This window comes from Bifidobacterium sp. (assembly GCF_050874245.1).
Lineage (GTDB): Bacteria > Actinomycetota > Actinomycetes > Actinomycetales > Bifidobacteriaceae > Bifidobacterium.
Window position 1 is genome coordinate 1 of the sequence record NZ_JBNMKH010000005.1, and the last position, 50,298, is coordinate 50,298.

39 protein-coding genes, 1 pseudogene and 1 riboswitch are annotated in these 50,298 nt (G+C 59.0%); of the genes and pseudogenes, 18 read left to right on the top strand and 22 right to left on the bottom strand.

The window, feature by feature from the left end:
* The 17 genes from ACR0P8_RS01045 to ACR0P8_RS01125 all read right to left on the bottom strand — a co-directional run.
* On the bottom strand, positions 1-339 hold a 339-nt coding region (locus ACR0P8_RS01045; RefSeq protein ID WP_432622845.1), incomplete at its 3' end, for an RNA-binding S4 domain-containing protein.
* Positions 336-890, bottom strand: a complete 555-nt coding sequence (locus ACR0P8_RS01050) for a signal peptidase II (protein ID WP_432622847.1) — start codon at positions 888-890, stop codon at positions 336-338. The genes ACR0P8_RS01045 and ACR0P8_RS01050, both read right to left, overlap by 4 nt.
* 21 nt (positions 891-911) lie before the next feature.
* Positions 912-2,564, bottom strand: coding sequence for a DivIVA domain-containing protein (locus ACR0P8_RS01055; RefSeq protein WP_432622849.1), 1,653 nt, complete (start codon positions 2,562-2,564; stop codon positions 912-914).
* Between the two features lie 109 nt (positions 2,565-2,673).
* Complete coding sequence (locus ACR0P8_RS01060; RefSeq protein ID WP_432622851.1) at positions 2,674-2,955, bottom strand: YggT family protein; 282 nt, start codon at positions 2,953-2,955, stop codon at positions 2,674-2,676.
* Positions 2,956-3,055: 100 nt separating this feature from the next.
* Positions 3,056-3,538, bottom strand: coding sequence for a cell division protein SepF (locus ACR0P8_RS01065; protein ID WP_432622853.1), 483 nt, complete (start codon positions 3,536-3,538; stop codon positions 3,056-3,058).
* Positions 3,539-3,568: 30 nt separating this feature from the next.
* Positions 3,569-4,819, bottom strand: coding sequence for a cell division protein FtsZ (gene ftsZ / locus ACR0P8_RS01070; RefSeq protein ID WP_432622855.1), 1,251 nt, complete (start codon positions 4,817-4,819; stop codon positions 3,569-3,571).
* Positions 4,820-4,999: 180 nt separating this feature from the next.
* Positions 5,000-6,229 carry a tRNA dihydrouridine synthase DusB gene (dusB, locus tag ACR0P8_RS01075; protein ID WP_432622857.1) on the bottom strand — a complete coding sequence of 410 codons (1,230 nt, stop codon included), beginning with the start codon at positions 6,227-6,229 and terminating at the stop codon, positions 5,000-5,002.
* Between the two features lie 39 nt (positions 6,230-6,268).
* On the bottom strand, positions 6,269-7,744 hold the full coding sequence (locus ACR0P8_RS01080; protein ID WP_432622859.1) for a glycine--tRNA ligase: 1,476 nt from the start codon (positions 7,742-7,744) through the stop codon (positions 6,269-6,271).
* Between the two features lie 213 nt (positions 7,745-7,957).
* Complete coding sequence (gene pilO, locus ACR0P8_RS01085) at positions 7,958-8,569, bottom strand: type 4a pilus biogenesis protein PilO (protein WP_432622861.1); 612 nt, start codon at positions 8,567-8,569, stop codon at positions 7,958-7,960.
* 15 nt (positions 8,570-8,584) lie between these two features.
* Entirely contained in the window at positions 8,585-9,538 is a 954-nt protein-coding gene (locus tag ACR0P8_RS01090; protein ID WP_432622863.1) for a hypothetical protein, read from the bottom strand.
* 8 nt (positions 9,539-9,546) lie between these two features.
* The gene (pilM, locus tag ACR0P8_RS01095) at positions 9,547-10,596 is read right to left on the bottom strand and encodes a type IV pilus assembly protein PilM (RefSeq protein WP_432622865.1); all 1,050 of its coding nucleotides are present in this window, start codon (positions 10,594-10,596) and stop codon (positions 9,547-9,549) included.
* A gap of 40 nt (positions 10,597-10,636) precedes the next feature.
* A complete protein-coding gene (locus ACR0P8_RS01100) occupies positions 10,637-11,464 on the bottom strand; it encodes a prepilin peptidase (RefSeq protein WP_432622867.1) in 828 nt (275 codons plus the stop codon).
* Between the two features lie 3 nt (positions 11,465-11,467).
* The gene (locus tag ACR0P8_RS01105; RefSeq protein ID WP_432622869.1) at positions 11,468-13,891 is read right to left on the bottom strand and encodes a hypothetical protein; all 2,424 of its coding nucleotides are present in this window, start codon (positions 13,889-13,891) and stop codon (positions 11,468-11,470) included.
* Between the two features lie 49 nt (positions 13,892-13,940).
* Positions 13,941-15,224: a type II secretion system F family protein gene (locus tag ACR0P8_RS01110; protein ID WP_432622871.1), complete on the bottom strand. Its 1,284-nt coding sequence runs from the start codon at positions 15,222-15,224 to the stop codon at positions 13,941-13,943.
* 100 nt (positions 15,225-15,324) lie between these two features.
* Positions 15,325-15,768 carry a type IV pilin protein gene (locus ACR0P8_RS01115; RefSeq protein ID WP_432622873.1) on the bottom strand — a complete coding sequence of 148 codons (444 nt, stop codon included), beginning with the start codon at positions 15,766-15,768 and terminating at the stop codon, positions 15,325-15,327.
* Positions 15,769-16,319: 551 nt separating this feature from the next.
* A complete protein-coding gene (locus tag ACR0P8_RS01120) occupies positions 16,320-16,982 on the bottom strand; it encodes a PulJ/GspJ family protein (protein ID WP_432622875.1) in 663 nt (220 codons plus the stop codon).
* A gap of 15 nt (positions 16,983-16,997) precedes the next feature.
* On the bottom strand, positions 16,998-17,795 hold the full coding sequence (locus tag ACR0P8_RS01125) for a prepilin-type N-terminal cleavage/methylation domain-containing protein (RefSeq protein WP_432622877.1): 798 nt from the start codon (positions 17,793-17,795) through the stop codon (positions 16,998-17,000).
* Positions 17,796-18,091: 296 nt separating this feature from the next.
* Here ACR0P8_RS01125 and ACR0P8_RS01130 point away from each other — a divergent pair, with 296 nt between their 5' ends.
* From ACR0P8_RS01130 to ACR0P8_RS01215, 18 genes are all read left to right on the top strand, one after another.
* Positions 18,092-19,852 (top strand): GspE/PulE family protein, encoded by a 1,761-nt coding sequence (locus ACR0P8_RS01130; RefSeq protein WP_432622879.1) that lies wholly within the window; start codon positions 18,092-18,094, stop codon positions 19,850-19,852.
* Between the two features lie 18 nt (positions 19,853-19,870).
* Entirely contained in the window at positions 19,871-21,940 is a 2,070-nt protein-coding gene (locus ACR0P8_RS01135; protein ID WP_432622881.1) for a PilT/PilU family type 4a pilus ATPase, read from the top strand.
* A gap of 117 nt (positions 21,941-22,057) precedes the next feature.
* The gene (locus tag ACR0P8_RS01140) at positions 22,058-23,845 is read left to right on the top strand and encodes a hypothetical protein (protein ID WP_432622883.1); all 1,788 of its coding nucleotides are present in this window, start codon (positions 22,058-22,060) and stop codon (positions 23,843-23,845) included.
* Between the two features lie 97 nt (positions 23,846-23,942).
* Positions 23,943-25,094 carry a hypothetical protein gene (locus tag ACR0P8_RS01145; protein ID WP_432622885.1) on the top strand — a complete coding sequence of 384 codons (1,152 nt, stop codon included), beginning with the start codon at positions 23,943-23,945 and terminating at the stop codon, positions 25,092-25,094.
* Between the two features lie 129 nt (positions 25,095-25,223).
* Complete coding sequence (locus ACR0P8_RS01150) at positions 25,224-26,210, top strand: DUF805 domain-containing protein (RefSeq protein ID WP_432622887.1); 987 nt, start codon at positions 25,224-25,226, stop codon at positions 26,208-26,210.
* A 115-nt stretch (positions 26,211-26,325) separates the two neighbouring features.
* Positions 26,326-26,736, top strand: a complete 411-nt coding sequence (locus ACR0P8_RS01155) for a MerR family transcriptional regulator (RefSeq protein ID WP_432622889.1) — start codon at positions 26,326-26,328, stop codon at positions 26,734-26,736.
* 177 nt (positions 26,737-26,913) lie between these two features.
* A riboswitch (TPP riboswitch) is annotated at positions 26,914-27,026 on the top strand.
* Positions 27,017-27,934, top strand: coding sequence for a hydroxyethylthiazole kinase (locus ACR0P8_RS01160; RefSeq protein WP_432622891.1), 918 nt, complete (start codon positions 27,017-27,019; stop codon positions 27,932-27,934). Its footprint overlaps the riboswitch before it by 10 nt.
* Before the next feature lie 115 nt (positions 27,935-28,049).
* Entirely contained in the window at positions 28,050-30,674 is a 2,625-nt protein-coding gene (gene thiC / locus ACR0P8_RS01165; RefSeq protein WP_432622921.1) for a phosphomethylpyrimidine synthase ThiC, read from the top strand.
* A gap of 159 nt (positions 30,675-30,833) precedes the next feature.
* Entirely contained in the window at positions 30,834-31,676 is an 843-nt protein-coding gene (gene thiD, locus ACR0P8_RS01170) for a bifunctional hydroxymethylpyrimidine kinase/phosphomethylpyrimidine kinase (protein WP_432622893.1), read from the top strand.
* 56 nt (positions 31,677-31,732) lie between these two features.
* Positions 31,733-32,098 (top strand): thiamine-binding protein, encoded by a 366-nt coding sequence (locus tag ACR0P8_RS01175; protein WP_432622895.1) that lies wholly within the window; start codon positions 31,733-31,735, stop codon positions 32,096-32,098.
* A gap of 90 nt (positions 32,099-32,188) precedes the next feature.
* Positions 32,189-33,235, top strand: a complete 1,047-nt coding sequence (locus ACR0P8_RS01180) for a LacI family DNA-binding transcriptional regulator (RefSeq protein ID WP_432622897.1) — start codon at positions 32,189-32,191, stop codon at positions 33,233-33,235.
* A gap of 66 nt (positions 33,236-33,301) precedes the next feature.
* Positions 33,302-36,526 (top strand): hypothetical protein, encoded by a 3,225-nt coding sequence (locus ACR0P8_RS01185; RefSeq protein WP_432622899.1) that lies wholly within the window; start codon positions 33,302-33,304, stop codon positions 36,524-36,526.
* Positions 36,527-36,764: 238 nt separating this feature from the next.
* Positions 36,765-38,096 carry an MFS transporter gene (locus ACR0P8_RS01190; protein ID WP_432622901.1) on the top strand — a complete coding sequence of 444 codons (1,332 nt, stop codon included), beginning with the start codon at positions 36,765-36,767 and terminating at the stop codon, positions 38,094-38,096.
* 151 nt (positions 38,097-38,247) lie between these two features.
* Positions 38,248-39,804: a glycoside hydrolase family 32 protein gene (locus tag ACR0P8_RS01195; protein ID WP_432622903.1), complete on the top strand. Its 1,557-nt coding sequence runs from the start codon at positions 38,248-38,250 to the stop codon at positions 39,802-39,804.
* A 452-nt stretch (positions 39,805-40,256) separates the two neighbouring features.
* On the top strand, positions 40,257-41,579 hold the full coding sequence (locus tag ACR0P8_RS01200) for an MFS transporter (RefSeq protein WP_432622905.1): 1,323 nt from the start codon (positions 40,257-40,259) through the stop codon (positions 41,577-41,579).
* A 317-nt stretch (positions 41,580-41,896) separates the two neighbouring features.
* Positions 41,897-42,685 (top strand): ABC transporter permease, encoded by a 789-nt coding sequence (locus tag ACR0P8_RS01205; protein ID WP_432622907.1) that lies wholly within the window; start codon positions 41,897-41,899, stop codon positions 42,683-42,685.
* 281 nt (positions 42,686-42,966) lie between these two features.
* Positions 42,967-44,034: an ABC transporter substrate-binding protein gene (locus ACR0P8_RS01210; protein ID WP_432622909.1), complete on the top strand. Its 1,068-nt coding sequence runs from the start codon at positions 42,967-42,969 to the stop codon at positions 44,032-44,034.
* A gap of 5 nt (positions 44,035-44,039) precedes the next feature.
* A complete protein-coding gene (locus tag ACR0P8_RS01215; protein ID WP_432622911.1) occupies positions 44,040-45,188 on the top strand; it encodes a nucleoside hydrolase in 1,149 nt (382 codons plus the stop codon).
* Positions 45,189-45,261: 73 nt separating this feature from the next.
* Here the strand turns inward: ACR0P8_RS01215 and ACR0P8_RS01220 are convergent, their stop codons facing one another.
* From ACR0P8_RS01220 to ACR0P8_RS01240, 5 genes and pseudogenes are all read right to left on the bottom strand, one after another.
* Positions 45,262-46,053: an isoprenyl transferase gene (locus tag ACR0P8_RS01220; protein ID WP_432622913.1), complete on the bottom strand. Its 792-nt coding sequence runs from the start codon at positions 46,051-46,053 to the stop codon at positions 45,262-45,264.
* Positions 46,054-46,057: 4 nt separating this feature from the next.
* Positions 46,058-46,798, bottom strand: coding sequence for a DNA repair protein RecO (gene recO / locus ACR0P8_RS01225; RefSeq protein WP_432622915.1), 741 nt, complete (start codon positions 46,796-46,798; stop codon positions 46,058-46,060).
* Positions 46,799-46,859: 61 nt separating this feature from the next.
* Complete coding sequence (locus tag ACR0P8_RS01230; protein ID WP_432622917.1) at positions 46,860-48,485, bottom strand: alpha/beta hydrolase family protein; 1,626 nt, start codon at positions 48,483-48,485, stop codon at positions 46,860-46,862.
* A 191-nt stretch (positions 48,486-48,676) separates the two neighbouring features.
* Positions 48,677-49,876, bottom strand: a complete 1,200-nt coding sequence (gene ispG, locus ACR0P8_RS01235) for a flavodoxin-dependent (E)-4-hydroxy-3-methylbut-2-enyl-diphosphate synthase (RefSeq protein WP_432622919.1) — start codon at positions 49,874-49,876, stop codon at positions 48,677-48,679.
* 67 nt (positions 49,877-49,943) lie between these two features.
* A pseudogene (locus tag ACR0P8_RS01240) lies at positions 49,944-50,298 on the bottom strand (1-deoxy-D-xylulose-5-phosphate reductoisomerase); the annotation flags it as partial.

The window sequence follows — 50,298 nt, forward strand, 5'->3', positions numbered from 1 at the left end:
AATCAGGCTGCCAAGCACGGTCGGACCGGTCCAACCCACAGACGCATGAGCGGCCACGCCGACCGGCTTGTCCACCACGACGACGTCGTCATCCTCGTAAACGACCGCCATATCATGGGCGATTGGTTCAGGCTGGGCACGTTCCTCCACGATGTCGAATTCGACGGTTTCCCCCGCCTGCAGATTCGACGATTTGGAGATGTCCCTGCCAAGCACGCGCGCCTGTCCGCTTTCGATGAGATCCGCCGCTTTGGCACGGGAGATGCCGAGCATTTTGGCGACGGCCACGTCGAATCGTCTGCCGACGAGCGCGTCGGGAGCAGGTACGAGCCGGCTCATGCTGTCTTCGCCCCGTCAACGGTTCCGTTGGATTCCTTGGAGCCTTCGAGCTCGTCAAGATCCTGCCGGCTGTACGATTCGCCGAAAAGCAGCAGCAATACCGCGGCGACGCCGGCGAACATGAGGAATACGTCAGCCACATTACCGACGGACCATCCATAGTTCAGAAAGTCCACGACCTTGCCGTTGAGGAATCCCTGGGCGTAGGCCACGCGGTCGATGAGATTGCCGAACGCGCCTGCGAAACCGAAGGCGAACACCACCGTCCATTTCATGGAGATGGTGCGTACGACCAGCACCACCAACGCCACGCAGGCCGCCATCGCCAGCAGGGAAATCAGCCAGGTCATGCCGGAACCCATACCGAGGGAGGCTCCCGGATTGCGTACCAGTGTGAACGACAACAGTCCGGGAATCACACGTATGGTACGTCCGTCGGACAATGCGAACAACGCCCACAACTTGGTAAGCTGATCAATCGCAATCGCCGCGATCGCAATACACGCAAAGACGGCCACGCGGTTGCGTAGCCGTCTTTGATCATTCTTCATGATGTCAGACACAGGCTAATCTCAGTCGTTGTTGTCCTGGGAATCCTGGTCGTAATTGTTCGAGTCGGACACCTGGTTGACGAGCTGACCGAGGAAGTCGGTGAGTCGTGCACGGTATTCGGTCTCGAACTGCTTGAGGCCCTTGATGTTGCCTTCGATAACCTTGGTCTGGGTCTCGAGATTGTCACGAACCTGCTGAGCGTAGTCATCGGCGGCGGTACGGGTCTTCGAATCATAATCGAACGCGCGCTTCTGAACCTCTGCCTCGTAGGTGTCGGCCTCAGTGTGCTTGTTGGAGAAGTACGTATCGGCGTCCTGGGTCTTCTGAGCAAGATAGTTGTCGCCATCCTGCTGCTTCTGGGCCAGATACGCGTCGCCTTCCTGCTGCCTGCCGGCCAGGTAGTTATCGCCATCCTGCTTCTTGCCAGCAAGATAGTCGTCGCCTTCCTGGGTCTTCTGAGCGAGGTAGGTATTGCCCTCCTCGGTCTTCTGAGCCAGATACGCGTCGCCATCCTGGGTCTTCTGGTTCAGGTAGGCATCGCCTTCCTGCTGCTTCTGGGCCAGATAGTTGTCGCCATCCTGGGTCTTCTGATCCATGTAGCCGTCTGCATTGGCACGAGTATCGGCGGAGTACTGGTCAGCCTCGGAACGGGTGCGGTTGGAGTAGTCGTTGGCGTTGCCGATGATCTCCTCGTACTTGCGCTGGCTTTCCTCGGTGATTTCCTTCGCCTTCGCCTTGCCCTTGTCGACGTACTGGTCGTGCAGCTGCATAGCCAGCGTCAGCATGGCGGTGGCGCGCTCCGGCTCAGTGTTCGCGGACGCCGCGGCGCCGGCGATCTTCTGCAGGCTACCGGTCTCGGTGCTCGGCTCGGACTTGGAGACCTGCTCACGCAGCTGTGCCTCACGTTCCTGGGACTCCTGCAGCTGCTGTGCAAGCTGCTGAATCTGGGCGTTCTGCTGCTGGATCTGCGCGGCCTGCTGCTGAACCTGATTGTCCTGCTGCTGCGATGCGGCCGCATGCTGCTGGGTCAGCTGCTGCGCCTGCGCGACCTGACCCTGGGCCTCCTCAAGCTTGGCGGTGAGCTGTTCGATCTGTTCACGCTGGCGCTGAGCCACGACCACCTGTTCCTGGGCGGAGGCCAGCTGACGGGACAGGTCCTCGGTCTGGGCGCGGAACGTGTCACGCTCACGCTGCACCGACATAAGCTGCTCGCCGAGATCGGCCTGACCGGCTGCCTCAGCGGCCTGAGCGGTAAGCTGGTCAACCTGGGCGGACAGACGATCGATCTGGCCCTTGAGCTGCTCGTTCTGGGAGGACAGTGCACGATTGCTTTCCTCCGCCTCAGACAGCTTGGTCGCTGCGACCTGAGCCGCCTGAGCGGCCTGATCACCCGCGCCGGCGGCCTGAGCGGAAGCGGACTTCAGCGTCTCGTTCTCCTGCTGCAGGGACTGCACCTGTGCGGTCAGCTCGGAAATCTTGGAATTCAGCCCTGCGACATCCGGGCCAAGAGACTGCGTGGCCTGGCCACCGGCCACCGCCTGCTTGCCAAGGGCTTCCACCGTCTCAGTTACCTGATCAAGGAAATCGTCGACCTCATCGACATCGTAGCCTTCCTTGAACCTTACGGTCTGAAAGGTATGCTCCCTAATATCTTTCGGCGTCAACAGAGCCATAAATCCTTACACCTCGCTTTGGGCTTGATGCCTTGCTGTTGTTGCTTTCCGTGTTTGACTTTATCACGAAACGGCAGAGTTTTTGTGGAAAAAGCAGATTTTGTGCGTATTACACGAGGAAATCGATAACAACAAGAACGAAATAAAGAACGATAAATGCCACATCAAAATAAATCGGCCCCATCGGGATAGGGCGGATATACTGCCTCAACCATCGCAGCGGAGGCTCGGTGAGCTGATAAATGGCATCAATCAGAGAGGCCACCACTCCTCGGGGGCGCCACCTGGGAGCCAATGTCGACACCCAGTCGAGAATCATGCGGATGAACAGGACCGTGATGTAGGCGTTCACCAGTATGTGGACGATGTATCTGATCAATGTCAAAATCATGAGAGTCCACTCTACACCCGACTACAGCCAGCGGTGGATACGTAAAACGGCCTCCGAGCAATCGGAGACCGTCAAAAGCAACTGGCAGAGAGGACAACAATCAGTCAGCGAACAGATCATGCGCGGGGCCCTTGTCTTCAGGCTCCTCGACCTTGATGTTCACCTGGGCGGGGCTCAGCAGGAACACCCGCGGGGTCACGCGTTCGATGGAACCCCGCACGCCGAACACGACGCCGGCGGAGAAGTCGACGATGCGATATGCGACAGCCTCGGCCACACCGGTCAGGTTCAGAACCACCGGAATTCCATCACGAATGGCGCGACCGACCATCTGCGCGTCGTCATAGGTCTTCGGATGGATGGTGGTGATACGGCTGACCCTGCCACCCTGGAACGGATTGGACTGTTCCCGAGGAGCGGATGCGACGGAAGTGGTTGTCGAGGAAGAAGGCATCGGGGTCACGGAATGATCCGAATCGAACGAAGTCTTGCCGGCGTCGACCTCCTCATCATCGAAATCATCATCCTCGGCAACGTCGGACATTCCCAAGTACGACATCGCATTCTTCATGAAACCAGCCATGTATCTTCCTTTCGCGTCTTCGCGCTGACTTTACCGCAGGAAATCCGGAATATCGAGGTCGCCCGGGTCATTCGCGGAAACCACTTCGTGCTCGGTGGTCTGGTCGAACGAGGCGACGCTTGGCGCCGGATTGGACGGGATGTAGCTGGACAGCGGCTGCACCTGAGGAGCGGCCGGAGTCACCTGGGTCTGCACCGGCTGCTGCTGGACCGGCTGGACGGGCTTCGGCACACCTGCGGACAACGCGGACAGCGGCACCGTATCGTCCTTCTTGGCCTCGGCCGGCTTCTCTTCGGCGGCCTGGGCGGCCTTCTTGGAAGTCGCATCGAAGCCCGCGGCGATGACGGTGACGCGCACCTCGTCGCCATAGGCGTCGTCCAAGGAAAGACCCCAGATAATCTGGGCTTCCGGGTGGATGGCCTTCTGCACCAACGTGACCGCGGCGGAGGCCTCCTGCAGCTTCAGGTCGGTCGGGCCTGCGATATTGATCAGCGCGCCATGGGCTCCTTCGATGCTTTCCTCCAGCAACGGCGAGCTGATGGCGATTTCGGCGGCCTGCGTGGCACGGTCCTCTCCCCGCGCGGAGCCGATGCCGAACAGTGCGGTGCCTGCGCCACGGAGGATGGCGTTGACATCGTTGAAATCAACGTGGATGTACGAATTCGAAGTAATCAGGTCGGTGATGCCCTGCACACCCGCAAGCAATGCGGTATCGGCGGTCTTGAAGGCATCGACGATGCCAATGGTGCGGTCGGACAACTCGAGCAGGCGATCGTTCGGAATGACGATCAGCGCGTCGACCTCCTTGCGCAGGTTCTCGATGCCAAGCGCCGCGGAAGCGGAACGCTGCGGGCCTTCAAAGCTGAACGGACGGGTGACCACGGCGATGGTCAATGCCCCCTGCTGGTGGGCGGCACGTGCCACGATCGGGCTGGCACCGGTACCGGTGCCGCCGCCTTCGCCACAGGTGACGAACACCATGTCGGATCCCTTGAGCGCCTCTTCGATATCGGACTGATGATCCTGCGCCGCCTTGGCACCCTTCTCCGGGTCGGCACCCGCGCCGAGACCACGGCTGGAAGCATCATTCAGCGAGATTTTGACATCGGCGTCGGATCGCAGCAGATCCTTCGCATCGGTGTTGATCGCAATGAATTCGACGTTCTGAAGACCTTCAGTAATCATGCGATTAACGGCGTTTCCGCCGGCTCCACCGACACCGACGACCTTGATGTTGGTCTTGTCGTTGAAATTGTCAGTCTGGGCAATCTCGCTCACCATAGTCTCCTGTTCACTCACGTACATGCACAACTCTATCGCAATCGTGCCGATACTACACGCACTTTCCCACGCGTGTACCACCGTTTTTTCACTTTTTTACCGTCGCCATACCGATTTCGCCGGGTGCGGGGCGATTTCACCACCGCGACATCGCCGGTTCGGACACCCGCAACCCCACCGTCAGTAGCTGGCATCCATCGGGTCGTCCCCGAACAGGGCCTCGCGCTCCTCGTGCGTGGTTTCCCTAGATTCCAGCCATCCGTAGGGCAGATGCACCTTCTTCGCAAAGCGAACACGACCCCTCGGCTTATCCGCGATTCGTTCCGGGAAACGTATGCTGGGATCCAGCTTGTCTATCTCCCGTCGCACATCCCCAAGATTTTCACATTCCATGAAAGCCCGGCGTGTGGAACCGCCCACAGGGAAGCCTTTCAGATACCACGCGATGTGCTTGCGCAGGTCGTGCACGGCCATCTGCTCGTCGCCATCGTAGAATTCGGTCAGCAGTTCGGCATGACGTTCTATCACATGGCACACATCGCCCAACGTGGGATCGATACGCTCATCACTGCCGGCGAACGCGTTCTTGATATCGGCGAACAGCCATGGACGCCCCTGGCAACCGCGGCCGATCGCCACACCGGCGCAACCGGTCTCGGAGACCATCGCCAAGGCGTCGTTGGCGCCCCAGATATCGCCATTGCCGAAAACCGGGATGTCGAGTTCGGAGACCAGCTCGCCGATGCGGGACCAATCGGAATGGCCGCCGTAGTATTCGGCTGTGGTGCGCGCGTGCAGGGTGACGGCCTTGCAGCCCTCCTCCTGCGCGATATGCCCCGCCTCGAGAAAAGTCTCATGCTCGTGGTCTATGCCGACGCGGATTTTGGCGGTGACCGGCACGTTGGCTTTGTCGCAGACCTTGACCACACGCTGGATGATCTCACGGAACAGATCCATCTTCCATGGCAACGCCGAGCCGCCGCCGCGACGCGTCACCTTGGGAACCGGGCATCCGAAATTGAGGTCGACATGATCGGCCATGTTCTCGTCGATGACGATTTTCGCCGCCTGCTCCACAATCACCGGATTGACGCCGTACAACTGCAGCGAACGAATCTTCTCGCTCGGCGCGAAACGGCATAGCCGGAGGGCTTTCGGATTCCGGGCGACCAGCGCACGGGCGGTGATCATCTCCGCCACGTACAGGCCGTCGGGACCATAGCTTTCGCAGATCACGCGGAACGGCCAGTTGGTGACGCCCGCCATCGGCGAGAGCACCACCGGGGTTTCGACGTGGACCGGCCCCAAATCGACGGGCTTCATAACGGGAGGAACCGACGGCCGTTCCGAGTCGGTACGCGGGTCGAGCACGTCGGATTCCTCGTAGGCATTCACAATGCTATCCGGCATAGGTCAGACTTGTTCCGTTCAACCGTTCGGCATGGCCGATCAGTACAGGCCACCAGCTTCGGCGATCTTGACGGACTCGGGCCATGCCTCGCCGCCCATCTCGACCGGCATCTGCGGCACGCTGACGCGCTTCTCGCCGATGCGCTCGGCGATGTAGCCGGCCACCTTGTCCAGGCTGACGCGTTCCTGCTTCATGGTGTCGCGTTCGCGGATGGTGACGGCCTGGTCGTCCAGGGTGTCGAAGTCGACGGTGACGCACAGCGGGGTGCCGATCTCGTCCTCACGACGGTAGCGGCGGCCAATCGCACCGGCCTCGTCGTAGTCGATCATCCACTCGTTCTGACGCAGGTCGGCGGCGAGCTTCTGCGCCACGTTCTGCAGATCGGGCTTCTTGCTCAGCGGCAGCACGGCGGCCTTGACCGGAGCCAGACGCGGGTCGAGGTGCAGCACGGTGCGCTTGTCCACGCCGCCCTTGGTGTTCGGAGCCTCGTCGACGTCGTAGGCATCAACCAGGAAGCACATGAGGGAACGGGTCAGGCCAGCTGCCGGTTCGATGACGTACGGCACATACTTCTCGCCGGTGGCCTGGTTGAAATAGCTCAGATCCTCGCCGGAGTGCTTGGCGTGGGCGGACAGGTCGAAGTCGGTACGGTTGGCGATGCCTTCGAGCTCGCCCCAATCGGAGCCCTGGAAACCAAACTTGTATTCGATGTCGACGGTGCGCTTCGAATAGTGGGCCAGCTTCTCCTTCGGGTGCTCGTAGTGGCGCAGGTTCTCCGGCTTGACGCCGAGGTCGAGGTACCACTGGGTGCGGGCGTCGATCCAGTACTGGTGCCATGCTTCGTCCTCGCCCGGCTTGACGAAAAACTCCATCTCCATCTGTTCGAACTCGCGGGTGCGGAAGATGAAGTTGCCCGGGGTGATCTCGTTACGGAAGGACTTGCCCATGTTGGCGATGCCGAACGGCGGCTTTTTGCGGGACGAGGTCATGACGTTCTTGAAGTCCACGAAGATGCCCTGCGCGGTTTCAGGACGCAGGTAGTGCAGGGAGTTCTCGTCCTCAACCGGTCCGAGATGGGTGCGCAGCATCATGTTGAAGTCACGCGGTTCGGTCCACTTGCCACGGGTGCCGCAGTCGGGGCAGACGATGTCGGCCATGCCGTTCTCCGGCAGCTTGTCACCATGCTTTTCGGCGTAGGATTCCTCAAGCTTGTCGGAACGCTGGCGCTTGTGGCAGTTGAGGCATTCCACCAGCGGATCGTTGAAGACGGCCACGTGGCCGGAAGCGACCCACACGGGGGTCGGCAGGATGATGGAGGTGTCCACGCCCACCACGTCGCCACGGGTGACGACCATGGAACGCCACCATTCGCGCTTGATATTGTCCTTCAGCGCGACGCCGAGCGGACCGTAATCCCATGCGGAACGGGTTCCACCGTAGATTTCGCCGGCCGGGAAAACAAAGCCACGACGCTTGGCAAGGGATACGACTTCATCGAGTTTGGATACAGCCACAATGCACCTTCTGGAGTGAATGGTTTGGGGTCTTTACAACCGCACAGCCTACCGTCACATGCTGACACCCGCGGCGGACCGCGCATGCACGGCGCGAGGAGGGGCCGGAATACGGAAAAAGGGCCTCCCGCGAATGCGGAAAGGCCCTGGAGGTGAAATGGAAAGTCGGTCCGTCTCGATTATGCGGAACCGTGGGAAGCCACGCCGGCAGGCTCACTGCTTGTTGACGTTCTTGTCCTCGACGGTATCGTTGTCGAGCAGCAGCGACCAGATCTTGCAGTTGAGCGTCACGGAGTTTTTGGAGGCGTCCCCGTCGGTGCTGATCTGGTACTGCACGTCCTCCGGCACGGCGACGCGATTGATGTTCTGCACGCCCTGCACGAAGTTGCGCATCGGATCGTAGTCGCCGGACGCCGTGATGGTCACCGGCACCTGCACCAATGTGCCGGCTTTGATGCTTCCTTGCATTTCAGGAGGCATCACGGCGAGCGTGGCGTCGCTGAAATTCACGGAGGAGATGGTGACTCCGGCGGCTTCGGCCGCACCGTTCAGCGCGTCGATGAACTCCTTCTGGTTGTAACCGTCGGGAATCTGACGCTGCAGCTGGCGCAGACGGTCCTTCTGCAGGCTGATCGTCTCACTGGCCACTCGCAGCTCTTCGATGCGGTCACGCAGGTTCTTGTTGTTCTCATCGATCTGCGCCGTCTGCGCGTTCGCGTCCTTGATATGCGTGATTCGAGGAGAAACACCCACCAGCCATGTGAACATGATCACGATCACGATGCTGAGAGCTAGGGCTATCCATGCGATTCTATGCTTGTTCATGTTTCCTCCCGCTTATCAGTTGGATGAACCGTCGGAGTCGGACGTGTCGGACGAGGCCTGCTGGTCGGCTTCCGACGTGCCCTGCGCAGCCTTGGTGAGACTCTTGCGCAGCTTCTCGAGCAGCGCGCGGTTCTGCTGGTCGGCACCTGCGGAGTTGTCGCTTCGCGAGGTGGTGTTGCCGTCCATCTTCAGGGACACGGTGCCCTCATACGTGTAGGTGGTGCCGTCTTCCTTGGAATCCTTGGTGATGGACTTCACGTAACCGGTCTGGTATGTGGGAATGTCGGCGAAGTTGGCGATGAAGTCCTTGGCCGAGATGAAGCTCGGAGACACGATGCTGAAGTTCACGGTGATCACGCCGTTGCCGGACCAGACCGTTGCGGTGTCCTCGGTGGAGGATGAGCCGCTGTCCGAATCCGAAAGCTGGTAGCTCTTGAGCTCCAGACTCGTGTACTGGCCGCCTGCCGGGAGCGCGCCATTCAACGAATTGGACACCTGCATCCAGTCCATTTCGTCGTACAGCATGGAGATCTTGGCCTTCTGCGAATCGTCCAGCGAATTCAACGTGGCCTCGACGTCCTTGAACTGCGCCTTTTCCTGCTGCAGGGACAGGGTCTTCTGCTGCGCCACGTTCACACGATGATCGGCCCAGGAGGATTGCAATCCCATGAAGGCGCTGACGATCACCGCGATGGCGACCACGAAGATCAGCACATACGTGAGCAGGTACTTGATGGCTCGGTCCCGGTTGAGGCTAACGATGGAACGCGGCAGCAGGTTGGCTCGCGTGTCCCAATCGGCGGGATTCTCCGTGTTGTTGTGAGCGCTGCCCTTCAGCGTGCTGCCGATGTCCGACATATGCATGGACAGCAGCGAGGTCTTCTCTCCCCCTTCGGAGGCTTTCCTACTGGTTATCTCCTTGCCGCGGCCACGATGCGACTTGACGGCTTTGTCTTTGTTCTTCTTCATGATCGCGCTCACCTCGGCTTCTTTCCGATCACCAGTCCAAGCACACCGCCCAGATCGACCGCGTGTGCCACGATGTTCTGCCGTTCCACTTCCTTGGACAGTTTGAAGCGGACGAACGGATCGCCGATGCGCACCACCTTGTTGATGGAGCTGGCCAGCACCGGCGGCAGGCCGATGAGTCGAGCGCCCGCGCCGGCGAGGATGACGCCGCTGATGGGGCTGTCCGCATGGTCGATGTCGTACATGTTCAGCGTGTTGCGGATGCCGACGATGAGCTGCGCCGTGGTTTCACGGATCACCTCTTCGGCTTTTTCGAGCCGCTCGTCACCGGTCACGTTCTGCAGGCCGATCTGGTTCTTGATCCGTTCCGCATCGTCGAAGGAGATGCTCAGCGCGCTGGCGACGCCGTCGCTCACGTCATCGGCGCCGGACGGCACGACTCGCATGTATGCCGGTTTGCCGTCTTTGAGCACGATGACGTCGGTGCAGTTGCCGCTGACGTTGACCACGGCTTCGGTCTGCGTCTGGTTGGAGTCTCCGAACAGACGGGCCAACGCGAATGGGCCGGCGTCTATGGAAGTAATGACAAAACCGGCTTCTTCGGCGGTGCGTGCGGTCTTCTCCAAGCCGCTGCGCAGAGTGGCCACCAAAATGCCATGCAGCTGCTTGCCTTCCTGTTCGTTGTTCACGATGGACATCGGCACGAAGTCCAATTCGGATTCCTCGATGGGAAGCGGAATCATGCCTTTGGCCTGGAACGGCAAAGTGGACCGCAGGTCCGCAAGGGGCATGAACGGGAAATCCGCTTCACGGAACACCATTCGACGGCTCGAATAGACGAGAGCGGTGTTCTCACGCGGGAACTTGAACCGTTCCACCAGCGTCTTCAAAATGCCGGTGACCACGTCGACGTCCACCACTTCGCCATCCACAACGGCTCCGGTGGGAAGTGGAATCGCTTGGAAATGCTTGATGGTGGGCGAATCCGTGTAGGGGCCGTCTATGACCGCCGCCCGTATGGCGTCGTTCCCAATCGACAGCGCCGTTATTGCTCTCATGGTCTCTCCTTATATATATAAGTCCTGAAACACGGATGCGCTATGCGAGTCCGGTGAATTGCAGGTACAGTGTGGCGATTGGTATGCCGGCGAAGATGCCGAGCCAAGCGCCGAGCAGCATCGAAGGGCCAAAAGGAATGCCTCCGTGCAGGCCTACTTTCTTGCTGGCGAGCAGCACCAGACTTACCGCTCCTCCGATGAAGAACGCGGCGAACGCTCCGATGATGAACTGCGGCCAGCCCAGCCATCCAAGCACGAGTCCGAGGATGAACGCGAGTTTGATGTCACCATCCCCCATACCTCCTTTCCAGATGAGGGAAAGCACGAAATAGAACGCGAACAGTATCAACGCGCAAAGCGCTCCGCGTCCGAGGCGCAGCCACTCCCCTGTGCCGAACGATGCCAAGGACAGCAACGCCACGGTGGCGATGAGCGTCGGCAGCAGCACCACGTTGAGGATGAGATGGTGGTCCAGGTCGATGAACGCGATGACGATGGACACGCAGGCGAACACATACAGCAATGGAAGCATCCATGGCGTGTATGCACCAGACAGCCCGCCGATGGTCACGGCAAGGAAGGCGATGCCTCCAAGCGATTCGACCAGCGGGTAGCGCGCGGCGATCGGCTCCTTGCAATGCCGGCATTTCGCGCCGAGCACCAGCCAGGAGATGATGGGGATGTTGTCATACCATGCAATCTGCGCTTTGCATTTCGGGCAGAAGCTGCGTTTCGGATTGGTGATGCTGATGTGGTTCGGCACACGCCAGATCACCACGTTCAGGAACGATCCGAAGATGCAGCCGATGGCGAATGACGCCACCAGCAGAACCACCACGGTAGGAATGTCGTCGATAACACTCATCATCGATCACCAGTTCTTCGTCTTGGAGATGTTGGAATCCACCACCGCGGAAAGATTGGTGTTGGATGGAATGGTGACGGTCGTGGTTTCCGTGGTCCACGTGTAGGAGCCGAAACCACCTTTATGGCCATAATCCACATCGGCGTTCCATGCCTGGGACTTGATGATACGGCCACGCACGTCACGGTTGGATCCGCATTCGAGCATCTTCAGCATGGCATGGCCATCACTGCGATTGTATTGGCGGTCAATCGCTCCGGTACCATCATTCTTCACATAATCGCCGGGATAGATTTCCGTCAGACACAGGTTGCTTGCCGTCTGGAACGTTCCGGCCCATGGATATTGGGTCTTGCCGTCGATCGTGACGGATTTGGACTTGTTGTTCTCGTTGTATCGGGTGAATTTCGTGGCGTCGTTGATATCGGTCGTCAATCCGACGGCGCTGCCCTCGGCCTTCAGATAGTGCACGCCGCCATTCGTGTCGTACAGTCTGATGGTGGTGGTCGTCCCGGATCCATCATCGCTGGAATCCTCGTCATAGTCGGCACGATCGGATGTGAAGTTGAAATTCTCCTTATCGGCGGTCGGGCAGAAATGCGTGGTGACGAAATCGAAGCCTTGCCCCATGATGCTCTTCTGATAGCATTTCGCGTCGAAGTCGCCGGTGCGGACATCGCAGGTATCGGTGTAAACGCTGTTGCCGTCGGCGCTCAGGACCGTGCAGAATCCGGATGACGAATTCACGATCTGCTGTGTGAGGTATCCCGCTTCGCCCGCCTGGCTGAACGATGCTGTGGCATCCTCCATGTCGGCGCCGTTCGAGAAGTACGAGTCGCTGAAATTGCTTGTCCACTTCGTCACCATATAAGCCTGTTCATATGGAGTCGCCTTGATGTTGCCGCCCGCGAAGTGGGGATCGCCCTCATTGTTCGGGTCGGCACCGTAATGGGTGGCTTCCAAACGTTGGAACCTGGTCTTCTTGTCCCGCTGCACGCCCGCGACGGAGTATCCTTTGCTTTCCGGCAGCGGGGATTTGTATTTGGCGGCTTCCGAACTGACTTCCCCCGTCATCTCATTCCAATATCCGGCATTGATGAATCCGTTGTAGAAGATCCACTTCTGGTATTTGTTGAGCAGGCTGTCCGGATCGGATTTCTCGGCCTGCTGCGCGGCCGCATCGGTATAGTAGTCCGACTGGTAACGCACGCCGTACGATTTGCCGCACTTCTGCAAGGTGGCCGGAGCTTTGCCGTCCGCATCTTCAACGCTCACACCGGTGACGCAGAGATTCATATTCGAGGCGAGACGGATGGAATTGTCCTTGTAGTACACCCATGTGTTCAGCGAGGAATACGCGCCGTCGGTACGGCATTCCTCGGTGTATTTGTAAGTGTCGCCACCGGCGTTGTATGCGGCCGGGAGCAGGACCAAGCCGGAGCCCGCCTGGGGCGTCTTCGAAAGGTCAAGGTTCTCCGCGATGGTCTTCTTCTCATCGGTGACCGGAATCGTGGTGGCGAGCATGCAGGTGCGGTTCACCGGATTCAGCGTCGCGGTACCCTTTTTGAGGCCATCGAAATCGGTCCTGTCGGAACTCACCGCGGCGGAGAACTTCACTTCCCCGGACGGATCCGAACCCAGATTCACTCCGGTATAGTCGACCGGGACCCACACGAACTGCGAGTCCAAACGATTGTAGGGAGCCGCGGCATAGAAGCCCATGCCCATTCGACCGCCGCCGGCCACCGTCGAATGCGTCGTAGTGGTCGTATCCGTCGAAGCCCCGATTTTGCAAATGGCGCGTTTCAGTGCCTGGGGCTGCCTGGCATCACCTGACGAACGGCCGTCCTTGTATCTGTTGACAAAGCCGGTTCCGATGATTTCCGCATATTGCGTGTCCTTCAAATCCGATGGATTGGTGATCATGGTGGCCGATGCGCCGTCCGGGTCATCCTTGTAGAAATTGATGCGGACGCGATAGGACAGATCGTCCGGCGTGTAGGATGCCGTGTCTGTCGCGGAGCCGACCTTGTTGAGGGCGACATGGTTCAGCAGCACCGATGCGCCCTCATACTTGGTGAAGGTACCATCCTTGGCACTGTTGCCCGTATCGGCGGTGGTTGCGGGGAGCAGTCCCGCAAGCACATCAAGGCTGCTGGCGCCCTGCAGCTTCTCCAAGGTCTCCTGAAGATAGCTCAGGCCCACTTCAAGGCCGGATTCGGCGGCGTAGTTGGCTTGGGAGTTTTCCTTGTTGTTCTTGTAGGGAATCGCCTGGGCGAACAGGGTTGTCATGACCAGCGCGGAGGTGGTGAGCACCACCATGACGAACAGGATAGCCAGCATCATGGCGGCTCCACGTTCGCCCATACGTTCGCGGAGCTTCGCGCGGTACTTACGATTCAGCCTCGACCACAAACCCGTCTGCTTCATCTTCGGTTCCTACCTTATATATAAGAATGAGTGCGGTTGATCATGCCTATCAGGCGTTGCCGGCCTGGCCGTTGATGGCGTCGAACATGGAGAACATCGGCAGGTACAGGGCCACGACCATGAAGCCGACGACCACGCCAAGGACAAGGATCATCAAAGGTTCGAGCAGCGAAGTGAGCTGCTTGGCCATGGATTGCGCCTCTTCGTCATACGCCCTGCCCGCACTGGCGAGCATCTTGTCGATGGCGCCGGAATCCTCGCCGATGGCCACCATCTGTACCATCATGTTCGGGAAGATCTTCTCGGTGCTCATGCTGTCCGCAAGACGGTAGCCGCGTTCCACCAAGCGTCCGACGCGCTTGGACGCTCCTTCGATCACATAGTTGCCGGATGTGGAACCGACGATGTCGAGCGCCTGAAGGATGGGCACGCCAGAGGCGAGCATAGATGAGAAGTTGTTGCAGAAGCGGGCAAGTGCCACGTTGGTGCTGAGCTTGCCGAACACCGGGGCCTTCAGCGTGAACGGGTCCCACCATGTGCGGATGATGTCCTTGTTGCGGTTGCGCTTCCAGAAAACGGCCAGGGCGATGGCCGCGACGATGATGATCGGCAACGCGTACGGCATCGCCTTGCCCATATCCACCATGATCTGGGTGATGAGAGGCAGCTCCGCCCCCATGGAATCATACATGCTGGCGAACGTCGGCACGATGGTGAGCAGCATAGCCGCGACCAAGACCAACGCGATGCAGAGCACCACGACCGGGTATGCCAAAGCGCCTTTGATCTGGCCTTGAAGCCTCACATCCGCCTCGAAGCTGTCGGCCACGGTGATCAGGGATTTGTCAAGGAAGCCGCCGGTCTCGCCCGCGCGGATCATGTTCACCATGATGGGCGGAAACAGGGTGTCCGGGTCGGCGGCCATGGCCTCGGAGAACGAGGCGCCGCCTTCCACCTGGGCCACGCATACCTGCAACGCCTTGCGCAGTTTCGGATTGGTGACCTGATCGGTGACGATGTTCAACGCTCGGATCAGAGAGACGCCGGCCGCCACCATGGTGGCGAGCTGGCGGGCCATGACGGCGAAGTCCTTCTTGCTGGGGTATTTCTCGAACGCTTTGATGTTGATTTCGGTGTTGAGGCCGGTGCCCGCAGCCGTGTCCACCAGATCCGTGGGATATAGTCCAAGCTTTTTGATGCGTTCGATGGCCTGGTCTCGCGTCTGCGCCTCGACCACGCCCTTCTCTTTGCGCTGACCGTCGAATGAGACGCCCTTGTAACGCCACTGCCTTGTGCCGCCATCCATTTGAACCTGCGCGTCATTGCCGGCCATGTTGCCCCCGAATTTTTTTGTGCTTTGTTTTTTATGGGATATGCAGGTGTCGGGGATGGAAAACCATCCCCGACACTAGACTCAGTGAATCATCACTAAGTCACTTCTTCTTATTATCAGCAGACATCGAACCCAGGGATGAATCGTACGTGTACACCTTCGTACCAGTGTTGTCATCGTGACCCTTGATGGTATAAGCGTTGCCATCGCCCGCGTTCGCCGAAATCGTAATCTCCACACCCTTGGAGACGGTGATCTCCTGGTCGGAGCTGCCCAGGGTGGTCTTGCCCTCCTTGTAGGTCTTAGCCCAGCCGCTATCGAACTTGCCGTTGTTCGCAGTCATGGCGGTCTCGACCACCAAGCTGGCATTCTTCACATCCGACTCAATGGTGGAGTTCCACGCGGACTTGCGCTGGTTCAGGTAGATCGGCACGGCCACCGCGGCGAGGATGCCGATGATGATCACGACCACCAGCAGCTCGACCAGGGTGAAGCCCTTCTCGCCCTTAGCACGACGGTTCAAAGCAGCACGCACGCTCTTCATGATGAATCCTTCTTTCCAAAACCCGAAGACCACCACATCGCTTCCAACGGTGGACCCGAGAAGCGGCCTTCCACGGCCCCTGACGGAACCGCCCTTTTTTATTGTTTTTTCTGGCTCACATAACCAGGTGGCTTCAACTATAGAGCAGAAAAACCAGCCACAAACACAGAATCAACACATTCCCCGATGAGCGCCCGTGCAACAACGCATCACAATTCCATCACAGTTTCATACACATTTTCTTCACAGACAATCACCCCCACCTTCACCTGCGGATCGGCGGGATGCCGCGACCCAACCGACACAATTGGTCCAGCGCTGAACCAATCTTATGAAACGTTTGCAAAGCCACTGAAATCGTTTGCAAGATTTGCATAGCCACACTGCAAAATCCGTGAAGAAAAAAATCACTGAAATCATCACAAAATCGTATTACATCGGCGTGTCGGGGGTTATAAATCGTAAAACCATCTCACAAACGTCACATAACCAATACAAAAAACGGCTCTCCAAAGAGGGTCGTTTAGATGAAAACGTTAAGCAGAAAGCGCTCATCCACACTTGTTGAAATCGACTGATGCGCCGGATGCGACATTACGCGCGGTGAACGACGTGGACGTGTTCGATGTGACCGGCTTGCCGCCCACGAACGAACCTGTGACCGGAGAATACCGGACCACCCGGGTGCTGGCGTCCACCGTGAAAAGACTCGTGTTGAATAATGCGTCGTCCGTGGTGGTGGCTGTGGCGGAGTTCATCACCGATCCAAGCACCACATGTCTGCTCCATGCGCCGGAACCGGCATCATATGGCCTGGTTCTCACCGTCACCGACCCATAGCTGTCCACCGATTTGCCCGACCAGGTGGCTTCCGTGTAGTCGATCACCGCGCATTGCTTCACCCCATCGGAGTCATGGGTGACCAATGCGATCTTGCCGCCCTCGTCCTTGACGCCTTCCGCGTTGCGGATGTATTGGTCCAGGCTGCGCACCGACGTGGCTATCTCCGTAGATGATCTGGCGCGGATGGTGTCGGAACTGGTGGTGTGCAGATACTGCACGATAGACATGGTGAACAAAGTGGACACCACCGCGAAGATGAACAGCGAGACCGTCATCTCCACCAAGGTGACGCCGCCCTGCCCCTCCGCACGTCTGCGCAATACGCGCAACAGCCGGCGGTTCAGACTGAATCCGGAATGCTTTTCTTCCATGATGCGCCTCGATTCCTAGTCTCCGACCACATTGAGCAGCTCGTTGGTGGTGTAGACGGCCGTCGTCTTGCCGTTGTTCATGCCGTCTTTCCAAGTGACGCCCACCACCACGCGGACCATGGGCATATAGGTCTTCGATTCGTAGATGAATCCCTTGGTGGGAATGGAATTCCGGCTCAATATCGCGGATTTCAACGACGAGTCCTCGGTACCGTCCAATCCGGCGATGCTCGAGCCGCCGCTGATGCCGAGGGCCGAGGCGGTTTTGCAATCCATGGTTCCGCTCAGCCGATAGCATTTCTCCACCACGGTGTTCACCGTATACTTGGTCTGTTTGGCATCTTTGCCTGTGGTGGCACGCACCGGCTGGATGTATTTGCCGGCATCCGTGTCCGGCGTATCCGTCGCAGCCAGATCCGAAGGCTGGGAGCTTATAGCCCCCACCGCGGCGAGATTAGCCTGCGCTTGATTGACGCCATCCACTCCCATGCCGGCCAGCAGATCGACATAATACTGAGCCGGCTTCGATTTGTCGTCCGCTATCTGCGCCCTCATACGTTCGATACCGTCACTGCCCAATGAGACGGCGGTGGACCGCTGCTGCTGGGCGTATGACGTGTGGATGGCCGTGATGGCGAACTGCGCCGCGGCCAGACCGGTGACGCTCAGCACCACCACGGCCACCAGCACCTCCACCAAAGTGAAGCCCGCCTCACCCCGATTCGTCAATCGTTTGACACGACCTGCCGCAAGCCCTGCCACATTGCCGCTTCCCGCTCGCTCCATGAGCAGCTCCTTCAGTGCGAAAATCACCCCATCTTTGGAGGTGACAGGAATTTTCTCAGAACCGTAGACGCTTCGGTCCTTCACAGATATCCGATACTGTATCACGAATTCCATGCCAACGATTGCATACCCCGGCAAATATGCATCTGGCTCGATTTTGCCGGGCTGACGCGCTAATATATGTGGAAGTGACACGTCGCAAGGCGTGGCCACAGCTCACATGACCTTAGAAAACTGAACATTCTTGAGCCCGCGGATGCCAACATTTGCAAGGGTTCTTGTTCTTATGCCGCGCACACCAGTCCACGGTCCAGGAGGTCATTATGAGCGACGCTGGTTCAGGAGGGCGTTTCCCCTTCCTCAAACGCAATCGAAACGAAGACACGCCGAGCAGCTTCTCTCAGCGTATGGATCCGCATGTTCCGACAACGGGTGAGATCAACCAGATCTTCGCGCCAAGCCAACCACGTCACGCAGCCGCTTCGGCCAACGACGCCACCGGCGACTTCCCGGCCATGCCCGATCCGAAGAACGGCATGGATGAAAAAACCGAACGCCAATACGCCATGGCGCTGGCCCAAGGCATGAGTCTGCCGTTCGTCGATCTTAACGAGTACCAGATCGACAAGGAAGTCGTCAATATGGTGCCCGACGACCTGTGCCGCACCAACCAGCTTCTGCCGCTGTCCATCGTCAATGGACGCATCACCGTGGCCATGGCCGATCCGAAGAACTTCGCCGCCATCGACGACGTCTCCGCGACCACCGGCATGCCGGTCATCCCCATGGTCGCCATGCCTTCGCAGGTCAGGGAATCCATCAACCGCTATCTGCGAGCCAACGCCGAGCTGAACGAGCTTTCGCAGGAAATCGCGGCGACCGCGAAGAAGGAGGTCGACCTCGAGGAGGACAACGCCGAGGATGCCTCCCCCGTCGCACGATTCGTCAGCCTGCTCATCAACCAGGCCATCGACGACCACTGCTCCGACATCCACATCGAACCGCAGGAAGACGGCCTGCTGGTACGCTACCGTATCGACGGCGTGCTGCACGTGTTCCAAAAGGCGCCGAAGGCCATGACCCAGGGCGTGATCAGCCGCATCAAGGTCATGTCCGACATGGACATCGGCGAGCGCCGCAAGCCGCAGGATGGCCGTATCACCGTCAGGCACAACGGCAAAAAGGTGGATCTTCGTGTGGCCGCGCTGCCTACGGTGTGGGGCGAGAAGATCGTCATGCGAATCCTGAGCACGCCTTCCGGCAATCTCAAGGTGGAGGATCTGAACTTCAGCCAGCGCAATTTCGACGTGTTCTCCAAAGCGTACAACCGTCCATATGGTCTGGTGCTGGTCACCGGTCCTACGGGTTCTGGTAAGTCGACCACCCTGTACGCCACTTTGGGTGATGTGGCGAAGCCGGAAATCAACATCATCACCGTTGAGGACCCGGTGGAGTTCCGCATGAAGGGCATCAACCAGGTGCAGGTCAACAACAAGGCCGGCATGACGTTCGCCGCGGCCCTTCGTTCGATTCTTCGTGCCGATCCGGATGTGGTGCTCATCGGTGAGATCCGTGACGAGGAGACCGCCAACATCGCCATCGAAGCTTCGTTGACGGGCCACTTGGTACTGTCCACGCTGCATACCAACGATGCGCCAAGCGCCGTCACCCGTTTGACTGAAATGGGCGTGGAACCGTTCCTGCTGAGCTCGTCGCTCGCCGCGGTCATGGCCCAACGACTCGCCCGACGCCTGTGCAAGAAGTGCAAGCGTCAGGACACCGCCACTGAGGTGGAGCTCAGGATGATGGGCGTGGACCGCAAGCCCGGAACTCCTCTCCCCACGGTGTGGCGTCCGGTAGGTTGCCGTGAATGCGCCAACACCGGCTATAGCGGGCGTGTGGCCATCCAGCAGGTCATGGGCGTGGATTCCACTATGGAGGATCTCATCGCCCGTGGCGCCACTTCTATCGATATCGACAAGGCCGCAAGGGAACAAGGCATGACCACTCTTCGTGAGGATGGTTGGCAGAAGGTCCTTCAAGGCATCACCTCCGTGGAGGAAGTGCTCCGCGTGACGGTGTGAGGAAAGTGAGCGTGCATCATGAGCGCAATCAGCATTTTCAATGTGTTCGGCAAGGAAGGCAAGTCGCAGAAGACCCAGCAGCCGGCGCAGCAGTCTCAACAGCAAAGGACGGCAATGACCGACGAACAATCGACGTGGGACGGCCCCAACGCCCTTGCGGGGCTTAAGGGCGTGACCATTCCGAATACGGCGCCGACATTCGGCGGCGGCGATCCGAACAAGGGGCGTCATTGGTCGACCGACGACGCCATCCAAGTGGGCGACAGCGATCTAAGGAACATTTTCTCCACCATGGATTCCATGCCGGCGGTGCAACAGGATGAGGTGGATATTCCCGGTTCAGCGCCGGATAAGCAGCAGACGCAAGTGCAACCGCCCGTGCAACAGACGCAGCAGACTGCCGTCACACAGCCCATTGGACAACAACCTGCCGTTGCCCAATCACAGCCGACGGTGCAACAGCAGCCATCCGCACAGCCAATCGCACAGCCTGTTGCGCAGCCCGCACCACAACAGGAATACCGGCAGCTGCAGAATGTGGAGCAGACCTTCCAATCGTCCGAAAGCCAGACGCAGCCCGTCATACAGCAGGACGCGGTCCAACCGAAGCAGGACACGTACATATTCCCGTCGACGCCCGAAAACCAGCAGGTCGATTCCGACCAGCTGCAGTTCGACGCTGATATCGATGCCACTGAACCCACTCCCAAAAGAGTGGAATCCGGCCCCATCCAGCAGATAGACAGCGAGCCTCCGGCATTCGTGCCAGGCAACACGCCTTTTGCGAAGACCCAGGCCGATGTCACGCAGACCGCGGTGCAGAGCAATCCGCTGGTCATCAACCACATTCCGCAGAACGCCATGTATCAGGTGCCGAGACAGCCACAGGTCATGCCTTTCGCGGATTTCGTGGTGCCTGAAACCAGTGATTCCGACGAGGATGCGGTGCCGAAGGAACGCAAGGTCAAAGCCCAGCAGGTGGAGGATCTACTGCGCGCGGAGCATCCTGAGGCGGATGACGAGTTCGTTGCCGCGATCCGCCAGCTGGTGGAGCTCAACGCCTCCGATTTGCATCTGGTAGTCAACGATCCGCCGATGCTGCGCGTGGATGGCAAGCTGAGACCGGCCAAGGGCCTGAACGTGTGGGATAAGAACCGCACATACGAGGCCGTGAAGGTCATGACCAACGAATTGGAGCTTGAACGGTTCAAAGAGGATTGGGAGCTCGATGTCTCCTTCGCGATCGGCGATCTGCTCCGTTTCCGCGTGAACGTGTACCACGACCGTATGGGCGTGTGCGCCGCGCTCCGTACCATTCCGACCACCATCAAAACCGCTCAGGAACTGGGGCTTGACCCGCGTATCGCCGATCTGGCGCTACTGCCACGAGGTCTGGTGCTTGTATGCGGTCCTACCGGATCCGGCAAGTCGACCACGTTGGCCGCGATCGTGGATAAGGCGAACGCGGAACGTGCCGACCATATCATCACCATCGAGGACCCGATCGAATTCGTGCATCAGCATAAGAAGTGCGTGATGAGCCAGCGCGAGGTGGGTACCGATACGAAGAGCTTCGCGGAGGCGTTGAAGCGCGCGCTGCGTGAGGATCCGGACATCATCGAAGTCGGCGAATTGCGAGATCTGGAGACCATCTCCACCGCGTTGACCGCAGTGGAGACCGGCCATTTGGTGTTCGCCACCCTGCACACGCAGGATGCGGGCTCCACCGTGGACCGTCTGATCGACGTGTACCCGGAGAACCAGCAACAGCAGATTCGCGTGCAGGTGGCCTCCACCCTTCGTGCCGTCATCGTGCAGACGCTGATTCCACGCGCCACAGGACATGGACGCGCCCCGGCCACCGAAGTGATGATCAACACTCCGGCAGTCGCATCACTGATTCGAAGCGGCAAGGCGCATCAGATCCGCACCGTGCTGCAGTCCGGCGAGAAGGAAGGCATGCACACGCTCGATCAGGATCTGGCGCGCCTGGTAAACAAGGGCACCATCACATTCGAGGATGCGATGGTGAAGGTGCAGGTGCGCGAGGAATTCGAGAAGCTCTGCGGCGCACGCAAATCCTTCTGACCTTCATCGAATGATTGGACCAATGGCGGGTTCGTGGCGGCGAGACCGTGGCGGACCCGTCATTTTTCAGTGCGCCAAAAATCGTAATGCATATTCCGTAAACGACAGGAAACGACAATGAGTTCGGCAACAGCAACCGCCGCGGGGAAAACGACGCGATTCGGCAAAGCCCGGCATTGGATCACGCCGTTCCGTCTGCATTGCGTGGTTCTCGCCGTGTATGTCATCGTGGTGGCCACGGTGATGTGTTTCCACGAGCCGTGGTTCGACGAAGCCCAGGCATGGCTCATAGCGCGCGACTGCTCATGGCGCGAGATGATTCTGGAACGCCCCCACTACGAGGGGCACCCGCCGCTGTGGTGGATGATTCTTGCCGTGCCCGCCAAGCTGGGCGTTCCCTACGAAATCGGTCTGAAGAGCGTCAACCTGATCTTCGCCACGCTCATGGTCTGGCTGCTCGAATTCAAGACCAAGCTGCCGGAGCTGTTCAAGACGATACTGCCGTTCTCCTACTTCCTGTGCTACCAGTACGGCGTCACCTCACGTCCGTATGCGCTGATGATCTGCGCGATGCTGCTTGTGGCCATCAATTGGAAGACGCGCAACAAGAAGCCTTGGCACGAGGTGTTCAGTCTGATGCTGCTGTGCCTGACCAGCTCGTACGGCATCGTGATCGCCGGCATGTTCGCAGCCAACTGGGTGCTCGGGTTCCTGAAATCCGACCATTCGCCGATCCACAATAAGCGAAGGTTCTTCGCTTTGCTTGTATTGCTGGCGTTCGCCGTGATTCTGATCCTCGACGTCATTCCAGCGAAGGATGTGTTCCACGGCAATTTCGACATGCACGGAATCTACGAACCGGTCCCCATCTGGCAGCAGTTCCTCAACGCTTGGATCCTGCTGCCATCCGAAACGCTGTTCACATCAATTCAGACAAGCTCCTCCCTCAACTTTGTGACGCTTTCATGGGACCAAGTCATCGAGGCGGGGCTTTTCTCCGGACTGATGTGGGCATTCCTCATCCAAATCAGCCGACGCAGGAATCATATGGCGCTGCTGCTGACCACGTATCTCGCGATAAGCATCGCGTTCATGCAACACTTCTCCACACATCACAACGGCATCGTGCTGGGATTCTTCATGGCGATTCTGGCCATCGACTGCGAGACGGAACCCATAAGCGCCGACGACTGGCCGAAACGGTGCTTGGCTTTGGCTGATTGGTTCATCGGTAAGCTTGGAGAAAAAACCTCGCTACGCTATTTCAATCTGATGAAAGCACTTGGAATGGCGCTCATGCTCGTCAGCGTGTATTGGACTGTCAGCGCGAGCATCTGCGACATCCGTTACGATTACGCGCCTTCCAGGGCGATGGCGAACTATGCCAAAACCTATCATCTGGATAAGTACCGGTGGATGTCCGGATGGACCCGTCTCGTCAAGACGGCCGACACCACGCCAAGCGTCGCCGAATTGATCGACAAAGGCGGTTACTGCGCCGGCGGAAACGATTGCATCGATTACACTTCCTGGCTGCCACGGACACAGACGGAAATGGCCCCGTACTTCAAGCACAATCTTGCGGCGAACGCGTACAAAGGCCACAGCTTTGCGTCATGGGATTGGATAGAACACCCCTACGAGAGCAAAAAGGATCTTGCCGCTTGGAAAAGCTGGGGCGAGCCGGAAGTCTACGACACCATCTACCAGCCGTTCTATTTTTCCGTTCTGGGATACGACCGCAACGACTACACCAAAGTCCACGTCGCCGATACCGTCACGCCTTGGAAGGACCAGCGAACAACCGATTCCTATGACATCTACGTCCGCAACGACATCTATGAGAACGTGATGCACTCCCCCAATACGGGCATCGCCTGGCCGGACGGGTCCAAACGGAAGTAATTACCCGCCATCCGTGTTCGACATATGTCCGATTTTTATTCGTTTATAGAAAAGATGAGCGGCGACGAGATGCGTCACGCTCCAGTAGACTGAGGTTATGCTGTTGACTGATTCGAATTCGCGCGGTCTGCGAATCGCCAAAAATATTCTGATTGTGGTCATCATATGCGCGGTATTCGTCACGGCTGTGTATTTCAAAAAAGGCACCGCATCAGACGAAAGCGATTGGGCTACGCAGCAAATCGAAACCATGCAGGGTATTCGGCAGACAGCGCAGGACAGTATCGCATTCGCGCAGGGCATGGAGAATCCGGACGAATACGCAGCGCAAATCGAAACCGTGCAGCAGTACATCACCGACTACGACCAGTTGGCGAAAACCAGGGAGATTCAGTCGATCACCACGCGCGATCCAGTGCAGCGTGCGCTCGGTTCGCTGAATCGCAATCGTCAGCAGGAAGCCGTTGCCAATATGCGGATCACGGCGAGTAACCTCGACAAGCAGACCAAGACGCTGCTCGATGCGGTGGACAAAACCATGGCGGACGATTTCACCCAGCATGGTGGCCAATGGCTGTTGCAGGTGGATGATCCGACGCAGGTGAACGAGCTGATCGACCGATACGGGAAGGACCGTCATTACTCATCCATGCGGGAACTGCTCACCGATCTGCAGTCGCTGCAAAAGCTACGTTCGACGGTGAAACAGCAGGTGTCGGACGCGGTGGCCAACCTACATGACGCGGAAGGCTCCGCCGCGGCAATCGCCGTACCGACGCTCAATGGCGACCTTGATCCGGCCGGTTGGTACACGCTCGCTACGAACGTGGCGGGAACGATGGGCGTGCAGATCGAGCAGACCATGGAATACAGCTGCGGCGGACAGACCGATGGTCTCCCCCAGGAGCTCACCGTGGCGTATTACTGTCAGACATCGGATCGTGCGCAACGGAACGTCGTACACATCCTCACCACACATCCGTCATGGACGCAGACCACGCGAAGCCCCTGGTTGGTGGATGTCGTCAAACATGAGTTTTCGCATCGTTCAATCATGATCTCCTGCGGAACCATACAGCCCGCGATCGCCGGTGACCGTACGGAAGCGGTGACGAATTCCTATTCCGCGCTGTATTTCGGAGCCGACCGCGGACGCATCGCCGAACAACAGCAAGGTCTGGCCGAGTACGCGATGGATGAGCAAAGCGACCAGATCGCAGCTTCCATCCACGATGGCAATTGTGGGTGAGCGGCAATCTCAGGAGCTAATACGGAATATTCCAGCTCGTGATATGGATTCTCGGAAAATATCCGATTATGCTATCGTTTTCACTGTATTCATGTGTCGGAAGTCGTTTTCCCAGTCGAAAGGCAACCAATGACGGCACCAGACCAGTACGGTTCCCAAAATCCATATAACCCCTATGGCTCCCTCAATATGAACACATCACCATCAGGCACAACGGGCGAAGCTCGGCAATCGCAGCAATATGACAGCTACTATGCCACATCCGGCACACCCGTGCCGCCACCCGTCGTCGATTACGCCGAGATCAGTCGCACGCATAGTCTCGATCTGCCTGCATACGGTTGCAATATCGCCGACGCCAACATGCGATTCTGGAAGAAGTTCCTCGACACCAAGGGACGCGCGTCGCGCAGTGAGTTCTGGTGGTGTCTGCTGACATACTGGCTGTTGCTTTTCGCGTTTGGCGTGCTCATCGGACTGTCGGACATCGATGACAGGACCTCCAATATCGTGGAAACCGTTGCGAAAGTGGTGTTGCTCGTGCCGTTCATCACCCTTTCCGTACGGCGTCTGCATGACAGCGGCAGGGACGGCAAGGTTCTCGTCACGCTGCTCGTCGTTTCAGGCATAGGCAATCTTCTCGGCCGTTTCGGAGGGCTGACGCTCGGCATGGGCGCGTTGCGTGCGATAGGCGGAGACGGATCGATGAGCGGCGTCCACACCGGCATCGGCGTGGTGATCATCGCTTTGCTGCTCATCGTCGCCGCACCTATCGCCTACCTTATATTCATGGCCTTGCCCAGCGATCTGGAAGGCGCACGATTCGACGAGATGTCGATCGAACGTATGGAAATGGCGGCCAGCATGCGGGCCGGTCGGCGTCCGCAAACAGCCTCCGGATACAGTGCGGCTTCCAATTTCACGAGCGATTCCACCTCCGCCGAAGTCCGGAATGAGGACATTTTCGCCGCGCCGCAACCCGCTTATTCGCCACGAGGCGGAACCGTGTTCGCGCCGCAAGGCATGGCGCAGCCCACGGCGAGCGCAGCACCGAAACTGGGCGCGCAGTCCGTACAGCCATCCCCGAATCCGTTCGGGACGGAATGGGAAGAATAAATAAGCCCCAATTCCCGACGAACGAAAAATCCAACCGCAGCATGTCCGTTCATGCCGCTTCTGCCGACATCCAGTCCCGTCGACAGAAGCGGCGCATGCGACAGTCCACGAGAACATGAAAACCTACACGATGAAGCAGGCCTGCGAACTGACCGGCATGAACTACGAGGCATTGAAGTTCTATTGCAATTCAGGGCTCGTGCCGGGTCTCAAGCGGGATCACAACAATCGACGCGTCTTCGATGAACGATGCATCGCATGGATCAACGGCCTGACATGTCTCAAACGATGTGGCCTAGGCATCAAAGAGATGCAACACTACACGCAGCTCTGTCTTGAAGGTGAGTCGTCGATACCGGAACGGCAGGAAATCCTTGCAGAAAAACGCGAGCACCTAGAAGCGCAACTGGAGGGACTGCGCAAAGCCATCGCCTACATCGACGAAAAACAGCGCTTCTACGAAGACGTGACCGCCGGCAGGACGGCATATTGCAGCAACGTCATAGACACAACGCAGAGCGACTGACAGCATTTCGTAGGTGATTTTTGCGTTCCGTAGACGGTCAGCTTCGAATCCGGACACGAGCAAACGCCTAATTCCAGGCATCTCGCCGGCGCTTATCCGGCAGCAACCACCTATGGAAGCCCAAAAACACCTACGGAATTGCACCTGTCAAGGGACGCAGATAGATTAAGCACTGTTGTAAACATGCGGGGGTGCTTGACGGCCAAGTCCGGCAAGCTGAGATAGGCACGACGCCTGACCCTTTGAACCTGTTGGTTAGGACCAACGTAGGGAGCAGATCATGAGTATTGACTCATATGCCGACGGCACCGACAGCAACGATGGCATGGCATCCGTTTCGGTCACCGATCCGATTCGCACGAAGATCAGGCAAGCCGTCATCGACGTGCGCGAGCAGACTCCGCTGGCGCAGTCGTTCACCAATTTCGTAACCATCAATCTGGTGGCCAACGCGCAGCTTGCCGCCGGTGGCACGGCCGCCATGAGCTATCTGCCGGACGACGTGATTGCCACCGCCGAAATTGCCGGATCCAACTACATCAACGTGGGCACGCTGCTGCCGTTCTTCAAGGACGCGCTGCCCGAAATCGCATACAAACTGCACAAGAACGGCAAGACGTGGGTACTCGACCCGGTCGCGGCCGGCATCGGCGAGACGCGCACGGCCATTCTCGAATCGTTCCGCACATATCCGCCGACCATCGTACGCGGCAACGCCAGCGAGATCATCGCGCTCGACGCGATGTGGGGTCTCGCCAACGCTGAACAGGACAATCCGACCACCCGTCCCGCGGGCGTGGAGGCCGTCGATGCGGTTGATTCGGCTGTCGACGCGGCCAAGCGCATCGCCCGTCATCTGGCGAAACATTCCCCCATCGGCAAGGGCGCGGTCGCGGTATCCGGCGCGGTCGATCTGGTGACCGACGGAGACCGTACTTTCCGTCTGCCCGGCGGCAGCGCGATGATGACGAAAATCACCGGCGCCGGCTGCTCGCTCGGCGGCGTGACCGCAACGTATCTCGCCGTGACCGAACCACTTGTGGCGGCACTGGCCGCATCGTTGCTGTATGACCGCGCGTCCGAAATCGCGCAGACGCAGTCGAACGGCCCCGGCTCGTTCCAGGTGGCGTTGCTCGATGCGCTGTGGAACGTCACCGCCGATCAAGTGGCCACGTCCGAAATCAACGAAACCGTCTGATTCCGATTCTCGGGATTAATTTTCACATAACCACAATCGTATATACGGAATATATACGATTGCATATGATCATAAGACTTCTTCTGGAGCACTTACTCAATATAAAAAGGGGAAAATAATGGATAACTATCCATATGCATCCATGCGCGACTGTTTCGACATGAGCGCATATTTCGTGGTCGGCCCTCAGGATTGCAAGGGCCGACCGGTGACGGACGTGGTCGATGACGCTTTGCGCGGCGGCGCGACGTTCATCCAGCTGCGTGCCAAGGATGCCGACGCGAAGGACATCACCGAGATGGCCCGCGACATCGCCCAGATCATCGAAGACAACGGCAAGTCCGATTCCGTGGCGTTCGTCATCGACGACCGCGTGGACGTGGTGTGGCAGGCCCGCAACAAGGGCATCAAGGTGGACGGCGTGCACATCGGCCAGACCGATATGGAACCACGCGAGGCCCGCGCGCTGCTCGGTGAGGACGCCATCGTCGGTCTGTCCGCGGAAACCGAAAGCCTGGTGAAGCTTATCAACGAGCTGCCGGACGGCTGCATCGACTATATCGGTGCCGGCCCGCTGCACGTGTCCACCACCAAGCCGGAAGCCTCCGTGGGCGGCAACGACGGTTCTGGACATACGCTCGACGAGGAGCAGATCAACACGATTTGCACGGCAAGCGAATTTCCCGTGGTCGTCGGCGGCGGCGTGCATGCCGATGATATGGAGATGCTGGCACGCTCCAAGGCCGCCGGCTGGTTCGTGGTGTCCGCAATCGCGGGCGCGGACGATCCGGAAGCAGCCACCCGTGAGATGGTGACGCGGTGGAAGGCGGTGCGCGGCGACAGGAAGCACGGCTATGCTCCGCGTGTGAAAGCTGCGACCCCGGCCGAGAAGCCCGTCGAAGCAACCGAGAAGAAGTTCACGAACGCCAAGGAAGCCAAGGCGGCATCCAAGCTGGCCAAGCAACAGCGCGTGGACATCGCCGCCCGTGGTTCCAAGCAACGCGACAAGGCGCATATCCGCAAGACCACGCCCGTCCATTTCGAGAACCAGTTCGGTACTTACGATCTGGAAGTGCCATACACCGAGATCAAGCTGTCCGACACCCCCGGCGTCGGTCCGAACGCACCGTTCAAGGACTACAACACGGAAGGCCCCAAGTGCGATCCGAAGGAGGGTCTGGCACCGCTTCGTCTCGACTGGATCCGCGACCGCGGTGATGTGGAGGAATACGAGGGTCGCCGCCGCAACCTCGAAGATGACGGCAAGCGCGCCATCAAGCGTGGCAAGGCCTCCAAGGAGTGGCGTGGACGCCAGCACAAGCCGCTGCGCGCCAAGGACCATCCGGTGACTCAGATGTGGTATGCGCGTCACAACATCATCACCCCGGAGATGCGTTATGTGGCCGAACGCGAGCACTGCAGCGTGGAGCTCGTGCGTTCCGAACTGGCCGCCGGCCGCGCGGTAATGCCGTGCAACATCAACCATCCCGAGGCCGAACCGATGATCATCGGTTCGAAGTTCCTCACCAAGCTCAACGCGAACATGGGCAATTCGGCCGTCACCTCGTCCATCGACGAAGAGGTGGAGAAGCTGACGTGGGCCACCAAGTGGGGCGCCGACACCGTGATGGATTTGTCCACCGGCAACGACATCCACACCACGCGCGAGTGGATCCTGCGCAATTCCCCCGTTCCAATCGGCACCGTGCCGATGTACCAGGCGCTGGAAAAGGTCGAGGACGACGCGTCCAAACTGAGCTGGGAGCTGTTCCGCGACACCGTGATCGAACAGTGCGAACAGGGCGTGGACTATATGACCATCCATGCCGGCGTGCTGCTGCGTTTCGTACCGCTGACCGCCAACCGCACGACGGGCATCGTCTCCCGTGGCGGCTCGATCATGGCCGAATGGTGTCTGCAGCATCATCAGGAAAGCTTCCTATACACGCATTTCGACGAATTGTGCGATATCTTCGCCAAGTACGACGTGGCGTTCTCGCTGGGTGACGGTCTGCGTCCGGGATCGCTGGCGGACGCCAACGACGCCGCGCAGTTCGCCGAGCTCATGACGCTGGGCGAACTCACCCAGCGCGCGTGGCAGCATGACGTGCAGGTGATGATCGAAGGACCTGGTCATATTCCGTTCGACACCGTGCGCATGAACATCGAGATGGAGAAGGCCATCTGCAAGGATGCCCCGTTCTACACCCTTGGACCGCTCACCACGGATACCGCGCCGGGATACGACCACATCACCTCCGCCATCGGCGGCGTGGAGATCGCACGTTACGGCACCGCCATGCTGTGCTATGTAACGCCGAAGGAGCACCTCGGCCTGCCGAACAAGGATGACGTCAAGCAGGGCGTGATCGCCTACAAGATCGCCTGCCATGCGGCCGACATCGCCAAGCACCATCCGCACGCCATGGACCGCGACAATGCGATGAGCAAGGCTCGTTTCGAGTTCCGTTGGCTCGACCAGTTCAACCTGAGCTACGATCCGGACACCGCCATCGCCTTCCATGACGAGACGTTGCCCGCCGAGCCTGCGAAGATGGCTCATTTCTGCTCCATGTGCGGCCCGAAGTTCTGCTCCATGGCCATTTCGCAGAACATCCGCAAGAAGTTCGGCGACGCTGCGGCGCAGGAGAAGCTGGTCGCGGACGCGCAGACGATCGCGGCCGGAATGCAGGCGATGAGCGAGAAATTCCGCGAAGGCGGCTCCACGCTGTATCAGTGAGAGCAGGCGTATTCGTGGATTAGTGCCGTGCATTGACGAATCCACGGCGTAAACTGGCGGTTTTGTGATGCAATGCATGCAGATCCGCCAGTTCGCATACTGATTTGCATGGCGATTCGTATAGCAGACGCCGATGAAGGCACCAAGGAAGGGAACAATATGACCAGCACATTGCCACCGGTATTGAGCATCGCGGGATCGGATTCATCCGGCGGAGCTGGTATCCAGGCCGACCTGAAGACCATGCTCGCCAACGGCGTGTTCGGTATGACCGCCATCGCGGCGCTCACCGCGCAGAACACCACCGGCGTGACGATGGTCACCAACACGCCCCCGGAAATGCTGGCGGCGCAGATCGACGCCGTGTTCGAGGACATTCCTCCGGTCGCGGTGAAGATCGGCATGGTCTCCAGCGCCGAACTTATCGGCGTGATCGCCGATCGTCTGACCGCACATGGCGCGAGGAACGTGGTTCTTGATCCGGTGATGGTGGCCACGTCCGGCGCGAAGCTCATCGAGGACGACGCCATCGCGGCGCTCACCTCCAAGTTGTTCCCCCTGGCCACCGTCATCACGCCGAACATGCCGGAAACCCAGGTACTGTGCGATTTGGCGGTTCAGCAGGGCGCCGGCGAAATCGATTACGAGAACGGCAGCTCCATCCACACCGAGAACGACATGGTCACCGCTGGCCATCTGCTCGCCGGCCATTTCGGTTGCGCCGTCCTTGTCAAGGGTGGCCATGGCACACAGGATGCCAGTGACGTGCTCGTCCAGCCGAACGGCAAAATCACATGGTTCCGTTCCCGTCGTATCGACAATCCGAACACGCATGGCACCGGATGCACGCTGTCCTCCGCGATCGCAAGCCATCTGGCGCTCGGCGAGGACCTGCCGACGGCCGTTGACCATGCCAAGCTGTATCTGACCGGCGCCTTGGAGGCGCAACTCGACCTCGGCCACGGCTCCGGCCCGATGGACCACGCATGGAAGTGGCGCTAGACGACGCAATCCATCGCGGACAAGGCAAGTACGCGCAATCGCAAGAAAGGAACATCATGACGCTCGATCGCAATGCCGAAAAGCAGGAAGTGCCTGTCGACCCGAAAACAGGCAAACCGTATATCAACACGCTCGCCGCGGTGGCCATCTCCCCCGCCGGCGCAAGCCCGGAGAAGTCCACGTACGTGGCGCAGGCCGTGGACGTGATCCGCGAATCCGGTCTGCCGAATGAGACGAACGCGATGTTCACCAATATCGAAGGCGACATCGACGACGTGCTCAAGGTGATCCGCGACGCCACCATGAAGCTTGCCGGCCAAGGCTACCGCACCGACGTGGTGATCCGTCTTGACATCCGCCCCGGTTTCGAAGGGCAGATTCACGCCAAGCAGGAACTGGTGAACGAAATTCTGTCGGAATAACCCCTGACGGGACAAGACATTCCACACGAAAGGCGCGTTTTTCTGGGAAAAGCGCGCCTTTCGCTTTTGTTTGGGTATAGTGTTGCGATTATGACCACGATGAAGGAAATCGCCGAACAGACAGGGGTATCCATTTCCACGGTGTCCCTGGTACTCAACGGACGTGACGAGGGCAGGGTGAATTCCACACTTGCTTCGCTGGTGCGAGACAAGGCGACCGAACTCGGGTACAAGATCAACCCGTTGGCACGAAGCCTGCGCACCAACAAAACCCGCATCCTCGGCTTCATCAGCGAGGAGGTCGCCACCACGCCGTACGCAGGCGGCATCATTCTGGGCGCGCAGGACGCGGCCAGCGCCTACGGCTACATGCTGTTCACCGTCAGCACCGACGGCAAGGCGAGCGAGGAAAACGAAATCGCCACGCTGAAAAGATACGGCGTGGACGGATTCTTCTATTCGAAGATGTCCAACCGCATCGCCAAAGTGCCGAAATCGCTGGACGACTATCCCGTCGTGATGGTGGACGCCACCGATCACGACAACAAGATACCCAGCGTCGAACCCGATGAGTTCATGATCGCATACGATGCCACGAATAGGCTCATCAAAGCCGACTGCGAGCGCATCGCCTACATCGGATGCTCGGAAAGTATGATCGCGCAGGATGGGCGTCTGGCCGGATATCAGGCTGCGCTGCACGATGCCGGCCGTGTTCTCGACCCCTCTTTGATCTGCAACGTGCTGAACAACGGCCCAGCGCTACGCGCGGTCAGCAAACTGTTCGATGACGCCCGCCCCGATGGCTTCTTCTGCTTCAACGACGCACGAGCCTGGTACGTGTACGAATGCGCGGCACGTCATGGACTGACGGTCGGCAAGGATATTTCCGTGGTCGGTGTGGATAATCACCGCGTGTTCGCGGAGACGCTGGAACCGCAATTGACGACCGTGGAACTGCCGCATTACGAAATGGGATACTGGTCCGCCTGCAAGCTGATCTCCATGATCGAAGGCAAGGACGTGGACACCAGCATATGGCCGGAGACCAGGGCTCCCCTACCACCCCTCGATGCGTCGATTCCAGCGAAGATTCACTGCGCGCTGTTGGAGAAGGGGTCAGTCGTGGTCCACTGACTATAATTGGCGTCATATGGCAATCACAGACGATTGCCATATGACGCCAGCGAGAAGAGAGCCACCATGCATATCACGCATTCCCAACGGAAATCCGTCCATCACCCCATTCTTGTCAAAGGCCTGGCCATGCTGGCCGCCGCCACATGCGCGCTGGCAGGAGGCTTGATCTGCACCCAGCCGGCACTCGCGCAGGAAACGTCCGCAACGGACATGTCCGACTCAGCCACGACCACCCCCATCGACAGCAACTCCGACAAGCAGAGCACCGCCGGACTGATTTCCCAGGCAGCCGCACGCGAACAGCGGAACGCGGGAATCGATACACATTCGGTGTTCCCGGACGATTGGCAGATGTCGAGCGGCATGCCGTCCGAGGGCAACGCCCATGTGCTGGTGCTGCGCGTCGATTTCCCCGATATGCATTTCGATTCGGATGACACGTTGGAAGCGTTGCAGGCCGACATTGACGGCTCCGCCGGCACGGCGCCGTTCGAAAGCCTCAAGGCATTCTACGAACGCAGCTCCTATGGCAAGTTGCACATCGACGGCAAAGCCTACAACTACACCGCTTCGAAACCCCGGAGCTCCTACACGGACGACACACGCAGCCTGTTCTACGAGGCGTTGCATGCGCTTGACGATCAAATCGATTACAGCCAGTTCGACGGCAACAACGACGGCAAGATCGATGCGGTGTATATACATTTCGCCGGCCCGGACACGGGATGGGGAAGCGCCTGGTGGTCCAATGAAAGTATCGCGGATTCACCCGGACATGCCGATGACCGGTTCGATGGCAAGCAGCTGTGGAACACCATATTGATCTCGGAAAAGGCGACGCAGGCGGTGACGACCATGTGTCATGAAACCGGCCACGCATTGGGATTGCCGGACTATTATCCTTATGGTAAAGCGGCAGGTGGCTATTACAACAAAGGCGGCATAGGCACGTTCGCGATGATGGAATCAAACACCTCCGATTTCACCGGTTTTTCCAAATGGCTGCTCGGCTGGATGGATGATGACCTCATCACCCGCGCAGTGGTAAGCAGCGACGGCGTCACCTGGAAGAAAGGTCTTGCCGATGCCGAGCATCATGCGGCAACGCTCGATGTGGCACTCTCGGCCCTGTCCACCGATGAGATGAAAGATCATGGAGGGTTCGTCGTCATATCCAACGACAGAACACTGTTGACGGCCTCCGGCATTTTCTCGTCGTATTATCTCGTGCAATATGACGCCGTCGCCGGCGCGCAGACATGCGGCAACATCGCCAAGAAGGCACCTGGATTCCGCGTGTTCCGTATCCAAGCCGAGTTGAATGATTCCAACGACGATTTCCAGCATTCGACTTCCGACGGCGTATGGACCGATCAGCTCATCGAATCGGTCACCGGTCCGGTCGACCGAGCCAACCCGTTCTTCGTGACAGGCGACCATCTCTCGCCGAGCACCATCCCCTCGACCAATTTCCACGAAAACATCGCGTCCGGCTATACCGGTATCGATCTGACGGTGCTTGACAGCAAAGCCACATCAGGCAGCATCCACATCGGTTTCACAACGAAGCCGACAGTGAACTTCACCATCAAAGACGACGTCATGCCAGGGAAACTGTCCAATATCGGCAGTTACCGGCTGTCAACGTCGATCGGGGCGCAAATCACAGACGATTCTGAAGCGAAACTCGTCGTCGATGGCAAATCATACAAAGTATCCGTCCAGGCCAAACCCGGCATGAAGCAGCTGTCCATCAGCGGAATCTCCATCCAGGCGGGAACAATCGGTCCGAAATCGGACTGCGAGTTCGTCTTCCCGGCAGGCATGTTCATCATCGATACCGATCAGAACGGGAATCCCATCTATTCCAAGGAGATCCATGTGCCGGTGCATCCAACGCTCCTGGCCTCAATCGACTTTGCCGGCGACTATGATTTCCCGGAAGGAACAAGCATATCGAATGTGGCCACAATCGACGGCAACGGCTCCTATTACGTGACTGCATCGAACGGATTGGTGACTATCCACAAGGTGGATACCACGGACTATTCGAAGACCGACGGCACGCAGGTGCGTGATATCTCCTTCGGCAGTGACGACATCGTCAAGCCACAGGTAGTCCCGTACGACGCGAACCATATCTTCATCATTCTGACCGTCAACTGGACCGAGCGGAGATTCCTGATCGTCGACACGCGCAACGGATCGGTCACGGCGCAAACCACCACACCAATAGAAACGGACAACACCAACGACCATTACCTGCGCATCGGTCACAGTCTTCTCCTCCAGAATAAGAAGATGACAGGTGAGACCACGGCCTATATGCAGACTTTGGTCACGCCCAAGGGCGACGGCACGTTCTCGGTACGTCGGACCATGCGGCAGTATTATCCGCTGCAGACCACCAGCGATAATCAGGTCTATACCGTGAAAGACGATGCGGATGGCAACCAGGACGTGCGTTTCTACGACGGAAACGAAGTGGAGCGCCATCTCATCGAAGTCGGGACGCCGATTGACGACCAGTCCGCCATCGCCAGCATAGACGACTCGTTCTTCGATGCCCTCAACCCGACGCGGACGCTTCATGTCAAGGGCATGGTCCAGGTCGCCGCCGTCGATACGAATGCCAACGTCAAGGACACGAGATACGCCATCTATGCCCAGCAATGGCAGACTCTGCCTTCGGGCGCAGTGAGATTCGTTTGGCATATCCAGACCTTCGACGCCAAAGGCAATGTCACGTCCGACACCGTCGATTCCAGCGAACTCATCACTCCCGACAATTCCAGCGTCGGAACCAAAGAGGCGCTGCTGCGCATCTCCCCGACCGGCGCCGTGGCCATCACCAGGCTGGATGATGCATCCGTCTACAACACGCTGTTCCTCGACAACAATCACAACAAGCTCTCAACGCTTTGCGATTGGACCAGCGACTGGGGCGATTGGGTCGACGGACGCTGGATGAGCATCGGCACCGATATCGACCAATCCGACACAGTGCATCGACACTACACCGTCACCAGCCGATTCGGCGATCCCTCATCCCCGGGCACGAAGGATGACCCGTCCGAACCTGCAGAGCCGTCCACGCCTGCCAAGCCTGCCGATTCCGGCAACGCTTCCAAGCGGCCGACATCCGATGCGGCACAGACCGGTACGCACACACCGATCGTTATGGCAAATACCGGCTCCGCCGTTATGGTTCGCTGGGTGATCGCCTTGTGCGCAGCCGCCGTCGCTCTCCTGCTTGTCGTGGAATGCACCCGACATGCCGAAAGGTAGTTCCGCGCTTCTGTCCATTTTGTGATTCCCTGTGATTGCAACGCCTCTTCAGGCGTTGCAATCATTGACGTCAATCGATTGACGTCAAACGTTTGACGAAACGTTCTCGATGTGTTATCTTATAGCCATGTTCGCTTTCGGCACGGCAGCTGAAAACGAACCGGCGAAAGCCACACCAACATCAGAAGCGATCGATGCCGCGTGGCAGCGGCACCGCGAAGAGAAAAAGAGAATCAAAATGGCAAGCAACACACGTTCTGCTTGGAAGAATCCTTCCTACCTGCAGAGCTCTTTCGGCATCTTCATGTTCTTCTGCTCGTGGGGCATCTGGTGGTCCTTCTTCTCCAGGTGGCTCACCGACCCGACCCACGGCCTGGGCATGACCTCCGCCCAGCAGGGCCAGATCTACTCCATCAACTCGCTGGCCACCCTGGTCATCATGTTCGTCTACGGCACCATCCAGGATCAGCTGGGCATCAAGCGCAAGCTCGTCATCTTCATCTCCGCCGTGGCAGCCTGCGTCGGCCCGTTCGTGCAGTTCGTGTACGCCCCGATGCTGCAGGCCGGCGGCACCACCCGTTTCATCGGCGTGCTCATCGGTTCCATCGTGCTGTCCGCTGGCTTCATGGCCGGCTGTTCCCTGTTCGAAGCTGTCACCGAACGCTATTCCCGTAAGTTCGGTTTCGAGTACGGCCAGTCCCGCGCCTGGGGCTCCTTCGGCTACGCCATCGTGGCCTTGTGCGCAGGCTTCCTGTTCAACATCAACCCGATGCTGAACTTCTGGGTCGGCTCCATCTGCGGCCTTGGCATGCTGTGCGTCTACGCCTTCTGGGTTCCGGCCGAGCAGAAGGAGGAGCTCAAGAAGGAAGCCGATCCGAACGCGGCGCCGACCAACCCGTCCTTCAAGGAAATGGTCTCCGTCCTCAAGATGCCGACCCTGTGGGTGCTCATCGTCTTCATGCTGCTGACCAACACCTTCTACACCGTGTTCGACCAGCAGATGTTCCCGAACTACTACGCCTCCCTGTTCCCGACCACCGAAATCGGCAACGCCACCTACGGCACCCTGAACTCCTTCCAGGTGTTCCTCGAGTCCGCCATGATGGGCGTCGTCCCGATCATCATGAAGAAGATCGGCGTGCGCAACTCCCTGCTGCTCGGAGCCACCGTCATGTTCCTGCGCATCGGCCTGTGCGGCGTGTTCCATGACCCCGTCACGGTGTCCATCGTCAAGCTGTTCCACTCCATCGAGGTCCCGCTGTTCTGCCTGCCGGCGTTCCGCTACTTCACCCTGCACTTCGACACGAAGCTGTCCGCCACCCTCTACATGGTGGGCTTCCAGATCGCCTCCCAGGTCGGCCAGGTGATCTTCTCCACCCCGCTGGGCTCCCTGCACGATCACCTCGGTGACCGCCCGACCTTCTTCACCATCTCGGGCATCGTGCTGGCCGCTCTGATCTACGGCATCTTCGTGATCAAGAAGGACGACCAGGAAGTCGGCGGCGACCCGTTCTACACCGACAAGCAGCTCAAGGCCATGAAGGCGGCCGGAACGGAAACGAAGGCCTAGGCACCGAGCACAGCTCAACAACAAATCTTGGTGTCCGAAGCGTCCCCCTTTTCCGCTTCGGGCACCATCTTTAAAAAACACTTCAATCGCGAATACCGCGATACGACACGGCAACCACAGCAATCGAAACTTAAGAGAAAGGCGTTCAACGATGACCGGCTTCACTCCGGACGCACCCGTCCTCCACGAAATCAAGAACCACGACGAGGAACTCGCCAAGGCCGAGGCCGGCGTTGCCGCCATGGCCTCCAAGCGTGACAACCGCTGGTATCCGAAATTCCATATCGCCTCCAATGGCGGCTGGATCAACGATCCGAACGGCCTGTGCTACTACAAGGGTCGTTGGCACGTGTTCTACCAGCTGCACCCCTACGGCACGCAGTGGGGCCCGATGCATTGGGGCCACGTCTCCTCCACCGACATGGTCAACTGGAAGCGCGAGCCAATCATGTTCGCCCCTTCGCTGGAAGAGGAGAAGGATGGCGTGTTCTCCGGTTCCGCGGTGATCGGCGACGACGGCAAGCTCAGGTTCTACTACACAGGCCACCGTTGGGCCAATGGCCGTGACAACACCGGCGGCGACTGGCAGGTGCAGATGCTCGCCGAGCCGGACAACGACGAGCTGACCAGCGCCACCAAGCGCGGCATGGTCATCGACTGCCCGACCGACAAGGTGAACCACCACTACCGCGATCCGAAGGTCTGGAAGACCGGAGACAAGTGGTACATGACCTTCGGCGTCTCCTCCGCAGCCAAGCGCGGCCAGATGTGGCTGTTCTCCTCCGACGACATGGTCCGCTGGACCTACGAGCAGGTGCTGTTCGAGCATCCGGATCCGGACGTGTTCATGCTCGAATGCCCGGACTTCTTCCCGATCCGCGACGCGCAGGGCAACGAGAAGTGGGTCATCGGCTTCTCCGCCATGGGCGCCAAGCCCAGCGGCTTCATGAACCGCAACGTCAACAACGCCGGTTATATGATCGGCACCTGGACCCCAGGCGAGCAGTTCAAACCGGAAACCGAATTCCGTCTGTGGGATTGCGGCCACAACTACTACGCGCCGCAGTCCTTCAACGACGGCAAGCGCCAGATCGTCTACGGATGGATGAGCCCGTTCGTGGCTCCGATCTGCATGGAGGACGACGGCTGGTGCGGCAACATGACCCTGCCGCGCGAGATCACGCTGGGCACGGACGGCGACCTGCACACCGCCCCGGTGGTCGAAATGGAGAATCTGCGGGAGGATACAATCGATTGTGGCGCGATCTCGCTCGACATCAACGAGGAAAGCGTCATCATGGATGATGCCGAAGCCGTGGAAATCGAAATGACCATCGATCTGGCCTCCTCCACCGCGGAGCGTGCCGGCTTGAAGATCCACGCCACCGAGGACGGCGCCTACACGTATGTTGCATACGACGACCAGATTGGCCGTGTGGTGGTGGACCGTCAGGCCAATGCCCGAGGCGACCGCGGTTACCGCGCCGCGCCGCTTTCCGAAGCCGAGCTCGCTTCCGGCGAGCTGAAGCTGCGCGTGTTCGTGGATCGTGGCTGCGTGGAAGTGTATGTGAACGATGGCCGTCAGGTGCTGAGCTCATACAGCTACGCGTCCGAAGGACCGCGCGCCATCAAGCTCGAATCCGAATCCGGCACGCTTGCCGTCAAGTCGCTCAAGCTGCATCATCTGAAGTCCATCGGACTCGAATGATGACAGTCTCCTCCGAATCGAAGCGATAACGGACGTCAGGCAGTAACGCAAAGGAATATGGAATGCCCTCCGCATCACAAGGTGCGGAGGGCATTCCATATTCCTCTTCCTTTTGAAGGGCCGCATTCCCGAATATCTGAATACGCTACTTCTATCCCACATTGTGACCTGCGACACGCCGTAAATAACATAGTAATTTCCAGTAAATCGTTTAACTTGAATACGGCGCAATTCCAACATTTTCGACAGTCGGCCTTCTTCCGTCAATCCACCAAACGCACGTTAAACGTTTGACGTTCTTTGCTATACGGGATTAATATATGAACCGCATTCACTTCCCCCGAAAGTCACAACCATATCGGGGGAATATGGCGCAACATAATGCAACATCGAAGAGGCCGCCGGAAACACTGCACCTCAGGCGGCACCACACACAAAGAAAAAGAGAATACATGGCAAGCAAAAATCGTTCTGTGTGGAAGAATCCTTCCTACCTGCAGAACTCCTTCAGCATCTTCATGTTCTTCTGCTCCTGGGGCATCTGGAACTCCTTCTTCGCGTCCCGCTGGCTCACCGACCCGACCCACGGTCTGGGATTGAGCCCCGCCGAGCAGGGACAAATCTGCTCCATCAACTCCTTCGCCAACCTCATTCTCATGTTCGTGTACGGCGCCATCCAGGACCGTCTGGTCATCAAGCGCCAGCTCGTGATCTTCACCTCCGCGCTCGCCGCGCTCGTCGGACCGTTCGTACAGTTCATCTACGCCCCGATGCTGCAGGCTGGCGGTGCCACCCACATGGCCGGCGCTATCATCGGCGCAATCGTGCTGTCCGCTGGCTTCTTCGCAGCCTCCCCGCTGTATGAGGCGCTTGTGGAACGCTGCTCGCGCAAGTTCGGCTTCGAATACGGCCAGGCGCGCGCATGGGGCTCCTTCGGCTACGCTCTCGTGGCACTGTTCGCAGGCTTCCTGTTCAACATCAACTCGATGCTGAACTTCTGGGTCGGCTCCGTGTTCGGAGTCATCCTGCTGTGCATCTACCTGTTCTGGGTCCCGGCCGAACAGAAGGAGGAGTTCAAGAAGGAGTCCGATCCGGACACCGCCCCCACCAACCCGTCCGCGAAGGAAATGCTTTCCGTTCTGAAGATGCCGACCCTGTGGGTGCTTATCGTCTTCATGCTGTTCACCAACACCTTCTATGTGGTGTTCGACGGCCAGATGTTCCCGAACTACTACGCCTCCCTGTTCCCGACCACCGAAATGGGTAACGCCACCTACGGCGTGCTCAATTCCGTCCAGGTGTTCCTCGAGTCCGCCATGATGGGTGTCGTCCCGATCATCATGAAGAAGATCGGCGTGCGCAACTCCCTGCTGCTGGGTGCCACTGTGATGTTCCTGCGCATCGGCCTGTGCGGCGTGTTCCACGACCCGGTCACGGTATCCATCGTCAAGCTGTTCCATTCCATCGAGGTGCCGCTGTTCTCCCTGCCGGCGTTCCGCTACTTCACCCTGCACTTCGACACGAAGCTGTCCGCGATTCTGTACATGGTTGGCTTCCAGATCGCCGCTCAGGTCGGTCAGGTGATCTTCTCCACTCCGCTGGGCGTGCTGCACGGCGCGATGGGTGACCGTCCGACGTTCTTCATCATCGCGGCCATCGTGCTGGCGGCCCTGATTTACGGCTTCTTCGTGATCAAGAAGGACGACCAGGAGGTCGGCGGCGACCCGTTCTACACTGACAAGCAGCTCAAGGCCATGGAAGAGGCCAAGGCCTGATTCCGACCACCTTCGACTGCTGACGCAACCACACATAGGGGAGGTCCTTCGCATCACACGGCGCGAAGGACCTCCCCTTATTCAGTGCGTGCGCCATTGTGGACGGAAATCGTTTGCCATACGTCCCACGTCGTCGTCTATACTGTCCAACCGGTAACAGACTTTTCTGACCGTACGATGGGCAGGCTCCTCACCTTACTGGTTTCCCGTTGTCGGTCACGTGCGCGTCCACTTTGACGCAGAAAGCAAGGTGAACGATGGCGGAATCGCACGTTCAACAACTTCCGGCAAAACAACGGCCATCTATGACGAAACACATGATGCGCAAACTGAAGACGGCATGCATCAAACGTCTGCCGACGGTGATCGCAATAGTACTGTTGCTTGTCATATGGGAGGCATGGGTGCGCTTGGGACACGTGCCGTCCACGATGATTGCCTCCCCCAGTGAAATCGCGCAGGCCACCGTCGAAACCTGGCCGACGCTCTGGCCCGCGACACAGGTCACATTGCTGGAAGGCACCGTCGGTTTCCTGCTTGCCGTGACATGCGGCATTCTGATTGGGATTCTGCTGTACTGCTCCCGTATTGCGAACGCAGCGCTGTTCCCGCTGCTGTCGGCCGCGCAGACGATGCCGTTGATTTCAATCGCACCGCTATTCCTGATTTGGTTCGGTTTCGAAGTGTCCGGCAAAATCGTGATCGTAGCCGTTTTCGGCCTGTTCCCAATCGCAGTGCAGACGATTCGTGGTCTTGAGGCGGTCCCCCAGTTCTATTCGGATGTCGCGCTGACCTGCGGCGCGACCCGTACATGGACGCTGTGGCATGTGAAGTTGCGCGTGGCCGCACGACAAATTTACGGCGGCATCCGCGTGTCCGCAGCCTACATCTTCGCCACCGCCGCCACCGCGGAATACCTGGGCGCGCGCAAGGGCCTCGGCATCTGGCTGCAGGCGGCCTACAACTCGTTCCGCACGCCGCTCATCTTCTCCGCCACGCTGGTCATCATCGTCATCACCGGAATACTCATGTGCCTCGTGAATCTGAGCGAACGCATGCTGCTCGGACCCGTCGGCGAGGACGAGGATCCGGATGCCGGACAGTGAACGCAATCCAATGGGCGTTGATTTGGATGAAATCAGGGAGGTTTTCATCCAAATCAACACCCGCTTGCGATACAACAGCATCCGTACATCCACTGTCTGCCACGTCAGAGCAACCCGTATAATGAAAATCGCTGTTTAGCCAATGTGTGGCAAACCGGTTCGCCGGGGGCATTGGACGAACGGGGGCTGGACCCTTCGTATCGTTTTCTGCCCGAACTCCGTCCGCAGCGCCAATCCCTAGAAAACGATAAGGCAACAGGATTCAAGGGAAATCGCAAGGAATGAAGAAGACAGTCCTCCGCAAAGCAATCGCACTTCTCGGCGCAATCGCCATGCTTGCCGGCACAGCCGCATGCGGGCACAGCAACAACACCGCAGGAACCGCCACCGACGGCGACGGCCTCAAAAAAGTGACGTTCATGCTGTCATGGGCGCCCGACACCAACCATATCGGCGTATACGTGGCGAAGAACAAAGGCTATTTCAAGCAGGTCGGGCTCGATGTTGACATCGTGGCGGTGGCGCAGGCCGGCGCCGAACAGGCCGTGAACAACGGCGTGGCCGACTTCGCGTTGTCCAATCTCACCAATGTGGGCATGTATGCCACCAAAGGCGCGAAAATCAAGCAGGTCATGCAGGTGCAGCAGAAACCAAGCGCCATCTGGTGCTCGCTCGCCTCGAATAAAGCCATCACATCCCCGAAGGATTTCGACGGCAAGACCTTCGCCACGTTCGGTTCCAACGAATCCGACGCGGTGATTCGCCGCATGATCCAGACCGACGGAGGCAAAGGCACGTTCGACAAGGTGACCGTCGGCACGTCCACATTCCAGACGCTGTCCAGCAAGAAGGCTGACTTCGGCGGCTTCTACGCCACTTGGGAAGGCGTGCAGGCCGATATGTACGGCCCCAAGCTCAACTGCTTCACCGAGCCGGACTATGGTGTGCCCGGCAACGCCGACACCATCGGCGTGATCACCAGCGACAAGACGATCTCATCCAATCCGAATCTGGTGAGGAAGTTCGTGCAGGCCACCAAAAAGGGTTACGAATACGCCTATGCGCATCCCGATGACGCCGCGGCGATCCTCGTCAAAGAGGCTCCCGACGCGAATCTCAAACTCGATTTCGTCAAGCAGAGCATGAAAACGATCGTGAACGGCCAGTATTGGGGTGATCCGGCCAAGATCAAGGATGGCTCGTTCATATTCGGCACCAACGATGCAAAAGGCGCGCAACAGTATTTCGATTTCCTCGCCAAAGAGGACGCCTACACCGATTCGCACGGCAAGACGGTGCACACCGCACCGGTGGCCAAGGACATCTCGACCGACGAGTTCCTGGGGTGAATCCGATGACGTCCACACCATCCTCCGTCAAACGCAAGCTGATTCTCGATGTCGATACCGGCATCGATGACGCGCTGGCTTTGGCATATGTCTCCACGTTTGACGATGTCGAAATGCTGGGTGCCATCGGCACATACGGCAACGTGGCAGCAGGCACGGCCGTGCGCAACACACGATACGTGTTGGATCGGCTGGGATTGCGGCATGTGCCGGTCCTAGCGGGCTCCACGCATCCATCATGGGCCGATTCCTTCATCGCAGACGCGGGATGCGCGCAATTCCATGGAACGGATGGCTTGGGCGGCTTCGGGCCGGCCACGGACCCACCCATGTCACTCACGTCCGCTTCGGTGAAAATGTACACGTCGGCATCGCGTAGGCTGATTTCCGTAGGCGGCTATGACGTGCATGACCGCCATGCGAATCCCTCCACCGATTCGTTCACGCTTTCGTTTACCCCATGCGATCGCGCGGCAGGCGCAAGCGTCGCTTTGCCGGAGGGCGTGCGGTTCATCGTCGACATGGTCCGCCGGTATGGCAGGGACGTCACGGTGGTGGCGACCGGCCCGCTGACCGACATCGACGCGGCACTCACTGCGGCACCGGACATCGCGGACGGATTACGGCTGGTGATGATGGGCGGGACGCTCACCCAAGAGGGCAACTGTTGGGATGCGACCGCCGAAACGAACATCATCCAGGATCCAGAAGCGGCGGATCGCGTGTTCCATTCCGGTGCGGACGTGACCATGGTCGGTCTGGATGTCACACACCAGTGTCTGCTGGGAACCGACGCGACCACGCAATGGCGCCAAGCCGCACCGACCGATGTGCGGACGTTCCTTGCCGATATCGCCGATTTCTCAATCACAGCGAACCTTCATGCGGATGCGCGTCTCTTCTCGACAGGCATGCCGTTGCACGACCCGCTTGCCGCGGCCGTCGCATTGGACCCGAGTTTGGTGGAATGCTTCGACCTGCCGATGAAGGTCGAGACGCAAACGGGTGATTTCCACGGCACGCGTGGTCGCACCATCGGCGATCCGGCCGGTCTCATCGACCCAACCGTACCCCGCGTGCACGTCGCGTTGACCGTCGATCACGACCGTTTCGTAGCCGACTTCACCCGCAGAATCGCCGGAATCCAACGTTGATGTGTGCTTGTTTTGGACGGAACCAAGCCGGATTTCGTCCAAAACAAGCACACATTAGCGTGAACAGGTATTCCTACTTCTTCACGCCACCGAAACGGCGATCACGGTGGACGTAGTGGTCGATGGAACGCCACAGCACCTCGCGGCCGCAATCCGGGAACAGCTCAGGCACGAAATCGAGCTCCGCGTAGGCGGCCTCCCACGGCAGGAAGTTCGAGGTACGCTGCTCGCCGGAAGTACGAATCACCAGATCGCAGTCGGGAATATCCGGGTTGTACAGATGTTCGGCAATCATCTTCTCCGTCACGCGATCGCCGGAGATCTTGCCGTCACGCACCTCACGCGCAATAGCCGCGCATGCATCCGCGATCTCGGCACGGCCGCCGTAGTTCAGACAGAACACCACATCAATGGTCTTGTTGTTCTTCGTCTTCTCCTGAGCCACTTCCAGCTCATCAATCACGGACTTCCACAGCTTCGGCCGGCGGCCCGACCAGCGCACGCGCACACCCCACTCGTTCATCTGATCGACGCGGCGATGGATGATGTCACGCGAGAATCCCATCAGGAACCGCACTTCCTGCGGGCTGCGCTTCCAGTTCTCGGTGGAGAACGTGTACAGCGACAAGTAGCGCACACCCGCCTCGATGGCGCCGGCGATAGTGTCGAACACCACCGGTTCGGCGGCCTGATGCCCGTCGGTGCGGATCAGACCACGCTTCTGGGCCCAACGGCCGTTACCGTCCATGATCACGCCTACATGGCGCGGAACCTTGTTCTTCGGAAAATCGGGAATAATCGACGGATCGGAGAATGGTGCCGCCGGAATGTCAAGGGATTTGTAATCCACGTTCTCAAAAGCCATACCGCTAATCTAGCAAGCGCATGGAACGAATCGGCCGTTCCAGATAGTATTCACCCCATTCTTCCACCATTTGGTGGGTTTCCCGCTGAATCGCCGGAGTGACGGGAACGCCATCCAACTCCCCCCAATCGCCTTCCACCAAAGCGGAAAGCCGGCAAAGCGCATCCCACGAAACCGCTTCGGATTCAGGCGTATGGTCGGCGACGCACATCAATCCTCCAGCGGGAATCGAGAAATACCAACCGAGTGAGGACGAGATCGGTTCTCCGCACACCACGCAGGCGCGCAATCGCGGAGTCCAGCCGGCGATCGCCAGCGCACGCAGCACGTACGAATCGCCGATCGCGGACGAATCATGCGCATGCTTGGCAAGCGCGTTCAACGCACCCAATACCAACCGATATTGCGCGGCCGCAGGCTCCTTTTCCGCCACGACCAGCTTGTCGGCGGTCTCGCAGATCACATTCGCCGCCGTGTACGCTTGGAAATCGGAGCAGATCGATCCGGCATACGCGGAAATCGATTCGGCTTGGGACACGACATCGAGTGACCTGCCTTCCGCGATCAGCAGCGACACGCGCATGAACGGTTCGAGACGGCCGCCGAATCGTGATTTGGTCCGTCTTACGCCTTTGGCCACGGCGCGGATTTTGCCATGGCCGCGCGTAAGCAAGGTGACGATGCGGTCGGCTTCACCAAGTTTGACGGTGCGCAGCACCACGCCTTCGTCCTGATACAGCGGCAATGCATGCCTTCTTTCCTGCGATCGCTCCACGATTCCACGGCGTGAGTCCGCCAGGAAACCCTTAGTAGATGAACAGTCCCCAGAATGCGAAAACAAGCAGCACGGAGAACATGGCCATTACCGTCAGCCAGAACATCACACGGCCGAAACGTGTGGAGGCCAGCACCGGTTGACGGCCACTGACGATCTCGCCGATGGCTCCCTTGCGCGGCGGCCATTGCACGATGCCACGGTGGGACGCCTCTTCGATCAACCGCATGAACACCCGGGACCACGCCCATACCACGGCGATGCACACCACCTGGATGACCGGCCAGCTCCAATACATCACGCCCGGATCCTCGGCGGGCGCGCTGCCCCATGCAAGCTTGACGACGCCCATGATCACGTCGCCGAGTCCCGCGCAGAACAGTACGAACGTGGCCATGGTGGCGATCGTCAACGTGACCAGCGAATTCTTGAAGCCCCGTGCCATTCCCAGCCGATATCGCCGTCCGTGCGCACGCGCCCAGATCTTGCGCGCCAGCACGATGAGCCACAGCAATCCCACGACAAGCAGCAACAGCACCATGCCGACGTGCAGCGCCACCAGATAGATGGTCAGACCGCGATTCGCTTTGAGCTCCAACGGAACGGCGATCGATTGGTACATTCTGGTGCCGGCGACGCGTTCGCTGGTTTGCGTAAGCCCCTGCGTGGTACCGACGGCCCAGTCGACCACGTCATCCTCATACGCGTCGGCGAACGGTGTGCCGGAATTGGCTTCGTCGCCGAGCCGAAGCACATGGTTGGCGATTGGATACGTGCGTATGGTGACGTTCCGGTTGCCGGCCTTATGCGCCAAATCGACGATTTTCTCAGTGCCTTCCACCTGCGCGGTCATGACGTCCTTCGTGCCGTACGCCACCAATGTGGGAATGGCGTAGGCTTTCGGCGTCAGCGTATCGATATCGAGGTTGGTGAGACCGAACAGCGAGGCGTCGATACCGAACACACGGCGGACGATTGACTGGTAACCGTCGTGCGCGCCGACGAGCGCGAAGTCCTGCGCGGCAAGGAATCCCAATGAATATCTGGGCTCGTAGACCATGGGGCTGAGCAGCACCTGGAAGGCCACGTCGGGGTCCCGCTGCAGCAGGTACGAGGATATCCAGGTGCTTTCAGAAGTGGCGTAGATGCCCACTTCGGAGGCGTTCACCGTATCCATGTCCCTCAACAGGTCGATGACCTGGTCATAGATGGCCGCCGATCCCGGATAGTCACGTGTGGCGTCGTTGGTGGACCAGACCGGCTTGTCAAGCACCGCCGTCACGAAGCCTGCGGAGGACAGGTCAGTGGCCATGTCTCCGAAGGAGTTGTCGCAGGTTCCGTAACCGGCCCCATGCATGAAGACCACGCCGGGCCGGTTGCCACCAGCCCCTTTCGGCTCGCGGATCAGCACTTTGATCCGCTGTACCTCACCGGTGGAAGGCCGTTTCGCGTTGATGACGACATACCGTTTCGTCACCTCGTAATCGCCCTTTTTCGCCAAAGCCTTGCCGGTGGTGTTGTTGAAGGTCACGGACGTGTCTGAGTCAAGCGTCTCAATGGTCTGTTCGGTCGGCTCATAATTCCATGAGGATGCCGTCAGATTGGCCACGGAAACCAAGATGCCCAGCAGAATAATGAAAATGGGCAGGCTCACCATCAGCCGCCGACCGCTTGTCCATGGACGATATGGCTCCGCGAAGCGAGAAGACTCCTCCCCTTGCTGAGGGAATTGACTGGCGATTGCTGATTGACGATCCTGTTCTGACACGCCGTTCATTCTACCGACCAGCGCTGAGAAACCTGTTCCCGTGCCCCGCCGTCAACGCAACGGAGCACGGGGATGCGTTTTCAGCAATTGCCGTTCTGAGTCACCGGCACGACCACCGGACCGGTCACGGAGGGAGGCACCTGGCCGTCCGCTTCCATCTGCGCGGCAATCTCCTGTGCCTTGGCGAGCAGAGTCTCGACAATCTGATCCTCCGGCACGGTCTGGATGACTTTGCCCTTGATGAAAATCTGCCCTTTGCCATTGCCGGATGCCACGCCCAGATCGGCTTCGCGGGCCTCACCGGGACCATTGACGATGCAGCCCATCACGGCCACGCGGATCGGCGCCGTCACATCCTTCAAGCCTTCGGTCACGGCGTTGGCCAGTTGAATCACATCCACCTGGGACCGGCCGCAGCTCGGGCAGGAGATGATGTCGAATTTGCGCGGGCGTAGTCCCATGTATTCCAGCAACTTGCATCCGACCTTCACCTCTTCCACCGGAGGTGCGGACAGCGAGACGCGGATGGTGTCGCCAATGCCCTCGGCCAGCAGAGCGCCGAACGCCAGACAGCTTTTGATCGTGCCCTGCCAAGTCGGGCCGGCTTCGGTGACGCCCAAATGCAGCGGCCAATCGCCTTTGGACGCCAGCAGACGGTACGTCTGCACCATGGTGACCACATCATGGTGCTTGACGGAAATCTTGAAATCGTGGAAGCCGACGTCTTCAAACATGCGCGCTTCCTTCAGCGCGGACGCCACCAGCGCCTCCGGTGTGGGTCCGCCGTACTTGGCGTACAGTTCCTTGTCGAGCGAACCGGCGTTCACGCCGATGCGCAGGGAAATGCCCGCATCCGTGGCCGCTTTGCAGATCGAGGGGCCGACCTCGTCGAATTTACGGATGTTGCCCGGATTCACGCGCACGGCGGCGCAACCGGCATCGATGGCCTGGAATACGTACTTGCTTTGGAAGTGGATGTCGGCAATCACCGGAATCGGCGATTTCCTTACGATTTCCGGCAACGCGTCAGCATCATCCTGGCTTGGCACGGCCACGCGCACGATGTCGCATCCCGCGGCGGTCAGTTCCGCGATCTGACGCAGGGTCGCCGGCACATCCGCCGTCACCGTGTTGGTCATGGACTGCACCGAAATCGGTGCTCCCCCACCGACCGGCACCGGTCCGACCATGATACGGCGGGATTTGCGGCGGGGATGCAGCGGACTTTCGCTGATGTCCGCATCGCCGGTTTTGCGGAACGGTTTTTCGTTTTCTGGCATACGTGATCCTTGACATGTGCGGAGCGTTTCACACGCCCCGCTATGGTTCTTGCGATTGCTTTCGTCTTTACCTGTTTATCAGCCTGTCGGCGCGGTCACGCGCCTCACGCTCGAGTTGGCTCATTTCCTCCACGGAAGCGAACAGCGGATTGCCACGCAGTTCGGCGTCCATCTCGTCGAGGACCTCACGCACGGTGTCCACGATGCCAAGATACGACAGACGATGCTCAAGGAACGCATGGACGGCCTGCTCGTTGGCCGCGTTGAGCACGGCGGTATGCTTTTCGGACGATTCGAGGCAGTGACGGGCGAGGCTCACCGCGGGGAAGGCCTCATCGTCAAGCGGCTCGAACGTCCATGTGGCAGCCTTCGTCCAATCGCAGGCCGCGGCGACGTTCCCCAGACGTTCCGGCGCGGACAGG

What these genes read in the sequence shown, in the direction of transcription:
- ACR0P8_RS01115 (WP_432622873.1), bottom strand. Translation starts at nt 15,768, where the DNA reads ATGAAGAGCGTGCGTGCTGCTTTGAACCGTCGTGCTAAGGGCGAGAAG.
- ACR0P8_RS01160 (WP_432622891.1), top strand. Translation starts at nt 27,017, where the DNA reads ATGAGTATTGACTCATATGCCGACGGCACCGACAGCAACGATGGCATG.
- ACR0P8_RS01215 (WP_432622911.1), top strand. Translation starts at nt 44,040, where the DNA reads ATGACGTCCACACCATCCTCCGTCAAACGCAAGCTGATTCTCGATGTC.
- ACR0P8_RS01180 (WP_432622897.1), top strand. Translation starts at nt 32,189, where the DNA reads ATGACCACGATGAAGGAAATCGCCGAACAGACAGGGGTATCCATTTCC.
- ACR0P8_RS01105 (WP_432622869.1), bottom strand. Translation starts at nt 13,891, where the DNA reads ATGAAGCAGACGGGTTTGTGGTCGAGGCTGAATCGTAAGTACCGCGCG.
- ACR0P8_RS01135 (WP_432622881.1), top strand. Translation starts at nt 19,871, where the DNA reads ATGAGCGCAATCAGCATTTTCAATGTGTTCGGCAAGGAAGGCAAGTCG.
- ACR0P8_RS01120 (WP_432622875.1), bottom strand. Translation starts at nt 16,982, where the DNA reads ATGGAAGAAAAGCATTCCGGATTCAGTCTGAACCGCCGGCTGTTGCGC.
- ACR0P8_RS01150 (WP_432622887.1), top strand. Translation starts at nt 25,224, where the DNA reads ATGACGGCACCAGACCAGTACGGTTCCCAAAATCCATATAACCCCTAT.
- ACR0P8_RS01130 (WP_432622879.1), top strand. Translation starts at nt 18,092, where the DNA reads ATGAGCGACGCTGGTTCAGGAGGGCGTTTCCCCTTCCTCAAACGCAAT.
- ACR0P8_RS01055 (WP_432622849.1), bottom strand. Translation starts at nt 2,564, where the DNA reads ATGGCTCTGTTGACGCCGAAAGATATTAGGGAGCATACCTTTCAGACC.
- ACR0P8_RS01230 (WP_432622917.1), bottom strand. Translation starts at nt 48,485, where the DNA reads ATGGTGAGCCTGCCCATTTTCATTATTCTGCTGGGCATCTTGGTTTCC.
- ACR0P8_RS01155 (WP_432622889.1), top strand. Translation starts at nt 26,326, where the DNA reads ATGAAAACCTACACGATGAAGCAGGCCTGCGAACTGACCGGCATGAAC.
- ACR0P8_RS01060 (WP_432622851.1), bottom strand. Translation starts at nt 2,955, where the DNA reads ATGATTTTGACATTGATCAGATACATCGTCCACATACTGGTGAACGCC.
- ACR0P8_RS01140 (WP_432622883.1), top strand. Translation starts at nt 22,058, where the DNA reads ATGAGTTCGGCAACAGCAACCGCCGCGGGGAAAACGACGCGATTCGGC.
- ACR0P8_RS01065 (WP_432622853.1), bottom strand. Translation starts at nt 3,538, where the DNA reads ATGGCTGGTTTCATGAAGAATGCGATGTCGTACTTGGGAATGTCCGAC.
- ftsZ (WP_432622855.1), bottom strand. Translation starts at nt 4,819, where the DNA reads ATGGTGAGCGAGATTGCCCAGACTGACAATTTCAACGACAAGACCAAC.
- ACR0P8_RS01185 (WP_432622899.1), top strand. Translation starts at nt 33,302, where the DNA reads ATGCATATCACGCATTCCCAACGGAAATCCGTCCATCACCCCATTCTT.
- ACR0P8_RS01100 (WP_432622867.1), bottom strand. Translation starts at nt 11,464, where the DNA reads ATGATGAGTGTTATCGACGACATTCCTACCGTGGTGGTTCTGCTGGTG.
- thiD (WP_432622893.1), top strand. Translation starts at nt 30,834, where the DNA reads ATGACCAGCACATTGCCACCGGTATTGAGCATCGCGGGATCGGATTCA.
- ACR0P8_RS01205 (WP_432622907.1), top strand. Translation starts at nt 41,897, where the DNA reads ATGATGCGCAAACTGAAGACGGCATGCATCAAACGTCTGCCGACGGTG.
- ACR0P8_RS01195 (WP_432622903.1), top strand. Translation starts at nt 38,248, where the DNA reads ATGACCGGCTTCACTCCGGACGCACCCGTCCTCCACGAAATCAAGAAC.
- ACR0P8_RS01200 (WP_432622905.1), top strand. Translation starts at nt 40,257, where the DNA reads ATGGCAAGCAAAAATCGTTCTGTGTGGAAGAATCCTTCCTACCTGCAG.
- ACR0P8_RS01175 (WP_432622895.1), top strand. Translation starts at nt 31,733, where the DNA reads ATGACGCTCGATCGCAATGCCGAAAAGCAGGAAGTGCCTGTCGACCCG.
- ispG (WP_432622919.1), bottom strand. Translation starts at nt 49,876, where the DNA reads ATGCCAGAAAACGAAAAACCGTTCCGCAAAACCGGCGATGCGGACATC.
- ACR0P8_RS01050 (WP_432622847.1), bottom strand. Translation starts at nt 890, where the DNA reads ATGAAGAATGATCAAAGACGGCTACGCAACCGCGTGGCCGTCTTTGCG.
- pilM (WP_432622865.1), bottom strand. Translation starts at nt 10,596, where the DNA reads ATGAGAGCAATAACGGCGCTGTCGATTGGGAACGACGCCATACGGGCG.
- ACR0P8_RS01210 (WP_432622909.1), top strand. Translation starts at nt 42,967, where the DNA reads ATGAAGAAGACAGTCCTCCGCAAAGCAATCGCACTTCTCGGCGCAATC.
- dusB (WP_432622857.1), bottom strand. Translation starts at nt 6,229, where the DNA reads ATGCCGGATAGCATTGTGAATGCCTACGAGGAATCCGACGTGCTCGAC.
- pilO (WP_432622861.1), bottom strand. Translation starts at nt 8,569, where the DNA reads ATGAACAAGCATAGAATCGCATGGATAGCCCTAGCTCTCAGCATCGTG.
- ACR0P8_RS01110 (WP_432622871.1), bottom strand. Translation starts at nt 15,224, where the DNA reads ATGGCCGGCAATGACGCGCAGGTTCAAATGGATGGCGGCACAAGGCAG.
- ACR0P8_RS01090 (WP_432622863.1), bottom strand. Translation starts at nt 9,538, where the DNA reads ATGAAGAAGAACAAAGACAAAGCCGTCAAGTCGCATCGTGGCCGCGGC.
- ACR0P8_RS01145 (WP_432622885.1), top strand. Translation starts at nt 23,943, where the DNA reads ATGCTGTTGACTGATTCGAATTCGCGCGGTCTGCGAATCGCCAAAAAT.
- ACR0P8_RS01220 (WP_432622913.1), bottom strand. Translation starts at nt 46,053, where the DNA reads ATGGCTTTTGAGAACGTGGATTACAAATCCCTTGACATTCCGGCGGCA.
- ACR0P8_RS01190 (WP_432622901.1), top strand. Translation starts at nt 36,765, where the DNA reads ATGGCAAGCAACACACGTTCTGCTTGGAAGAATCCTTCCTACCTGCAG.